Raw genomic sequence first — 57,671 nt, 5'->3', positions numbered from 1 at the left:
ACATTCCGCTTTTAATTTAAATTGAAAATTTTCTGGATAAAATGGTGTCTTGAATCAAAATACCATTTTTTCTTTGGTAACATTTGTTTTAAATTTAGAAGAAAAATTAAGCTAATTTTAATAAATTCATAATATCCACACAGTTTTAATAAAACATAACATTTAAGTTATATTAATATATTTCAATTATTTAAGTATTAAAAATTACACAACATTACCTTAGACACATTTCTGTAACCTTCTAGAAATTGACGTGAGTAATTTTTACTCTAGACTAAAAGTTGTAACAAAAAATGTATTATTTAAGCCAAATTTCAGAGGGGTATGATCCATGAAAAAATTAGCGATTGCTTCAGCACTATTATCTGCTTTAGCTGTTACAGGCACAGCACATGCCTATCAAGCAGAAGTTGGCGCTTCAGCTGGCTATATCGACCCAGACAAGGGCGGCTCTGGCAGTGAATTCGGCGTGAACGGTACATACTATTTCAACCCAGTGCAAACACGCAATGCGCCGCTTGCAGAAGCAGCATTCCTTGACCGCGCCAGTAATATCAGCGCACATGCCAACTTTGCTGACCGCGGTGATGTAGACGACAATACTTATGGCATTGGCGCAGAATATTATGTGCCAAATTCAGATTTCTATTTAAGCGGTGATGTGAGCCGCAACAATACTGAAGTACGTGATGTCTTTGGTAATAAGCACGATTTTGATACCACTTACTACGCAGCAGAAGTTGGTTATCTTGCAGCGCCAGGCTTCTTAATTGCAGCGGGTTTAAAAGGCTACGATAACGACAAGGATGACGGTGTAGATCCAACACTTCGTGCAAAATACGTCACAACACTTAGCAACGGTAAAGACATTAACTTAGAAGCTGGTGCAGCATTCGGCGATTTAGATGAGTACAACCTAAAAGCGGATTACTTCATCGACAAAACGTTCAGCGTGGGTGCAGACTACTACAACAATGATTTAAATGATCAAAGTGAAGTCGGCATTAATGCGCGTAAATTCTTCAATCAGCAAGTGAGCTTAGAAGGCCGTGTAGGCTTTGGCGAAGCTGGCAACAATGATTACAACTCATTTGGCCTAGCAGCGAAATACCGCTTCTAATTCAAATCCGCCCATCTAGTCAGATAGAAAAAACCGCTCGTCAGAGCGGTTTTTTTTATGAACAGCATTTTAAAATCGCGATTATTACTGTTCTAAATGCAAAATGCGCAGCTGCAGGCTGGTTGCGCCATTAAAGGTGTTTTTGTCCAGCTCATAGACCAAACGCACCTGCCCGTGCATCGGGTCAAATTGATAACGGCCGGCGGCATTAAAGGCTATCGCATCCAGCACCTGCCCTGAAGGCAACGCAAGCCGCAGCTTGAGATGCTCCTCTTTTAGCCAGCGGTAATCCAATATTTTAAACAGGCCATCAAAAACTGGGGCTGGAAATTTCTGACCCCACGGCGTCAGCTGCTGCAAAGTATCCACCGTCGCAATTTGAAAGGCCTCATCCGGCAAATCGCCGTCCGTCCACAGCACCGCCTGAAACAGGCTGTCATCCTGCGCCGTCATCAGCTGTTCAAACGCCGCTTTAAACGCCGCAAAATTTTCTTTCAGGATGGTTAAGCCTGCCGCTGCGGCATGACCGCCAAAATGGCTGACCAAATGCGGAGACTCTTCCGCAATCTGCTCGATGCTGTCACGAATATGAATGCCTTCAATCGAACGCGCTGAACCCTTGATGTGCTTGCCGTCTTCATCGGCGGCAAACACGATGGCTGGACGGTGGAACTGCTCTTTTAAGCGTCCTGCCACAATGCCGATCACACCTTGATGCCAATGCGGCTCAAACAGAATTAAAGCAGATGGCAGGTTTTTTTCATCCAGCTGCAGCTGTTCCAACTCAGCTAAGGCTTCTTGCTTCATCTGTGTTTCAACCTGCCGGCGTTCCACATTCAGCTGATTCAGCTGCTGCGCCAACGGATAGGCCGCCTGCAGGTCGGGTGCAATCAGGCATTCAATACCGATATCCATAGTTTCCATGCGGCCTGCGGCATTAATCCGCGGCCCAAGAACAAAACCCAGATCCTGCGCTTTCAGCTCTGCAGGATCACGCCCCGCAATATCCAGCAAAGCACTGATGCCGGCACGGCATAAGCCTTGCTGAATGCGCTTCAGGCCCGCATCAATCAAAATCCGGTTGTTGTAATCTAAGCTGGCCACATCCGCATACGTGCCCAGCGCCACCAAATCCAAATAATTCACAACTTTGGCAGACGATTTGCCCTGTTTGGCGCGCAAGCTGGACAAGTTGGCCAGCACATAAAAGGCCACTCCCACACCAGCCAAAGCTTTACTTGCGAAATCACAGCCCAGCTGATTCGGATTCACCACGGCTTCCGCCGGCGGCGTTTCTTTAGTGGTGAGATGATGGTCAGTGATAATCACCTGCATGCCATGCGCATGCGCCTGATCAACACCGGCATGGCTGGAAATGCCGTTGTCAACGGTGATCAGCAGATCAGGGGCAAATGAGGCAAAGGCGAGGTCAGCTATGGCAGGCGTCAGGCCATAGCCGTATTTGAAGCGGTCAGGCACCAGATAATCGGCCTGTGCGCCCATCTCGCGTAAAACTAAAATCATTAATGCGGTGCTGGTTGCGCCATCGGCATCATAATCGCCGACAATCACAATTTTTTTCTGCTGATCGATCGCCTGATCCATCAGCTGAATGGCGGCTGACAGCCCTTTCATTTCAGGCGCCAGCAAATGCTTCAGCTTCAGCTGCAGTTCCAGCTCAGATTCCACGCCGCGGCGCGCTAAAATCCGCGCAATAAACGGCGCAACGCCCTGAATTGATTCAGGGCGCGTCAATAATGGTCTTTGCTGTATTAAGGTCTTTGGCATTTACGGCATCAATCGCTGCAAAACCCACTGCCCTTCACGCTTTTCATAGCTCAAGCGGTCATGCAGGCGGTTTGGGCGGCCTTGCCAGAACTCATAATAATCCGGCTCTAAGCGGTATCCGCCCCAAAACTCAGGTTTGGCCAGCATATCTTTGCCTTCAACATTATCATGCAGATTTTGAAAACGCTGCTGCAGTTCTTCGCGGCTGGCAATCGCCCCGCTTTGCGGGGTGCTGATGTGCGCAGCAATCTGGCTGTCACGCGGCCGCTTATGGTAATAATCCGTCGATTCCTGTTCAGGGATTTTGACTACTCGGCCTGAAACGCGGATTTGACGCTCCTGCTCCTGCCAATAAAACAATAATTCTGCATACGGATTTTCCGCTAAATCATTGCCTTTTTGGCTGTCGTAATTGCTGTAGAAGTCATAGCCGGCTGCTGCTGCGCCGCGCAGCAGCACGGTACGTACATGCGGACGCCCTTGCGCATTCGCCGTTGCCAATGACATGGCATACGGTTCATGCAGCTGTGCTTCCAACGCATGGTTGAACCACAGCAGGAATTGCTCATGCGGATCAGCATTCACCTGATCTTCATGCAGTTCCCCTTTTTGGTAGCTCATGCGCAATTCGCTTAAATCTTTAATCATATCACTCATGACATTTCACCTTATGCCGCGTTTGCGCGCACAGCATCAGCCAAATGATTCGCCAATGCAGTCACCTCATCCAGCTGATCGCCTTCCACCATGACGCGGATCACCGGTTCTGTGCCGGACTTGCGGATTAATAGGCGGCCGCGTCCTTTTAATTGCTGTTCAGCTTTATCAAACTCCGCCGCCAATGCAGGCACTGAGTACGGATCAAACATTTGGCTCAAGCGCACATTTACCAGAACATTGGGCAGCAGCTGGAAACCGTCAGTCAATTCATGCAGCGCTTTTTGCTGCTCAACCATGACCGTCAGCACTTGCAGAGACGCAATAATCGCATCGCCCGTGGTGCTCTTGTCTAAAGTTAAAATATGGCCAGAAGGCTCACCGCCGGTCACCCAGCCATGATCATCCAAGCCTTGCAGAACATAGCGGTCGCCCACTTTTGCGCGGACAAACGGCACTTGCGCTTTTTCCAGCGCAATTTCCAGCGCCATGTTGCTCATCACCGTGCCCACAATACCCGCAGGCTTGTGGCTGGCTTGTGTCGCCAAAATATACAGGATATGGTCACCCGTCACCTGCTCACCGTTTTTATCCACCATAATCACGCGGTCAGCATCGCCATCAAAGGCAATGCCTACATCCGCCTGATGCTTCAGTACGGCTTTCTGCAGATTTTCCGGGTGCGTTGAACCGCAGTCTTTATTGATGTTCAAGCCATCCGGCTCGTTATACAGCGCCACCACTTTTGCGCCCAGCTCACGGTACACCGACGGGCCAACGCTGTAGGCAGCGCCATTGGCGCAGTCCACGACAATTTTTAAATGCGACAGATCTAAATGATAAGGGAAAGTCGATTTGCAGAATTCAATATAGCGGCCATTGGCATCTTTCACCCGCACACTTTTACCCAAGTTGGCCGTGTCATCAATGACCATGTCCTGCTCTAGCTCTTGGTTAATGGCATCCTGCAATTCATCCGGCAATTTTTTGCCTTCGCTTGAGAAAAATTTAATGCCGTTATCAAAGTACGGATTGTGCGATGCAGAAATCACAATGCCAAGGCTGGCATGCAGCGCCCGGGTCAAATGCGCAATGGCGGGTGTTGGCAAAGGGCCAAGCAAATGCACGTATACGCCGGCGGCATTCAAGCCCGCCTGCAGCGCAGCTTCTAAAATATAGCCGGAAAGGCGGGTATCTTTACCCAATACAACAATCGGTTTGCTTTTTTTGCTGGTGCGCTTTAATACTTTACCTGCGGCAAACCCCAGCTTTAATGCAAACTCAGGTGTAATCGGAAGTTCCCCAAACTTTCCGCGAATGCCATCCGTACCGAAATAACTCATTTTTTACTCACTTTCTTATTCACATGCGGTGATATTGATCAACCCATTCATACTGGATTCACTTTACACCAAAAACAAAAAAGCCGTCATAAAAATGACGGCTTTCCAGCGCTTTGATTACTAAAAATCAACCAACACGGTAGTTTGGCGCTTCTTTGGTAATGGTCACATCATGCACATGAGATTCTGACATGCCCGCTGCAGTAATTTTTACAAATTGCGCATTCTGACGCAAGTCATCCACAGTTGAAGAACCGGTGTACCCCATAGATGAACGCAGACCGCCCATCATCTGGTGCACAATATTGCCCATCGGGCCTTTGTAAGGCACACGGCCTTCAATGCCTTCCGGCACTAATTTCTCAGCGCCCGCTTTAGAGTCTTGGAAATAACGGTCAGCAGAACCTGTTGCACCCGCCATTGCGCCCAATGAACCCATGCCGCGGTAAGCTTTGTAGTAACGGCCTTGGAAGAATTCCACTTCGCCCGGCGCTTCTTCAGTACCCGCCATCAGCGAACCCACCATGATGGTGCTTGCGCCAGCGCCAATAGCTTTCGCCATATCGCCAGAGAAGCGGATGCCGCCGTCAGCAATCAATGGAATCTGTTCTTTCAATGCATTCGCAACTGAATCAATTGCAGAAATTTGCGGCATGCCAATGCCCGCAACAATACGCGTGGTGCAGATTGAACCAGGGCCAATACCGACTTTCACCGCATCTGCGCCAGCATCCAATAAAGCCAATGCCGCATCGCCTGTGGCAATGTTGCCGCCAATCACTTGCACTTGCGGATAGTTGGCTTTTACCCAGCGTACACGCTCAATCACGCCAGCTGAATGGCCATGCGCCGTATCCACAACAATCGCATCTACGCCCGCTTCTACCAGCGCTTCAACGCGGCTTGGCGTTTCAGCGCCTGTGCCTACCGCTGCCCCAACCCGCAGGCGGCCCAAGTCATCTTTACAGCTGTTTGGGTACAATTCAGCTTTACGGAAATCAGTCACCGTAATTAAGCCTTTCAATTCATTGTTTTCGCCAACCACCAATACTTTTTCAATACGGTGCTGCTGCAATAATGCTTGGATATTTTCTTTAGATTCATTTTCACGAACAGTCACAAGGCGATCTTGCCCAGTCATGATATTGCTGACCGGCTGTTCTAAATTGGTCACAAAACGTGTATCACGGCCTGTGACGATACCGACCACTTTGCCGTCTTTAACAACAGGCACGCCGCTGATGTTGTTGGCTTGAGTAATTGCAATCAAGTCGCGAATCGTAGTTTCAGGCGTCACAGTAATTGGATCTTTCACCATGCCGGCTTCAAATTTCTTCACACGGCGCACTTCAGCGGCTTGCGCTGAAATATCCATGTTTTTGTGCAAAATACCAATACCGCCGTTTTGCGCCATCGCAATCGCCATACGTGACTCAGTCACAGTATCCATTGCTGCCGAAACTAGAGGAATATTCAGATTAATGCCGCGAGTCAGGCGTGTCTTTAGAGAGACATCTTTTGGGAGAACAGTTGAGTAGGCAGGGAGTAATAAGACATCATCGAAGGTTAGCGCTTCTTGAACGATGGTCAACATAACAGTCTCACTGGTAATTTCCGTGCGCCATTATAAACAAAAAAATGGCTTTTATTCATGCCTATTTCAGCCAAAGCGGCTTTTTTTTGTCAAAACTTCTGCTTTAGATCTTGTAAATGAACGCAACTGCTTATTTTTATATTGTTTTCAGCATTCAATTTTATCTCTTGCGGTCAAGGCAGAGCCGCAGCTCCGCCTGGCATCAACTTCAGCAAACCTGATCAAAATCGTCATCATTGACCGGTTCAGGCGTCTCAATCTGCACAAAAGGAATCATATTATGCGCAACGCGCGCCTTATTGCACTGTGCGTCGGCAATTTGCACTTCTTTGCAGGATGAACTGCGCGCTTCATACATGCCGCAGCTCACCTGCCGGCCAATTTCCCCTTCAAGCGCTATGCAGCGCGGTGAAGGCTGATTGGTGCCTGCCATGCAGGAATACACTGCTGTAACCGGTTCCGTATAGTGTTCAGGCATATTCAGCCCTTCTGCCCAGTAAAATGAAACCCTGAAAAAAGCGCAGCAGGCGCCGCAGCTTAAACACGCATCCTGTGTGGGAACTTGAGACAGCATTGTTATTAATTCTCGTCATCAAAAGTGATTTTTTGAAGCTGAATATTAAAAAAAACTGCCCTGCCGCTCAATATTTTTTTATCACTTCCTGCGTTTATTCTGGAAAAGTAAATACAGATTCATCCATTAAATCTGTGCCGCATTCCAGTGTTTCAATCCAGTCCAAAAATTGATTGACCTGCTCCTTGCCCACAAACGGCGTGCCATGCTGCGGCACAATCATTTCAACATCCATGGTGCGCACCATGTTGACCCATAAGCGGATGATTTTGTTATTGCACATATAGCGCTGATGGAAACCTTTCATTTTCGGGATATGCGCGGCAAAATTTTCTAAGGGTTTCGATGCATCTTCCACCATGGATGCGCCCATATCGCCCGAAAATAAAATTTTCGCGATAGGATCGTAAAATTGGAAGTTGCCGACTGAATGCAGAAAATGCGCAGGCACCGCCACAATCTGGCTCTGGCCTAAAGTAATGATTTGACCATGATCCGGCAGCTCAACTAGGCGGTCCAGCCAATTGCCTTTCATGCGGTCACTCATAAAGGCTGAATTCAAATGCGGCAGGAAGCGCGCCCAAAGTTTCGAAGCCACGACTTTGGCGTCGGTATAGACCAGCCAGCGCGGCATAGACGTAATAATGTCTGGATCCTGATGCGAGGCCATCACATAATCGAGGTTGGTCAGGCGGGTATATTTGTTCAGCTCCATGGTCAGCGGCACATAGGTCAAATCACCGCCCGGATCCAGCACTGCAGCGCGCTCATTATCCAAGATCAGAAATTGATTGGCCTGTACGCCTTCACCTTTAACCAAGCTGGTAAAACTGATGCATTTGTGTATGCCGTTATCGAATAACACCTGCGACGTAGTGCGGTCAAATGCCATACCTATTCCCCGAAATTCTGTTTTTCTTAAAAGACTTTTATTCCCGTACAACATATATGGAATTACACAAACTTACAATAAATTTAAGACCAATATCATTAGAAATATCAAATAATTGAGAACCATTTTGCATAAAAAAATCCCGACTTTTTAAGTCAGGATTCAAATCTGTCAACGGCTGATCAGAAAAAATAATGCTGTACTAAGGCTGCAATACCAATAATCAGGAAGACCGCTGCGCCAATTTTATGAATCAAAGCAATTGGCAATTTTTCCGCCAACTTATTGCCAATAAAAACGGCTGGCGCATTCACCAGCATAATGCCCAGAGTGGTCCCCAGCGTTACCCAGCCAATGCTGTCAAAGCGGGCCGCCAAGGCCACGGTTGCAACTTGGGTTTTATCACCAATTTCGGCCAGAAAGAATAAAACAAAGGTTGCGCCGAATACGCCGTATTTTTGCCATTTGTTAATGCTTTCAGTTTCATCATCCAGTTCATCTGGAATCAGCATCCAGACCGCCATTGCAATAAAGCCCAGCGACACTATCCACAGCAGGACTGTCGGACTCAAGACGGTTGTAATCCATTGGCCCAAAATAGCCGAGACGCCATGGTTGACCACGGTGGCAAAAAAAATCGCAATGAGGATGGGAACAGGCTTTCGGAAACGGGCCGCCAGCAGCAAAGCCAGCAATTGAGTTTTATCGCCCATTTCAGATAAGGCAACAACGGCTAAAGAAATCAAAAAAGCTGAAAGCATGGTGTGTTTCTCTGGCTAGCAAACAAATACCGATGACTCACCGCTCCTGCTAGCCAAAAATCTGCAGAGTGGTAAATCAAAGGTCTTGCCAACAAAAGAAAGCTTTTAAGAAAAGCTCATTTGGTTCTTTGTTATGATGGCCATGCTCTGTTGAACAAATATGTTGACCATCACCTGTTTACTTTGCGTAAACAGCGGCTACTCCCCAATGAAGTACAGCCATTTTAATGGGCGAAGCGCAATAAAGCAAATTGATTTATAAAGATAGATAAAACAGTCAGATCAAGACAATCTAAAAACTATTCAGCGGGCTGCATCCACTCAGCAGCTTTCATGTTCAAACTCGTATTGCGCAAAGCAAAAACCCTGCCGAAGCAGGGTTTATTTCACAATTCAGAATAATTCGAGATTATCAGATTAACAATGAACGGATATCTTTTAATAATTTCGTCAGCTTATTGGTAAAGCGCGCAGCATCCGCACCATTAATCACACGGTGGTCATAAGACAATGACAATGGCAGCATTAATTTCGGATCGAAGCCTTCACCATTCCACACAGGCTGCATGGCCGCTGGTGAAATACCCAAAATTGCCACTTGCGGCCAGTTAACCAATGGGGTAAATGCCGTACCGCCAATTGCGCCTAAGCTTGAAATTGTGAAGTTTGCGCCTTGCAGGTCTTTCGGCGAAAGCTTCTTATCACGCGCTTTCTGACCCAGCACGCCCAATTCAACTGCAATTTCTTTAATCGATTTCTGGTCTGGATTACGCAGTACAGGAACAGTTAAACCATCTGGTGTTGCTACAGCAATGCCCATATGGATTTCATTACGCAATAGTACAGACTTGCCGTCATCTGCCAAGTGGCCTGCAAAATCACGCTCTTCTTTCAGCAAATGCGCAACCGCTTTAATGATGAAAGCCATAATGGTCAGGCTGATGCCTTCTTTCTTAAAGTTGCCTTTAAGGTCATTACGCCAAGCTTCAAGCTCGGTAATATCCGCGGCATCAAACTGTGTGACTTGCGGAATAAAGTTGTTCAAAGACAGCTGCGGAATGGATACCTGCTGCAAGCGCGTCAAGACTTTCTCTTCGACACCGCCAAACGCTGTGAAATCCGGAAGCTTTGGCAAGCCAGAAACTTGAGCAACAGCCTGAGCGGTTGGAGCAGCCTGAGGCGCAGTTAAACGCGCTTTGACAAATGCTTTCAGGTCTTCCTTCATGACACGCGCATGCGGGCCAGACGCGCTTACTTCAGACAATACGACGCCTAATTCACGCGCCAGCTTGCGTACAGCCGGGCCTGCATAGACTTTCGCATTGGCGTCATTCTGCGCTTTCGTCAGCTTGTCTGCGCCTTGAACAGGAGCTGAGGCTGGCGCTGCAGCCTGAACAGCAGGTGCAGGCGCCGCCTTCATTGCTGCTTTTGGCGCTTCCGCTTGAACGGGTGCAGCTGCCGGCGCCGCTGCCTGGCCTTCAACCGTCACTAAAGCAATGCCTTCACTCACACTCTGCCCGAGCTGAACATGAATCGCCTTAATCACGCCTGCTGCGGTGCTTGGCACTTCTACAGTCGCTTTATCCGACTCTACAACCACAATACTTTGGTCTTTTTCGACCGTATCGCCCACTTTTACTAAAATTTCAGCGACAGCGGCTTTATCCACGCCCAAATCAGGCACAGCAATCTCAATTGCACCCGTTTGTACAGGTGCTGCCTGAACCGCAACTGGGGCTTCAGCTGTTGCAGGAGCAGCGGCTGGCGCTGATTCTGCTTTTGGCGCTTCTGCTGCCGGCGCTGTACCTGCAGTTTTAACCGTGAGAATCACCACGCCTTCTTTCACGCTGTCGCCAGTTTGAATTTCAATCGCTTCAATAGTTCCCGCCACAGGACTAGGCACTTCTACAGACGCTTTGTCCGATTCCAGCAGCACTAAACTGTCATCCACTTCAACGGTGTCGCCTACTTTCACTAAAATTTCAGCAACTGTGGCTTTTTCCACGCCAATGTCCGGCACCTGCACATCAGCCACTTGCGAAGCCGCCGCAGATGCAGCTGGAGCCGCTTCCGCTTTTACTTCAACGGGTGCAGCAGGCTGCGCCGCCGCTTGAGGCGTTTGCGCAACAGCTGGCGCTTCAGTTTGACCTTCTGCTTCCAGCTCAATTAAAACCGCGCCTTCAGCAACGTCATCGCCCAGCTGAACCAAAATGCTTTTCACCACGCCTGCCGAAGTGCTTGGCACTTCAACAGAGGCTTTATCCGACTCAAGCAATACAATACTGTCATCAACACTAATGGCATCGCCCACTTTAACCAAAATTTCCGCAACAGTCGCTTTATCTACACCAATATCAGGAGTCGTAATTTGCATGATTAGTTCTCCTCTTTGTAGTCAGCAACTGCATGCAGTTCTGGATGCGCTTGAGGCAGCCATGCCACTGGGCGGTCTGTATCTAATTCAAAGCTGGAAATCGCATCTTTCACTAAACGCGCATCCACTTCGCCTTCATCTGCCAATTTTTTCAGCGTCGCCACCACAATGTGCGCAGCATCAACACCGAAATAACTGCGCAAATTCGCACGCGTATCTGAACGGCCGTAACCATCTGTACCTAGGGCAACGAATGGACGGTTGTCTGGAAGATAAGCGCGGATCTGTTCACTGTATGCGCGCATATGATCTGTAGCCGATACCACAATCCCGCTGGTGCCGCGAAGCTGCTGTGAAATCCACGCTTCTTTTGCTGTTTCAGCCATTGGATGCAGGCGGTTGTATTCTTCACATGCCATGCCGTCACGCGCCAATTCATTGAAGCTGGTCACGCTGAAGACATTGGAGTGAATTTGATATTCATCACGCAGAATTTGCGCGGCTTTAATCACTTCACGCAGAATCACGCCTGAACCCATCAGCTGAACCGTGGCTTTTTCATCTTCCTGCAGTAAATACATACCGCGCTTGATGCCTTCTTCAGCGCCTTGCGGCATTTCAGGGTGTTCATAGTTTTCGTTCATGACCGTTAGGTAATAGAACACGCGCTCTTGATTGACATACATGCGCTGCAAGCCGTCATGCACAATGACCGCCAATTCATAACCGAAACATGGGTCATAAGACACGCAGTTTGGAATGGTATTGGCCAAAATGTGCGAATGGCCGTCCTGATGCTGCAGGCCTTCACCGTTCAATGTGGTACGGCCCGCTGTAGCACCCAGCAAGAAGCCCTGAGCCTGCGCATCGCCCGCGGCCCACGCAATGTCGCCAATACGCTGGAAGCCGAACATTGAGTAGTACATGTACATCGGAATCATTGGCAGGTTATTGGTGGAATAACTGGTTGCCAGCGCCGCCCAAGCACTCATCGCGCCCGCTTCATTAATGCCTTCCTGAAGCATGTGGCCATCTTTGGCTTCACGGTAATGCATCAGCTGTTCTTGGTCTTCTGGGGTATATTTTTGACCATGCGCGGCATAAATACCCAATTGACGGAACATGCCTTCTAAACCGAAAGTACGCGCTTCATCTGGAACGATCGGCACAACGCGGTCTTTGATGGCTTTCTCTTTCAATAATGCAGAGATTAAGCGCACCATCACCATCGTAGTTGACTGCTCTTTGCCGCCACTGCCTTTCAATACTGCATCAAATACAGATAATTCAGGAATAGCGAGTTGTTCACTTTCTTTACGGCGTGCAGGCAAGTAACCGCCCAACGCTTCACGGCGCGCTTTCATATATTTCAGTTCAGGCGAGTTTTCGCTTGGACGGTAGAAAGGCACTTCTTCTAACTGTTCATCATTAAATGGCAAATTGAAACGGTCACGCACATATTTCAAAGATTCAAGCTGCATCTTTTTAATTTGATGGGTTTTATTGACTGCTTCAATTTCTTCAGACAGGCCATAGCCTTTGACTGTTTTCGCCAGAATTACCGTCGGCTGGCCTTTGGCTGTGCATGCTTCCGCATAAGCCGCAAAGACTTTGTATGGGTCATGGCCGCCGCGGTTTAAATTATCAATATCTTCATCGCTTAAATCTTTGACCAGTTCCGCAGCTTCCGGATATTTGCCAAAGAATTTTTCACGCGTATATGCGCCGCCTTTCACTTGATAACGCTGGAAATCGCCATCGACCGCTTCTTCCATCACGGCCTGAAGCGCGCCAGTCGTATCCTTCGCCAGCAATGGGTCCCAATGACGGCCCCAAACGACTTTAATCACACGCCAGCCTGCGCCGCGGAATAAAGACTCAAGTTCCTGAATGATTTTACCGTTGCCGCGCACTGGGCCATCCAGGCGCTGCAGGTTGCAGTTCACCACCCAAATCAAGTTGTCCAGTTTTTCACGGCCCGCCAGTGAAATTGCGCCCAAGCTTTCCGGCTCATCCATTTCACCATCGCCCAGATACGCCCAGACTTTACGGTCTTCTTCTTTGATCAAGCCGCGGTTCATCAGGTACTTTTGGATATGCGCCTGATAAATCGACATAATTGGCCCTAGACCCATTGATACGGTCGGGAACTGCCAGTAATCCGGCATCAAATATGGATGCGGGTAGCTTGGCAAACCAATGCCGCCGACTTCACGGCGGAAATTATTCAAATGCTCTTCGGTTAAACGGCCTTCAAGAAATGAACGCGCATAAATACCCGGAGCGCAGTGGCCTTGGTAATAAATCATGTCGCCGCCGAAGCTGCTGCTGTTGGCGCGAAAGAAATGGTTAAAGCCGACATCATATAAGGTTGCCGAAGATGCAAAGCTGGCCAAGTGACCGCCTAAATCATCGCCGGTTTTATTGGCGCGAAGCACCATTGCCAAAGCATTCCAGCGGATCAGCGCGCGGATACGGCGCTCCATATCCTGATCACCGGGCATTGCCGGCTGTTCTTCAACTGAAATGGTATTACGGTAAGGAGTATTTAGACGCTGAATAGGAACATGCTTAGCGATTGCGCGCTGATACAGTTTTTCCAGCAGAAAAGCCGCTCGCTCCGTTCCCATATGCTGTAAAACTGAATCGAATGCATCTTGCCATTCTTGGGTTTCCTGCGCATCTGTATCGCTGTAGAACGCCATATTTCACCTATCCTGTGTGCCTAATTTTATACTTCTATATGTACCATATTTTCATCCAGCTCAGTTATGGCTGCAAATGAATACGGCAATCGACCAATATTTAGGAAATAAATAGACATTGACCATAACTTACATAAATTATCAAAATAGAGCCAATAAAGTGCAAATATTAACCGAATCCTATTCTATAAAGTGATAGTGTCAAAAGTGTAGTGATGAAATGTAAAAAGCCACTGTTCGAGTTTGAAACTCCAACAGTGGCTTTTTAAAGTAAAACAGTTTTTTGGGTTTTATAATGCTTTGCGCTTTTGAATCATGAATGCAGGAGCTTATTAAGGCAGCATGGCCAAATAAGTCGATGGATTTTTACGCTGGCCATCTTTTACAACTTCGTAGTGCAAATGCGGACCTGTACAGCGGCCTGTACAGCCAACATTGGCAATTTGCTCGCCCGCTTCAACGCGGTCACCTACACGCGCAATGAGGCGTGAAGCATGTGCATAACGGGTTAAATAGCCATTGCCGTGGTTAATTTCGACATATTGGCCATAGCCTGTACCCCAGCCTGATTTCGTTACAATGCCTGGGCCAGTCGCGTAAATCGGTGTACCGCTCGGCGCCGACATGTCTAGACCGGAATGGTTTTCCGCACGGCCGCCCATGGTACGGCCGCCGAAGTCTGAACTGACCCGTTTCAAATCTGGAAGCGGATGCGCAACCAGCCAAGAATAGGGATTATTTGAAGATGCAGAATAGGATTTTGAACTGCTTGAACCGTATTTTTTCGCAATTGAGGCATTATTCAATTCAATGCTCTTTTCGCGCAGCTTCACGTTCAATTTTGTTTCAGCGGAAATATCCATATCGCTGGATTCAGAATAAGCACCTTGAGCCAAAGTGCGGGTTAACTGCTCAATACGGTCTGTTGAACCGTCCTGCGTTACCTCAACCAAGTCCGCGAATGCAACTGATGCTGCTGACGCGGCGAATGAAAATGCCAATAAAATACGGCGCAAATGCATAAAAAACCTCATTAAAACTGTTCTTAATCGAATTCCTTGAGTGATCTCTTCCTTGATATCTACTGAAAGAAGCGCATAAGATTAGGACATAAACATGAAGGAAATATGAATGTCTGAACCCCTGAACGTCTTTCAACAAACAAGAAAACACATAAAAACAGGAAACTTTTCGTTTCTCTCATCGCAAGTCGCCGCATGGCAGAAACTGACGAAAATCGTACAACCTTTATTGCCCCAGCCGGAGCAATGGCAAGTCGTTTGTTATCAAAATGGCGTGCTGATGCTGACTGGTGAAAATCAAGCGCTGGTGAGCCAGTTGGCCTATCTTCAAAAGCAATACATTGCTCAGCTTTCACAAATACATGAATTGAAAGAATTAAACAAGATCCAAGTGCGTTTAAGACATCCATCTCAAACGGCGCTGGCTCCTGAAAAACCGCCCAAATCACTTAGCCCAGAAACACAGGATATGCTGCGCAATGCTGCTGACTTTGTGAGCGACCCTAAGCTTAGCCAAGCTATGCTGCGTTTGGCAAGCAATAAAAAGTAACCGGCTCAGGATCGAGCACGGCCTTTGAAATTATTATGTGACCTGCTTTGCATTTTATTTTGTTATATTATAACGCAACATTTAAAAGACAAGGACTTATGTCACACTGACATAAGAAATTGGGCAAAGATTGATGTCATCAAATGTTACAATTTCATAGCTGCTTGGATCACTTTTGACATTGCGCAGCAGTTGATTATTTAGAGCATGGCCTGACTTATAGGCATCATATTTAGCAATAATTTGATGGCCCAGCAAATATAAATCACCCACAGCATCTAATATTTTGTGACGAACAAACTCATCCGCAAAGCGCAAACCTTCTTCATTCACCACACCGGTATCATCCAATCCGACCGCGTTATCCAAGCTTGCACCCAGCGCTAAATTATTCGATTTCAAGTAATCCAGATCTCTCATAAAGCCAAAAGTACGCGCTTCACTCACTTCATATACAAAAGTTTCAGTCGAGAAATCAATAGATGCTGACTGGTCTTCTTTCTTAAATGCAGGATGATCAAAATCAATAGTGAAATTCAGCTGAAAGCCTTCATGCGGACTGAAGACTGCTTTTTTATCGTCAATAAAGGCCCCGACAGGCTTTAATATTTTAATGAATTTTTTTGGCGCGTCCTGTTCAGTCAAGCCGCCCTGCATCAGCAAATAGATAAATGGCCCGGCACTGCCATCCATAATCGGCACTTCCGACGCAGATACTTCAATAATGAGGTTATCAATGCCCAAGCCTGCTATCGCGCTCATGATGTGTTCAATCGTGCCGACTTTGGCATTTTCCTGAACCAAATTTGAACACATGAATGCTTCCTGAATCAGCATAGCATCCGCTGGAATCTCCACTTGCGGCTCCAAATCGATACGGCGAAACACGATTCCCCCGTCTGCATGATGCGGCACAAAGTTAATCATAACTTTTTGCCCACTATGTAGACCAATTCCGCTCGCTTTCACGATGCGCTGCAGGGTACGCTGTTTCAACATGCTTTTCATTCATCGGTAGATCAAACCGCTATACGTTAGCATATTTAGCCATTGATAAAAAACAAAAAAGGCAGCGTTGCTGCTGCCTTTTTATTTTTTTAACTTAAAAATCAACGCACTGTTAATCACTTACGCTGCTGATTTTTTAAATAATCCTGAATGCTCATTGGCGTTGGACGCGGGCTGGACACTGCAGGAGCTGACTGTATCGGCATGCCATTCGTTCCATCCGCCTGCTGACGCTGAATGGCAGGAACATCATCTTCATCAACCGCACTCTGCACCGCAGACTGCTGGCGGACTGCCTGCACGCTCGGGCGTTTCACAGGTTCCACAGAATCTGCAGAATTGCGGGTTAAGCCTGTCGCGATGACCGTCACACTGATTTCATCACGCGCATCCGGATCAAACACTGTACCGTAGAACACTTGACCTTCATCCAAATCGACAATCTGGTTCACGACATCGGTAATTTCTTCGATTTCACCGAAAGTGACATCATCGCCGCCTGTCACGTTAATCAGGATGCCTTTAGCATTCATGATCGTCACGTTATCCAGCAACGGGCTGCGGATCGCTTGTTCAGCGGCTTGGCGCGCACGGTTTTCACCGCGGCCGCTGCCCGCGCCCATCATCGCATAGCCGCGCGTGCTCATTGCTGTTTTCAAATCAGCAAAGTCAAGGTTGATATGGCCTGGGCGAACCACCAAATCAAAAATGCTGCGCACCGCATTCAACAAAACATCATCCGCTTTTTTATACGCATCTTTCATTGAAATGTCGCGGAAAACTTTCAGCAAACGCTGGTTGGGAATGATAATCAGCGAGTCCACATGCTGCTCTAAAGCTTCAATGCCCTTCTCAGCAGACTGCTGACGGCGCTTGCCTTCAAAGTTGAACGGCGTAGTGACCACGCCGACAGTCAAAATGCCCATTTCTTTGGCAATTTCAGCAACCACTGGCGCAGCGCCTGTGCCTGTGCCGCCGCCCATGCCGGCAGTCACAAACACCATGTCTGTGCCTTCCAAATGCTGGCGGATCAGCTCACGGCTTTCTTCAGCCGCCGCCTGCCCAACTTGCGGGTTTGCGCCTGCACCCAAACCGCGTGTACCTTGCTCGCCCAGCTGGATTTTAAATTGCGCATTCATGCGGTCCAGCGCTTGCTTGTCTGTATTTGCACAGACAAATTTTACACCCTGAATATCTGATTCCAGCATGTGCTGCACAGCGTTTCCGCCTGCACCGCCTACACCGAATACAGTGAAACGGGCTTGACCAATGCTGTCGCTTTGATCGTCTTCTAAAAATTCAAATGAGGCCATGACCTGTAAAATTCCTAATCTTAATCGGCAGTCACATCAGCCCGTATACTGCCTTGATCTTAATAAAATTGTTTTTAGAATGCGGTTCCAGCCTGAGCTTGTCAAGTTCAAGCGATATTCCGTACAACTTCCCAACAATATTCCCAAAAATTTCCACCTAAAAGATGGATTTCAATGTTTCATTCAAGCCTGACCATGCGCGCTTTACCCGCTGCGCCATTGACAGCGGCTCAGAATCATCCTGCTCTACAATTGTATCTTGCGTATCACTTTGGCTGAACATCAGCAAACCCGCCGCCGTTGCATATTGCGAACGGCGCAGCGCAGCCTGATTCTGATCCTCGGCATGCACCTGCACCGGCGGATTGCCCAAATGCGCAGAAACACCCAGTATTTTCCGCGCAAAGCTCACCATGCCTTCAATTTGCCCTGCATCCCCCGTCAGCACAACGCCATGGTATAAACCATGAATCGCGCCATTGCGCTCCAGCACGTCACGCACCAAACCCAGGATTTCATCGTAGCGGGCAATAATGATTTCAGTCAGCTCAATGCGGCTGATCGTTTGAGGACCATCAATGCCTTGGAACTGAATCATATGATCTGGCTTAACCACTTTCAGGTCGACACAGCCATACAGCAGCTTAATGCGCTCGGCTTCTTCTGTCGTGGTTTGCAGCACCGCTGCGATATCGCGGGTGACATGCTCACCGCCGCGCTGCAACGTATGCGTCATCGCCAAGCGGCCATCTAAATATACCGCAACATTCGTGGTGCCTGCACCGATATCCAGCAAGCAGACGCCATATTCGCGTTCATCTTTCAGCAGGCTGGCTTCCGCTGTCGCCAAACTGGAAATCACCATGCGCTCCACACCAATATTGGCGCCTTTCAATGCGCGGTCCAGGTTCTGCATGGTGCTGATCGGTAGCATCATCAAATGATAGTGCCCGGTCATGCTGTGCGCTGACATGCGGATCGGGTTCAATACCCATTCCGGCGCATCATCCAGTTCAAACCCCAGCGGCACAGCGCTGACCAGGTAATGATCTGATGTTAAATGGCTGGCTTTAGCCAGCTCTAATGCACGCACCACTTCATTGGTTGTTATCGTATGGTCCGTATTTTCTACAGGCGTGCGCCCAGAGGCATAAAAACTTTTCAACTCAGCGCTAGGAATGGAAATCCAGGCAGAATGCACACGGCACTCCGCCATATCTTCCGCTTCCTGCACTGCATTTTTAATTGCGGTAATAACCTTATCGAGACTGACAATTTTGCCTTTATTCATGCCTCGGTTACGAGCGGTCGCCATGCCAATCACCTGGATATTATCCGGCGCATGAACTTTACCAATCAAAACTGAAACTTTATGTGTCCCAATGTCAATCGCAACAACCGAGGGAACAGCTTCATTCATTATTTACTACTACCATTCACATGTGTGTTTAATTTATGGCGCGAAGCCTCTGCGTATACGTATAAGCCAAACATTATGGCTTTACGGCTATTCCGTCCGCAATGCCTGTGTCATTAATCGTTACAACAAAGCGGCCATTTGCTATTTTCGGCGGCGCAGCGTTTTTCCACTGAATTGCCAAACCGTTTCGATAGCGCAAGTCGATTGCTGAGATATTAGACCATACCGGCTTTAAATCTGCAGTTGCCAGATGACTCAAGCGTTGAAGCTTACTCATGGTCTGATCCTGATCGACAATAATGCGCAGGCCAGAATCAAACTGCATAAACCAAGTCATGCGTTCTGTTAAATATAATTCTTTTAATCGAATGCCGACTGGAAGGAATAACTGGTTAATTTCATTATAGCGGCGCATCATCATTTTTGAATGCGTCACCGGCCCATGCAGCAGCGGCAAATTCTGATAATTCCGCGGCGTCACTTCCGTGAACACATCGCCGCTGTCGCTCAGCAGCCGCCCTGTTCCCCAACGCGCGATTGCATTGCGCGGCATCACGCGCACACGAATGGCATTTGGCCAGGCGCGGGATACAACAACACGATCTATCCAGGACATCTCCAAGGCGCGATCGCGTATGGTTCTCAAATCTGAGGTGAAATAATTTTCCGTCACCATCGGCGCAACATGCGTCAGCACCTGCCTGCGCTCTGCATCAGAGCGGGCGCCCACCACATCCAGCGATGCGACTTGCGCATCTGTCATCACCTTATACAGCCCGAAAATCCCTGCCGCCAGCACGGCTGCCGCCACCAGCATCAAAAGCCAGCCGCCCGCATTCGCAAGCTTCTCTTTACGGGTCGGAGGCTTGTCGTGAATCGAGGTGACTGCAGCCCGCTTGCGGCGCATTGATGCAGGGAGTTGAGCCATGTCTTAGTGAACCGCACCATTCAGTGTCTGCTCTAAAATAGCCACACACAATTGATCAAAATCCAAACCTACAGCTTGGGCTGCTTTCGGCACTAAAGAATGGCTGGTCATGCCTGGCACGGTGTTGACTTCCAGCAGCCAGAAATTGCCATTTTCATCCTGCATGGCATCAATGCGGCCCCAGCCGCTGGCGCCGACTGCCTGGAATGCGCGCAGGCATAAAGCCTGCAGGCGCTTTTCTTCATCTTCAGTCAAACCGCATGGAATGCCGTACTGCACGTCATTGCGGTTGTATTTTGCTTCATAGTCATAGAACGCCACATCTTTCGGCGGTTCTAAACGGATCACCGGCAATGCCTGGCCGTTCAAAATTACAATGGTAAATTCACGGCCCGTGATCCATTTTTCAGCCATCACCACAGCATCATGCACTGCCGCTTTCGCAATGGCTTCGGCAAAATCTTCAATTTTTTCAACTTTGCTCATGCCGATGCTTGAGCCTTCATGTACAGGCTTGATGATGAACGGCAGGCCAATGCTGCCGACAATTTCGTTTAAATCTGAATCTTTGCTGACAATACGGTACGGCGCAGTCGGCAATTCTGAACCTTGCCAGACTTGCTTGGTTTTCACCTTATCCATGCCGATTGCAGAGCCTTGAACACCAGTGCCCGTATACGGAATATTCAGCCACTCCAGCACGCCTTGAATTTGTCCGTCTTCACCGCCCCGGCCATGCAGCACAATGAATGCGCGGTCATAGCCGACCAGTTCCGTCACACTGCGCTCTTTCGGGTCAAAGCCTTCCGCGTCAACCCCCGAGCGGACCAATGCCTCAAGTACTGCTGTACCGCTATCTAGAGAAACCCCACGCTCAGCGGATTTACCACCAAGCAACACGGCAACTTTGCCGAACTTTGAAGCATTTGACACGTTTATATCCTTAAACTTTAAACTGGTCGATCAAATCAAAAATCACATCCAAACAAGATGCTTATTTTAAATACAGGCTGTTTTGAGCCAGCTCGATAGAGATAGCTCCCACATTACCTGCGCCCTGCGTTAATAACAAGTCGCCCGGCTGCAGCACTTTTTTCATCACATTCTGAAGATTGCCTTCTACTGGGTCTATCAGAGTTGGCTCAACTTCGCCGCGCAGACGGATGCTGCGCGCCAGCGCACGGCTGTCAGCGCCAACTATCGGCTTTTCACCTGCAGAATAAACTTCCAGCAGCAGCAATTGATCAACTTGTGACAATACATCAACAAAATCATCAAAACAGTCGCGGGTGCGGCTGAAACGGTGCGGCTGGAACAGCATCACCAGACGGCGGTCAGGATGGCTGGCGCGGGCCGCTTTAATGGTCGCTTCCACTTCCTTCGGATGGTGGCCATAGTCGTCTACCAGCTTCACATCACCAGATTCAAGCGCAAATTGACCTTGCACCTGGAAACGGCGCCCTACACCACTGAAGCCTTCTAAAGCGCGCGAAATAGCGGCATCTGAAACCCCTTCATCCGTTGCAATGCCGATCGCTGCCAGTGAGTTCAGAATGTTGTGCGCGCCCGGCATATTGATGGTGACACGCAATGGCTCACGGTCTTTGCGCAATACGGTAAAGTGTGACTGCATGCCCTCATGTTCAACATCCACTGCGCGGATATCATTATCTTCATTGAAACCGTAAGTCAGCAGCGGACGGCCAATGCGCGGCATGATTTCACGGATATTGGCGTCATCACCGCAAACCACCGCTAAGCCATAGAATGGAAGCTTTTGCAGGAACTGCACAAAAGTATCCTTCAATACATCGAAACTGCCGCCATAGGTATCCATGTGATCCGCATCGATATTGGTCACAATCGCAGCCATGGGCTGCAGATGCAGGAACGAGGCATCTGACTCATCGGCTTCCGCAACAATAAAGCGGCTTGCACCCAAGGCAGCATTGACTCCTGTACGGTTCAGCAAACCGCCAATCACATAGGTGGGATCAAGATTTTCTTCCGCCAGCATGCACGTTACAAGGCTGGTCGTTGTAGTTTTGCCGTGTGTGCCGGCCACTGCAATCCCATGGCGGTAGCGCATCAACTCACCCAGCATTTCTGCACGGCGCACAACAGGCACGCGGGTTTCAATGGCGGCTTTGATTTCAGGATTTTCAGGATCAATGGCCGTCGACACCACCAAAACGCTGGCGCCTTGAATATTTTCAGCCGCATGTCCGATATAGACCTGAATGCCGTTTTCTTCCAGCTGAGCAGTCGTTTTTGATGCCTTGATATCTGAACCCGATACTTTATAGCCTTGGTTCTTCAAGACTTCTGCAATACCGCACATGCCGGCGCCGCCAATCCCCACAAAATGAATGTGTTTGATGCGGCGCATTTCTGGCACTTTAATTAACTTTTTCGCTTGCTCAGCAGGAGTTGAAGGAGACATAAATTACTCGGTTTACAATTCTTGAATTAAACGAACCACATGCTGTGCTGCATCTGGCTGTGCTTGCCGGCGCGCTTTCACCGCCATTTCCTGTAACAGCTGGCGGTTCATCAGTGGCTGCAGCAATGCAATTAAACTTTCTGGGGTCATCTGGGCCTGCGGGCAAATTTTCGCAGCCTGAATATCCGCCAGGAATTTGGCGTTTGCAGTTTGATGATCATCTACAGCGCTAGGCAATGGAACAAAAACCGCTGCCAGGCCTGCAGTCGCAATTTCAGTTACGGTCAGCGCGCCTGCACGGCAAATAATTAAATCAGCATCAGAATAGGCTTTCGCCATATCTTCAATAAATGGCGCAACTTCCGCTTTCAGCGTATCCGGCGCATCTGCATAGCGCGCTTGAGTCGCTTCCGCATTGTTTTGACCGCATTGATGAAAGACATTCAGCGGCACATTCAGCCGTTTCAAGGCTTCTGGAACACATTCATTCAATGCGCGCGCGCCTAAGGAACCGCCGACAATTAAAATCCGCAGCGGCTGGCCCGCTTTTTCACGTTCTTGATAGCGCCAAGACGGATTTAAAATCTCGGTAATTTCCTTGCGTACAGGATTGCCTGTAGCAACCACTTTGTTTTGTGCAGGAAAAGTATGCGGAAAAGCTTCACAAACTGTTTTTGCAATCCGCGACAGCTGCGTATTGGTAAAGCCTGCAATCGCATTCTGTTCATGAATAAGCACCGGAATGCCTAAAGCGCGGGCAGCTAGGCCGCCAGGGCCTGCGACATAGCCGCCAAAGCCGGCAACAGCATCGACGTTCAGCTGTTTCATATAGCGCATGGCGCTAAGCGTAGCTTTTAAGATTTTAAAAGGCGCCAATATTTTGCGCACCATGCCGTTGCCGCGCACGCCTTGAATATCAATTTGATAAATTGGAATATTATGGTTTTTCAGCAGCCGGTTTTCCATGCCGGCTGGCGTTGCCAGCCAAGACACTTCAATGCCTTTCAGCTGCAGTTCTTTTGCCACGGCCAAAGCGGGGAACACGTGTCCGCCCGTACCTGCGGCCATCATCATGACATGTTTAGGCTGTTTTCGCTGTGCGTCAGTCACGGTCTAATTCTTCAATTTAAATAAGGCTAGAGTAAATCTTGATAAGCAGTCAATTGTAATCACAAACGCATTGCCGTGAAAGTTTATTTGCTTTATTTCACGGGCTGCACCATTGTTTTTTTCTGCAGATTTTGAAGTTTAAACTAGTTTTATTATGAATCGGGCTAAATTGTCAAATTTTATACATTTTTAAACGGTAAAAGCTGAACCGCCCTATTGCAGACCAGCCCCTGCGCCGCTTTACGATCCATTCAGCTATAAAAAAGGGCCCTTTCGGACCCTCCTGCAAGCTTCAGCTTTTTTTAAGCGCTGCGGCCTTTTTCCAAAACTTCGAATAAATCATCCGCAATGGACGTGCCGAACTGCGCATCGATTTCACGCACGCAGGTTGGGCTGGTGACATTAATTTCCGTCACGTAATTGCCAATCACATCCAAACCGACAAACACCAGTCCTTTTTCACGCAGGAATGGCCCAACTTTGGCAGCAATGGCTTTATCATTTTCAGTCAATGGGCGCGCTTCGCCTAAGCCGCCTGCCGCCAGGTTGCCGCGCACTTCGCCATTTTGCGGAATACGCGCCAGGCAGTACGGCACGGGCTCGCCATTCACCATTAAAATCCGCTTATCGCCTTCCACAATTTCTGGAATGTAGCGCTGCGCCATAATCGGCCGTGTCCCATTATCGGTCAGCATTTCAATGGTTGAGCCAATATTGATGCCGTCCTGATATAAGCGGAAAATGCCCGTTCCGCCCATACCGTCAAGCGGTTTAACAATGACATCAACATGTTCTTTCAGAAATTCACGAATCAAACTGTCTTGCGATGTCACCAAAGTAGGAACCTGCAGTTCAGGAAACTGCGTCGCAAAGAGTTTTTCGTTGCAGTCACGCAGGCTTTGCGGCTTATTGATAATCCATGCGCCTTCACGCTCCGCCTGTTCCAAAATGTAGGTGGTGTAAACGAAGTTCATGTCAAACGGCGGATCTTTACGCATTAAAACCACATCGTAGCCTGCAATCGATTCTTTTTTCTTATCGCCTAATTCGTAATAGTGATTGTAATCCTCAAAGACTTTTAACGGCGCAATTAAGCCAAAGGCTTTGCCCTGATCAATATATAAATCTTGCTGCAATGCATAGCCCAACTCATGGCCGCGGCGTGCTGCTGCCCACAGCATGGCCATTGAGGTATCCTTTTTCAGGTTTACATTTTCGATGGGATCCATCACAACAAGTACACGCATCTGGAACGCTCATATAAATTTGATTGCTGAAAAGTATAGCGGAGATTAGTGCTGATGTTTTCTGATTTTTTGTGATGCTTATCTTTGAATCAGGCTTGGATAAGTGGCTTATTTAAAGACTGTATTGTATTTATTTTCAAAACTTTGCTGTATTTTAAGCACGAATAAATGAAAAAAAATGTATAAAAATGCCAAATCATCATCGAACATTTAAATCTGGGGTCATGGCCGGTGTGCTGGGAAGCTGCTCCTTTATCGGCTTAGGCTTTGCTGGAACACTCGGCTTTGAGAAATATCAAAATCATCAAGTGTTAAAGCATATTGAACAGCAAAAACAACAATTCGTTTCGCAAGTGAATCAGCTGTATTTGTCACCCACTCAGGAGAGTTCACAGCAAGTGATGCAGTTGCTGCGCCAGTCTTCACAGATTCAAAGAGAAGTCGCTGCCAACTTGGAAACAAAAGACGGTATTGTGTTTCGTTTTGACCAAGTGCAGCTGTCTGCCGAGCTGCAGAACCATGACAGCATCCCTGCTTCACTGGCGGGTCACCATCTGTACTTTCAGCCGCAAATCAATGCGGGACAGCCCATCACAACATGGCAATGTTTCTCAGACTTAGCCGACAAAGTTCGTCCAAAAGACTGCTTATATCGACAAGAAGCGCCTGATCGCTCCGACCTGTTAAGAACAGCACTGCTGTCTTCTGCCGCAGCGCAACGTCAACAACGACAAAATTCGACGTATACGCCGCCAATCCAAAATGATTGCACCAAATTTAAAACTCAGCTCCCCGCTCAATTTGATGTATTTGCTACAGGCGCTTACTCAGGCAAGGAAACCAATTATCAAATTGACGATAGCGGCCATCAAGCGACTGAAATGGACATCCAAGTTCAGCACAACCGTCCTGTGGTATTGATTTTAGGTGCCTATGAGCCGACCATTTGGAAGATTAAATGGGAAAGCAACACCAAAATCGTTGGCGTTATTGCAACGGGCTATCACGCACAGCGTGTGATTGGCCTGCCAAAATCCATTCCTGTTTTAGAAAGCTCTTATAAAAATGCGCAGTGTGGCTACAGCTATGTATCTGATGACAATGCCGCAGAAATGAATCAGCTTTCGCAGCGTATTTTGCAACGTGATATTCAAGCGGTTGTGATTGCTCAAAATGGGCGCGCCAATATCGGCAATGTCAGTGCAGATACGCAGCTGAGTTCATCACAGGAACGTTCCATCAAAGACGTCATTGATCCAAATGCACCTTTGGCTGGACCAGCAGGCATACAGGATGCAGTATCGAAGGGGTTGCTTCGCCCTGCAACGCGTGCAGATATAGATGCATGGAAAGCGTCCTATAATAAAGCGCGCAACATTCATACCCCGCCTGTGGTCGGCGGATCACCTTCCTCGGGTACAGGCATGGACTATGTGCATTTTGACAGCGCCTATGTCGTTTTAAGAGAAATGACCATTCCTGCGGGTTTATACGGCGCACATTCGGTGACCTTTTTTGTGCCGCAAGGTGTACCGCGGCCGAAGGGAAATCCGGGACATTCCACCATTTATGAAATGAAGTCTGGCAATTGCTATGGTTCTAGCCCAGATTGTTCAAGATTATGATTTTGAAAACCATTATGCTGATGATATGGACTTGATGCCCTTTCATCACGTACGATCTTTATATAGGAATTGGCTATGCAGCAAGCCATTATTGATTTTGCTTTGGATGATGAAAATCACTGGTACGCCATTTTGGCCTGCGGCCATACGCAGCATGTGCGGCATGATCCGCCTTGGCAGAACCGGCCTTGGGTTTTAACAGAGCATGGACGAAAAGCTAAATTAGGGGTGATGCTGGAGTGTAAGAAGTGTGAAGAGCACAGTTTGCTATAGAACGGTTATAGAAGAAGGCAGCTTTTTCAACTCCGAATAAAATTACATTTTATTTCAAACAATAAATAGTGAATAAGCAACATCACAGATCATCCAGTTATAATATGTCTTGAATAATACGTTTAAGCAACGCTGCCTCATCAAAACTAAAATGAATGCAAGCCTTAGGCAAGGAGGCCATCAATGCCGCACCTGATATGGCCCATGCGCCTAAATCCGCTACTCCATACGCTAATGGCTGCCAGCATTTGTACGGCAGTGCATGCAAATACGCCTCCTGCCGCACTGCATACACTGAACAATACGGTTTACCCCAGTATTGATCACCACTTAGGTGAGCGCCTGTATCCTAATGAAGCCATCAAAGCGGAAGAAATTGCAGACATCATTGCAGCATCCATTCGGAAACAATATTCCTCCGGCTTAGCCCTGCGGGATGCGCATCCTAAGGCGCATGGCTGTGTCCGCGCTGAATTCAAAATCAATGAAACACTGCCTAAAAATCTGGCTCAAGGCGTATTTGTTCCTGGACAAACATATCACGCATGGATTCGTTTCTCGAATGGATCTCGTGACGCAACACAGGCAGACATCAAAAGCGATGCCCGAGGCATGGCCATCAAACTATTAGGCGTGCCTGGAAAAAAGCTTTTGCCAGATGAAGCATCTACACAAGATTTCATTATGATTAATCATCCCGTTTTTTTCGTAAATGATCCCGATCGGTATATCTCGTTCATGCAGGATATCAATGGCGGCGGAGTATTAAAAAAACTTCATATTCCTTTTGCCTTAGGGATAAAAGGCACTTGGATTGCCTTCAATTCCAGGAGCAAAATTTCAAATCTACTGCAAACACGATACTGGTCTATGGTGCCCTACCAGTTAGGGGCAGGCCCTGACCGTCTGGCGGTAAAATACTCGGCCCGAGCCTGCTCAGCGCTTACAGCGCCTATGCCGCATGCGCCTCACTCTAATTTTCTCAGAGAAGCAATGCGCAGTGATTTGCAAAAAGCCGACAGCTGTATGGAATTTCTAGTACAGCCCAGAACATCAAATGCCATGTCTATTGAAGACTCCATGAGCGAATGGAAAGAAAGCCAAGCGCCTTTTTACAAGGTGGCGACCATTCGCATTCCTCAGCAATTTTTTGATACGCCTGATCAAAATAAATTTTGTGAAAATCTTTCATTTAGCCCTTGGCATGCACGGCTGGAACATCAACCGCTTGGCGCAATAAACCGTATGCGTAAAGTCATTTACGACCGTATCAGCCAAGTAAGGCATGAAATGAATTCCACCAGTCGATTAGAACCGCATTAATACTCATTGCTCTTCATTTTCATGCATAAAAAAACCCCGACATCCTGTCGGGGTTTTTCGTATTGGTTCGCTTAGCATGACTCCTGTCTTGCCGTCGCTCCTTGTGCGATTATTTATTTTTATTCTGTGGAACGTCCTGTTCTCTTATGACTTCATGCTATTGAATACAAGGGTTTGTGAACATCCGCAAAACCCCTAAATTAATGTACGCTCAGGCGTACAAAATTGGCTAATTTTCACCCCAGGCGTTGTCCGCAGAAATTGGGGATAATTTCTGGAATTAAAATATTGAATTATCAGGGAAAAAATGAATGCTTTTTTGATCATGCTTATTGGCTAAAAGCCACAAATTCGCTTAATAAAAACCCAACTCATTTCAAAGCCGGCTTGGGGTATTTTTTGAGATTATGTTCAACAAACTTCAAGCTACTTAATACCGTATGTCGGATAATTAAATTTTATTCGAGGTTTGCAATCATCAAATACATGTTCCAAATTTCATGAGTTTTAAATTTCTGTATCGCAAATTCTTCATACCCGAGGTCTTCAGCTTCTTCATAACCTACTATAGCGAGAAATATATCCGACCATGAAATTTCATGCTGTTCATTGACGTAAATATTGACTTCCTCTACCAATATTTTCATATGATTAAAATCATTGAAATATTTTAAAGAAATATCTGAATTAGGGAAAAAATTCTCATGTTTGAGTAATTCTTCACACATCCTTAAATAGGTTTTAACGGTAAAATTACTAATGCCTTGTCGTTCTAAGTAAGCGTTTGGAATGTAGTTTTGAAGAATGCAGTGATCATCTGTCTTATTTAAAAACTGGATGAACCTATCCATATATTTTACATCTTCAATAACAAGCGAAAATATAGCAAATCCATCTATCTCTATGTGATTTTCTTCCTCCAAGTCCGTATAAAAGCCACAACCATTTTTGACTTGATTAAGATATGTTTCTATATCTGCATGTAAGTTATGATATTGCGCAGCACTATTGAATAACCTATTGGCACCATAATCAGGTAAACCAACGATACTTAATTTCTGTTGATCATCAACTCTTTTAACTTCGAATTTTAATTGATGGCTTTGTGGGAAGCCTGTTGTAAAAAGCTGATTGATATAGTTTAGAATTTCCTTATAAGTTTCCTCATTATCTTTAAATGCTAGAATCTCTATACTTGCTAAAACATTATTACTAGTCGCTTTGAAATATGCATTTTCAATCGTAATGACATCTATCTCAAGTTCAGCATTGCTCATAGACACCAGTTGCTGATACAGATTCATATCAAGCTCATTCACATAACCTAAGTATTTTTTCATTTCATAATTAGGGCTTTGTGTATATGCCATACAACGTATGCCAAACATGAAAATTTTCAAGATATCTTGATCTTGCTTTGTTAAGCAAAGGTTTGGTTTCTTGAGCCATTTTGACCAAGATTTATTAGGTTCTTCCTGGTAAAAATAGATAGGAAGAATAAATTTTTCGGCGTAAATACTCAGACAAGGTTCAAAGCCATTGTAAGTCTTAGAATAGATCGAGTTCATCTGCTTAAAAAAATTAAGGTATAATGAAAAATCAAATGGATATTTTTCAAAAAAATTAATACTTAATTCTCTCAAACCTTCGTATAGCTTTAATTCGAGTTCATGCTTAGATAAATAAATGGCTCCAATGACCCTTGAGTTAGGATTATTTGGATATTCTTTCACAAGTTCAAAGTGACCGTTTAAAATATCGTTAATCATTAAATCTAAATTTTTTTCAAGTAACATTCTTGCGCTCTAGTCTCTTATGATCTAAATGGATCATATTTAAATTTATCTAAAATCAACATAATACGCGCTATACAAAATACTTTTAAATTATTTATTTAATTCATAGCCTTACATTACATCAAAAACCTAAAATAATCACCTTTGGCTTTTTTAATGATTCTTCACGCTCCACGCCTATTATTCAACGGCTGATCCACACTTTTCATTAGTTTGATTCAATAATTGCAGTTTCAACAAATCATAAAAAAGGCAGCCCTTGCTGCCTTTTTTAATTACGAAAAATTAAATGCCGTATTTCACACGGTAATTTTCCATTTTCGCTAAAGCTTCAGTTTCGCCTTTAGCATCCAAGAAAGTCATCAAATCTTTCATGGTAATTAACGCATGCACAGGAATTTCTAATTCTTTTTGCACTTCCTGAATTGCAGACAAATTACCCTGCCCCTTTTCCTGACGGTCCAGCGCCACCAGAACACCTGCGATTTGCGCGCCGGCATTTTTCAGAATCGTCACTACTTCACGGATGGCTGTACCCGCCGTAATCACATCATCAATAATCCAGACTTTTTTGCCCGCAACCGACGCGCCAACCAATACACCGCCTTCGCCGTGATCTTTAGCTTCTTTACGGTTAAACCCCCATGGCACGCTCACGCCATGATTTTGCGATAAAGCCACAGCAGCCGCTGCGACAAATGGAATGCCTTTGTACGCAGGGCCAAAAATAACGTCTACGTTATCGCATTCTGTTAATTTTGCTGCATAGCCCGAAGCCAGCAATGATAAAGCTTCGCCGTCATTCAGCAGGCCCGCATTGAAAAAATAAGGACTCACGCGGCCCGATTTTAAAGTAAACTCACCAAATTTAAGCACACCGCGTGATAAGGCGAGTTCGATAAAAGCCTGTGGGTTAAATGCCGCTTGCGCTGTCATGAGGTGCTCCATTTTTCTAAGTTGAGGTTAAACCTGAGCATGATACCAAAGACTAGCTATCCAAGTGATCAAAAAATTCTAAGAGTGGTTTCAATTAACGTCAACGGCTTACGCTCTTCTGTGACCAAAGGCTTGCTGGAATGGCTGGAACAGTCTGATGCCGATGTGATCTGCATGCAGGAAAGCCGCATTACTCATGCGCAGTGGACGGATAAATTCAAACCGGAAGGCTGGCATACCCACCTGTTCCCTGCAGAACGCGCAGGTTATGCAGGCACAGCGATCTACAGCCGCTTGCCTTTCCTCTCTGTCACAGATGGCCTCGGTTTTGAATTGGCTGACTCGCAAGGCCGCTTCATTGCCGCTGAATTTGACTTAGGCTTAAGCAAATCTGCACACATCTGCTCGCTGTACCTGCCATCCGGCTCATCCGGCGATGAAGCGCAGGCGCGCAAAGACCACTTCTTGGAAGAATATGCAAAAATTCTGAAGCAGTGGCGCGATGAAGATAAATCCATCATTGTCTGCGGCGACTACAATATCGTGCATAAGCGTATCGATATTAAAAACTGGTCAGGCAACCAAAAATCTTCCGGCTGCCTGCCGCACGAACGCGCATGGCTGGATCATATTTATGATGATTTGGGCTATGTCGATACCTTCCGTGAAGTGCGCAAAGAAGCTGAGCTGTACTCGTGGTGGTCTAACCGCGGGCAGGCGCGCGCCAAAAACGTGGGCTGGCGTATTGATTACCACGCCTGCTCGCCGGACTGGAAAGACCGCACCGTCAATGCTTGGGTGTTTAAGGATGAATGGTTCAGTGATCACGCGCCAGTGATTATTGACTATAAACTTTAAATCTTCCGTCCAGTTCAGTAAACAACTGTTTACTGAATTAGCGACGATTTCGCACAAGCCCTGCCGTTTTAGTAGATTTCACTGACATTTAATTCAGTGCATTATTGTCGCACGGCACAGGGACTTGTCAGGATGACACGAAGGGATAGGACGCCGTAGGAAGAAAGCAGAAATAAACCCATGATTGAGTTTATTTTTCAAGGATGTGACAATGGACGTTGTACTGAGACCCGCATGATCAGGATGATTAAATGCGGGTTTTCTCTTTTTCAGCCTCTGCATTCTCAATCTTCCGTTCAATAAAGATCCGCACAGCTTTTTTTGTTTATCCTTTTCATTTTGATCTTCTGGGCTGTGCATTCAATGCGCTTCGTCTCATTTTACAGTTTTGTTATTATCATGCGGGTGATTCCCCTGCCATGCTCTTGGATTATTGTTCTTGAAGCATAGTTTAAAGCCTCTACATGTCCATTTAATGACAGGCTTTCCATCAGCGCTATCCATTTTAAATCATGAAAAGGCGGATGCAGAAGATAGAGCTTTCCTGCATTTTTGGTTAATCTGTGGGGCATTGCATGATTTATTTTTTAGGATGTATCCCAATGCTTAAGATTTACGGCATCAAAAACTGCAGCACCATGAAAAAAGCCTTCGACCTGCTGAATGAATTGGAGCTCGCCTATGAATTTCATGACTATAAAAAGCAGCCGGTTGATGCGGCAACCGTCAAAACATGGCTGGATGCCAAAGGCGCAGACCTTATTTTAAATAAAAAAGGCACCACATGGAAAAAGCTGAATGAGGCCGAACAGCAGGCAGCCCTTGACAGCGAGGCAAATTTAATTGAAACCTTGACTGCGCACAGCAGCATGATTAAACGTCCTGTACTGCAGACAGAACAAGGCCTGATTATCGGTTTTGATGAACAAGCCTACCGCAATTTAAAATAAGCCTTGTTTTATCCTTAGTCGCAAGGCATAAAAAAACCAGCTGTAAACAGCTGGTTTTTTATAGCTATTCAGAGCCTGAGCCGCTTTCTGGCTCAGCGCCCTAGGCGGGCATCAAAGCATGGCTACTATCAGTTTGCGCGAATCCATGTTTGGTTGCGCCCAAGCACGGCTACCCCAATGAAGCCGCGAAGCTCAAGCTTTTTGCCGCCCTCTGCAATCTGGCCTTTCAGGCGGTAAGTTTTACCAGATTGCGGGTCTAAAATCGTGCCGTCTTCATAGTTGCCGCCGCCGGCATTTTTCAAGCCGCTGACAATACGCAAGCCTTTCAGCGATTTGTTATGGTACGGGCCTTCGCATTTTGTGCAGGCATTTTCTTCACCTTTGGTCAAAATGTTTTGAATGCTGGCAGTCAATGTTCCATTCTTTTGTTCAGTAAATTTCACAATGGCTTTCGGCTGTTTGGTTTTATCGTCAATCGTTTTCCAAGATGTGCCATTTAAAGGGTCTGCAGCGTTTGCAAATACAGTTAACCCGAGCAATCCCAATGCTAGCGCAATTTTTTTCATTTTTGTTTATTTCCCTGGTCTGGTATAGACAGCTTAATTATTAAAAACTCACAACAAATTTGCAATTTTTGAATGTGACCATTTAGTGTAACCTTGTAACTTGTGTTGGTAAATAAGCAAACACTGGCCAAAAAAGATAAAAAGATGGAAACAATATGAAAATATCCCCGCTGACTAAACAATTATTTACAGAACGCTTTCTCAAGATGGCGATCCGCGCGCCAAGCCAGTTGAACTTACCGCCCAGCACAATGCGTTTTGCACTGGAGCAGCTTTGCCGGATCATTCCGCAAAATCCGGATATCCGCATCCGCCCGCTGCGCCTGGCAGGCCTCCGCGCCGAAGAACTCAAACCGCAAAATGAATCCACCCAGCTGATTTTCCATATTCACGGCGGCGCTTTTTTCCTGGGCTCGATGAATACCCACCGCGCGTTCTTGACCCAAGTGGCGGCGCGCACGCAAATGCAGGTGCTGCATCTGGATTATCCGCTGTCCCCAGAGCATCAGTATCCTGAAGCGCTGGAGGCGCTGTTTGATGTGTATTGCCAGCTGCTGGATCAGGGCATACAGGCTAAAGATATCATTCTGTCGGGCGATTCCTGCGGCGCCAATCTGGCTTTGGCGCTGGCGCTTCGGATTCAGAAAGACGCGTTGCCGCAAGTCAGCGGACTGATTTTAATGTCGCCGTTTTTGGATTTAACCTTAAGCAGCGAATCGCTGCGCTTTAACCGCAAGCATGATGCCCTGCTGAGTATTGAAGCGCTGGAAGCCGGTATTGACTATTATCTGCCGAAATCAGTCGACCGCGCAGATCCCTGTGTTTCGCCATTTTTTGCAGAGTTGGCTGGATTGCCGCCGATCCATGTGCAAGCGGGTTCTAAAGAAATTTTGCTGGATGATGCGCAGCGCTTTAAAGACAAAGCGGATGAGGCCGGTGTGGAAGTTGAATTTAAAATTTATACAGGCATGTGGCACAACTTTCAGATGTTCAGCGCATGGTTTGAAGAAGGCCAGCGCGCTTTGGCCGACCTGTCGGACTTTGCCCACCGCCTAGACCGCAATTAGGCCAGCCGCAGGCTGAAGAGCTGGGCAGCCTTGCAAAAAAATGGTCAGCCGAGGCTGACCATACAAATGCTGAATCCATTGAAGAGAGAGGCTTCAGCTGAGGAAATACGTTAAATTGCTTGAATTTTAGCCATTGCATCCGCCATGGCTTTATCTTTGAGCTCCGCCCCCATGTTGACACCTTCGGCGCGGATAATTTCCACATCATTAACGCCAGTAAAGCCAAATACAGTTTTCAGCATGCCTTCCTGAAAATCAACGGGGCTGTTTTCCCCATAGATACCGCCGCGGCTGCTGGCGATATAGGCTTTTTTACCGCCCGCTAAGCCCACAGGGCCATTTTCAGTATATTTAAATGTTTTGCCTGCCACACTGATGCGGTCAATCCATGCCTTCAGCGCGGAAGACAAGCCAAAGTTATACATAGCCGCGCCGACCACAACAACATCTGCATCTAAATACTGCTGAATAATCTGTTCGCCTAAAGCCGCCTGTTCTGCATCTTTACCCATCAGAATTTCAGCAGTTAAATGCGGAATCGGCTGCTGCGCCAAATCTAAATAGTCCACTTGCGCATCCGCATGCTTTTCTTTCAGCTGCACAACAATGGCTTGACTTAGCTGGCGGGATACAGAAGCATCACCCATGATGCTGGAATCGATATGCAGAACTTTCATGATTAACCCTGTTTCTTAAATTTCTTGATTAGGTGCAGTTTACAAAAAATCATGAATGAGATAATCATCAGCATCAAGACACACTGTCTCGTATTTAGAACGGTTATTAATGCTTACCCTTACGACTGGAGAGTAAAAAATAATCATCACCAACACCGATAAAGCATGCTATTTTAGAATCAAATAACCCTATCTGTATAAACTTAAAGAAAAAAATATAATTAATATAAAGGCGAATGCACGCGTATGAAGATACCTCCGCCCACAGACCAAGCCCTCTCGAAGCAAAAAATTAGGAAATATATGCTCGAAGGTGAAGTCATTATGAACTGGAATATCCTCAAAAAATGCGTATTGATGCTTTTTTTAGGAGCTGCGGTTCATCTGACATGGATCATCTGGAAATCCTTTGTCTTGCTCACGCCGAGTGTTTGGCAATGGGTTAATGTTCCGATAGTTCAGCTGCAGCTCACCTTGAACAGCATTTTTTTCATCCTGCTTCTGCTGATGATCTGGCCCTGCTATGCTTGGCAGCACAAACGCTGGGTCAAGCTGACCCTGCCCTATTTATCGGTCGGGCTATTTGTTATTTCCCTTTGCCGAGATGGCTACCTCATTGGCGTGCTCAGTCCCGCCACCATGATTTCCTATGTCAGCCTAGTCGCAGTGGGCCTCGTGCTTCTGCCGCGCGTGATTGTATACAGCGCATTCATACCGGCTACATTATATTTAATCGGCAGCGCTTACCTCAGCTATACCGGCAGCTTAAGTTATGGCCCGCTGTTTCAAATCAGTGACCATTATTACAGCAATCATTTTTGGCTGCTGTCGATGCTGTTTTTTATCGCGCCCATCTTATGCACTTGCCTAATCTTGTTTGAAGTTCTGCTGAGCCAGTGGCGGCACCGCGAACACTTGATTAAGCAGCTGAGCCAAATGGATCCGCTGACCAATTTATTCAACCGCCGCAGCATCAATCAGTGCCTCGATCAATTAAACCATCCTGTGCATGAAAATTATGCGCTGGTGCTGCTGGATCTGGATCATTTTAAGCATATCAATGATCAGTACGGACATCATAAAGGCGATGAAGCCTTGGTAAAAGTGAGCGCAATCCTGAGCCAGCTTTTGCGCGGCACGGATGTTGTTGGACGGTTTGGCGGGGAAGAATTTATCTTAATCCTGCATCACTCCAGTTTAGAACAGGCGCAGCAGATTGCTGAACGATGCCGCTCCGCAATTGAACAGATTGAACTGTTTTCAGATGAAGGGCAGCGCATTCAAATTACCGCCAGTTTTGGCATAGCCATTGCTGCTGCGGAATCGCGCCCGCAGCAGCTGCTCAGCCAGGCGGATAAAGCGCTGTACCAGGCCAAGGCCAGCGGACGGAATGCGGTTAAAATTTATTTTGCAGCTTCTGAGCCGGCGGTATAAAGAACCCTATTAACGATCGGCTTCCAAATACCCGACCCGCATCGGTTCAGCCACTGCACTTTGCACCCATTGCTGAACGGCAGGATGCTCCATCATCAGCGCCATATAGCGCTGCGCTGAATCACTGGCTGGCAGCCCATAAGTTTTCAAACGCATCACGACTGGCGCATAAAAAGCGTCTGCAATTGAAAACGCCCCGCACAGAAAGCTGTCTACGCTTGGACGCGATGTCCAAATCTGCTCGATGCGCGCCACATCTTTGCGCAGGCCTTCATCCTCCGCCCATAACTTTGCGCCTAATGCCTTAAAATCTGCACGGATATTCATTCCGCACTGGCTGCGCAAACACATGAATCCGCTATGCATTTCGGCCGAAATACAGCGCGCGCGGATCCGTAAAGCCAACTCTGCAGGCCACAGCGGCAACTGAGGAAATTTTTCCGCCAAGTATTCGCAAATGGCCAGAGAATCCCAGATCATCTGCCCATCATCAAGCAAAACAGGCACTTTGCCATTCGGATTGATGCTCAGCACTTTTTGTTTAAATTCGCCGCCATGCGGCTGCGCAGAAAACGCGATCATGACCTCTTCAAACGGCAAGTCAAACGCTTTCAGCACCAGCCAAGGGCGCATGGACCAGCTGGAATAATTTTTATTGGCGATTAGCAGCTGCATCATAATGCTCCTGATGATCAAAAACGCTGCAATTGCTGCAGCAATTCATCCTCTGTAAACGCGCCGGTTAAACGCAGCCCACGCACTTCCTGATGCTGTGCATCTAAAAACAAATACGTCGGCGGGCCAAGGATATCCCATCGATTCAGCAGGACTTGATGCGCCTCATCGTAATGGCTCAGATCCAGCTTAATGAGATAATAAGGCGCCAAGGCCTGCTGCACCTGCGCTGACTTTAAAATGCGGTGTTCGATGGGCTGGCATGCCACGCACCAGTCGGCATACACATCAATAATCGCTTTTTGCCCGTCAGGTATTTGACGCAGCAGCAGCTGAAACTCAGCCGCGGTTTGCGCCCGGTGCCATAACGCCTGCGCAGAAGCCTGTTCGGCAAAAAAGCGCTGGCTCTGCTGATACTGACTGTACACGGCATAAGGCACAGCCAAACATAAAGCAACGATGTACAGCCATTTCAGCTGCGTGCTGCGCCGGAAAATCTGCCACAGCACATAGGCCACAAAACTGAGCTCCAGCGTCAGTGACAGCCCTTGCATCCACGCATCATTCATCAGCGGGCGGACAAAATACAGCGCCAAGCCCAGCATAATAAAGGCAAACAGCACTTTGATCTGGTTCATCCACATGCCGGCTTTCGGCAAAATACGCGACCCCAGCACACTGGCCAGCAGCAGCGGAGTACCCATGCCAAAACCTAAGGTGAACAGCAGCACTGCGCCTTGCCATTGGCTCTGAGTCTGTGAAATAAACAGCAGCGCGCCTGCCAGCGGAGCCGTCATGCATGGCCCCACCAGCAAGGCGGAAACCATGCCCATAACGCCTGCGCCAACAAGGCTGCCGCCTTTTTGCATCGACTGTACATCATCTAAGCGCTGCACCAGCGCACGCGGCAATTTGATTTCAAACAGCCCGAATAAATTCAGCGCGAAAACAATAAACAGCAGGCTGAAAGCGACTAAAGTGGACGGCTGCTGCAGCCAGCGCTGAAAGTTCAGGCCCGCTGATGACGCAATCAGCCCCAAAACAGCATAGACCATAGCCATGCTGCAGACAAAAGTCAGCGCAATCATCCATGCTTTTAAGCCTTTGCTGTCACGGACGATCAAGGAGGTCAAAATCGGCAGCATCGGCAAGGAGCAAGGCGTAAACGCCAGCAACAGCCCTAAGCCAAAGAACAGCAGCAGGCCATAGGCCAATGAACTTTGCTGCAGTTTTTCCGACCACATTTGATCTTTAGCCGTCGTAGATTCAGAGGCCGCAGCCTCTTCCTGCCGCACAGGTTTAGACGCTGCAGCGGCGCCATTTTCGGCAGCCAGCGTACTGTTCTGCAGATTGCCTTTGCCGGCTAGATCCAGCAGCTGTTTGGTCTTGCCATGATTCTGCACGCTGACCAAGCCATTGGCATCGGTCTGAAAATCGATGCTTTGCGGCGGATAGCAGACCCGGTCTTTCGCGCAGCCCTGCCAGGTCACATGATACTGCTGCGCCGCCTGTGTCGGAATCTGCAGCTGCAGCTGCCGGTAATACACCTGCACTTGGCCGTAATTCTCATCATGCAGGCTTTCTGCAGGCGGCAGGTTGAGCGCCAGCGGCTGACTGCCCTGCTGCACAGTAATTTTGTGCTGATAAAGATAATAATTCGGCGGAATGTCCCAGCTCAGTTCAGCCTGCTGCTCTGCACTGGAAATGACCGAAACAGGAAAAGCCTCTTCCGCAGAAAGCAGGGCGGTTTCTGCCTGCAGGCCAACGCTGAATACCAGCACGGCGGCAGCTGCGCCATACGCCAATTTATTCATACCAATCGACTCATCCTGAAATCACCTTCAGCTGCAGCTGTTAAAAACTATCTTCTTAGAATAAATAAGAAACGCCTAAGCCAGACTGATAGCCTTTATCTTTTCCATTCAAATCCACGCCCACGCTGGCATCCAGCTGCATACGCTCATTGACGGCATACATCAGCCCTGTGCCCAATGAATACTGCTGATCTTCACTTTCCGCTTTGCGGAATACAAATTCAGAGTAGCCTGATAACTTACCCGCAATCTTATATTCAATGGTCGGAATCGCTGAAACGGCCCAGTCGCTGTTCTGCACTTCATAGCGCATGGTTATTGAAGTCTGCAGCAAGTCACTGTAATTGTACGCCACAGCGGAACTGAGGCTGTAAATATCATCTTCATTGCTGAAACCGTCATTGCCTGTCGCCAAAACAGCTTCAGCTAAAATGGCCATCGACAGCTGTTCATCGTCTAAATCAATGGCTTTTTTCAAGCCAATGCTGACATCTCCCAAACCGTCTTCTTCCATACTGCGTCCGCCAGCCTTGGTTTTAGACCACGCAGGGCCCTGCCAGCCCAATTGAAGCTCTAACCCTTGCGCGAGGCCTGTCCGCAGCAGCATGTCGCCATTCAATGTGAGATTTTTTGACTTTTCACCCGCTGCGTCAGTGCTTTCCTGATAAGCCGCGCTCGGCAGGCCTTGCTCCCAAGCCAGCCGGCCCACTGGAGTAATGCCAGTGCCAAAGCCGGCGCCCGGCCGGTCAAATGAAAAATCCGCAGCCATACTGTAACTCGTGCTGGCTCCCGCCAGAGCTGCAAATGCAAATGTTTTGATTATTTTACTTTTCATCATCATGCAAATTCTCTGTAATTACTCGAATTCTTTGGTCATTTTAGCGCCATTGCTGCGCAGCAATTCCAAAGTCTGCTTTTCTTCATCCAGTGATTCCGCCCAATTAATTTCATCAAAATCACAATCAAAAAACAAATCGCTGATAGATGAAAGGATGGTCAAGCCGTCACTGTCTTTGCTGTTCGGATTCACCTTTTCTTCCAGCAGGCGTTTGACTGCAGGCACGCAGGCGGCGCTGGCGGCATCCCATAAGGGGCCATATAACTCTTCTGCGTCCCATAAATGCAAATTCACTTTCGCCTGAATCAAGGCTTCTAAAATATCCAGATGCACAGCCAGGCGTTCCTGCTTTTGCTGCGCTGATAATGGCGCGCCAGCTTCATAAGCTTCACACACCCCTTCCCACCATTTAAACAGGCCATCAGACCACACAGAAATCGCAGGCCCCTTATCAAAATCGATAAAATTCGGATTCAGGCCTTCTGCTAAAAGCGACTGAATCTGCTCAAGATTCTGTTCTTCTAAAGCTTGCACAAAAACTTGCTGCTGTGCTGTTAACATGGGAAAGCTCACTTCAAATGATTAATGACTATTATGCCGAATAAACAGCCCTTTGTTTTGACTTAATGTAAACAAGCTGAATTTTCTTTATAAAATTCTGAGGCATAAAAAAAGCCCCGCAGGGCTTTTTTTTGAATAACGCTTAAGCGTCTTCATCATCGGTATCAGCATCAGCAAATGCCGGCTGAGCCGCACGCGGATTTTCTTTTTTCTCAAACACGTGCTCTAGGCTTCGTTTCAGGCGGTCAATTGCGCCATGAATTGCCGTATCGACATTGTGGCTTTTATGGCTAACAACCACAGGCTTTAAGCCCGCTGGACGCGCTTCAATCATGCATTTAATGTCATCGCTGCCGCCCTTGTCCCCATTTTCGTCGCTTAAATGCACCGAAAAGTGAGTAATGCGTTCACTATGGCGCTGGAATTCCTGATTCAGTTCTGCACGAACGTATTCGATTAAACGCTCATTATTCTGGATGTTTTTATCTGTACGGATTTCTATGTTCATAATATCATCCTCTAACTTTCTGGATTATCTATAAAATTTTGTGCAAAACTTTCTTATCTTGGCACACTCACACTTGCTGTTTTAAACAGCCAGAACATCTTCAATTTCGTTTGGAACGCCGTCCTCCACATTGAATGATGAACACTTTTATAGTCTGCAGAACTGTGTCCTTATACTTTGAATATCGGGCCTAAGTGAAAAATTTGCAAGTGCTATTTTATGTTTTTTTGAAACCCTTATAAAGCATATGGCTTTCCTGCCGCTGCACTGCATTTCTTCCATATTTTACGCTGGCCCGCCTCCAGCAGCATGAAAGATAAAAACTTGATTCATTCGATAAAATTTCAAAAAATAAAGAGTTATCTATATCAAGCATTCAAAATAAAAAAATTAAACTTGAACTTTTTTTACCTCCAATCATTTTTGGCTTTATTTTTGCTAGAGAATCTGTATGCTTTCAGTCCTTCTCGGGGGAGATCTTTTTTAATGAAACTTACACAATTTGTTACTGCATGTGCATTGGCGTCTGCTGCTGCATTGACTCAAGCTTCGCCAGTTGTATGGCAAGACTTCAGCTTGACTGGCCTTTATGGCGACAACTATGAAGTGGGAACTGAAGACCGCACAACAGTAACTGCAGAATATGCGGCTAAACTGAAATATGCAGATGTCTTTTTCTTCGTTGACCAGCAAGTGGACGGCAATGAGGATCATTCTACATATTTAGAATTATCGCCGCGTTTAAGCCTCGGTGAAGTCTCTGGAAAAAAACTTTCTGCTGGCCCAATTAAAGATGTATTAATTGCAACCACTTGGGAACACAATGCCGGATACCGTCAAAACCAAGAATTCAATAACTTCTTATACGGTGTAGGCTTTGACCTTGATATCCCGTATACACAGTACGCCAGCGTAAACTTCTACCGCGCTGACAATGATATTCAGAAAGACGACTATCAAATGACCATCACTTATGGTGTGCCATTTAAGCTCGGTTCTGAAGATTTCCTGGTTGACGGCTTTCTGGACTGGTCAACTGCAGAAAAAGGCGATCACGCAAGTGAATTGAACTGGACGACTCAGTGGAAATGGAATGTGGGCAAGCATATTTCTCCAAAAGCCAGATTATATCTTGGTGTTGAACACTCTGTTTGGAACAACAAATACGGTATTCAGGGCGTAGATCAAAATGATGTCAGCGCTTTAGTGAAATACCATTTCTAATTCCTAAGCGAATTAAAAAGCAAGGCCCAGCGCCTTGCTTTTTTTATGCCTAAGCCCTCTAATAAAAGCTCCTTTTTTCTGCTGTCATCAGCCATGCCTTTTCAAATCCGCACCGCCACAGAACAAGACTTGCCCTGTATTTTGGCAATTTATAATTCCGAAGTCCTGCATGGTTTCGCCACATGGAATGATCAGGCTTACCGCCTCGAAGATTTCCGGCAAAAACTTCTGCTGTTCCAAAAAAATAATGACCCTTTTTTTGTCATTGAAGATCAGGAAAACTTGAAAATTGCAGGCTATGCGGACTATGCCGCTTTCCGCAATTTTTCCGGCTACCGCCACACTGTTGAGCATTCGCTGTATATCTCGCCGGAATATGCGCGCCAAGGCTTAGGCAAATGCCTGCTGCAGCACCTGATTGCCTATGCCAAGCAGCAAGGCAAGCATGTCATGGTGGCTGGCATTGATCATGGCAATGCCGCCTCCATTGCCTTGCATCAGCAATTCGGCTTCCGTCAAACCGGCTATATGCCGCAAGTCGGTGAAAAGTTTGGCGAATGGCGCGATTTGGTGCTGATGCAGCTGGTCTTAGATTAATTTTTCCGGCTTAATCCGCGTTTGAAAGACACTCAACACCGCTAAATTCTGTCTGGCCGCGTCCCTGTAAAAATCCTGAAGCTGCAGATAAATCAGCTTCAGCTCCGCCAGCCGGATTTCCTGCGCCAATTCTTCGGGCGCTGTCTGCACCACATCAAACTGATAGCGCTTTTTAAGCTCATCAACACTGAGCTTTTGCAGCTGCTGCTGGATTTCATCTGTCCGCACTACCGTATTGTAATGCACCGCTTCTGGGTGATCTATCCGCTCTGACAGCGGGTGCTCTGCCTGAATGACGTATTGCAGCGCATTTTGGGCGGCTTGACCTTCAGGATTCAAGGCGCGGTTGACGGCATCCCAAGTATCGCCTAAATAAAGCGACTGCTGGATAAAGGGCGATTCAAGCACAGACTGAGCTGTCTCCGCCTCTAAAATCAAAGTTTCTAAATCATTTGGATGAATTAAAAATAAGCTGGCTTCCATCAATTATATCTTCTTGTCATGATCTTCCATTCAGATTAACGCGAAAAAAGAAAAAATATGCTGAGAAATTGTATATGCAGGCCCTTTAGATTTCCCGCTCGCGCTCTGTTTCATGTAAATAATCCATTCTTTTTTTGACAGCTGACGGATGGCGCACGCGCAATAAGGCTGCGCTCAACTCAAATGAGATACGCGGCATTTCTCTACAAAGGCGACAAAAAAGCCGCAATCAATGCGGCTTTTTTTGTTTACAGAATTTCATCAATTAAACCGTCAATTCGGCTAAATTTCCTTTTTGTTCAAGCCAATGCTTGCGGTCACTGGAGCGTTTTTTGGCCAGCAGCTTATCCAGCAGCCCGGCAGTAAAATGCGCGTCATCCAAATCCAGCTGCACCAGCCTGCGGGTATTTGGATCCATAGTAGTTTCACGAAGCTGGCTGGCATTCATCTCGCCCAAGCCTTTAAACCGGGTAATTTGCGGGCTTTTTGCTTTGCACTGTTTCAGAATGCTGTCCAGCTCTTCATCATCCAGCGCATAATGCACGTCTTTATTGTCATCAATCCGGTACAACGGCGGCATGGCGACAAACAAATGCCCCTCTTCCACCAGGTTTGAAAAGTGCTTGACGAACAGCGCGCAGAGCAGCGTGGCAATATGCAAGCCATCCGAGTCAGCATCAGCCAATATGCAGATTTTGCCATAGCGCAATTCAGACAGATCATCACTGCCTGGATCGACGCCGATCGCAATCGCAATATCATGCACTTCCTGCGACGCCAGCACTTCATCTGACGACACTTCCCAAGTATTCAAGATTTTACCGCGGATCGGCATGATGGCTTGGAAATTCTTGTCACGCGCCTGTTTCGCAGAACCGCCGGCAGAATCGCCTTCAACAATAAACAGTTCCGACTCTTCCAGCGTATGCCCGACACAGTCGGCCAATTTCCCCGGCAAGGCTGGACCCGAGACAATTTTTTTCCGCTCAACCTTTTTGGCTGCTTTTAAGCGCCGGCCAGCTTTGGCAATCGCCATTTCCGCCAGCTGCATGGCAATCTCTGAATTTTGATTCAGCCACAAAGCAAAAGCGTCTTTGGCAATATTTAACACTATGCCGGATGCTTCACGGCTGGATAAGCGTTCTTTGGTCTGGCCAGAAAACTGCGGTTCTTGAAACTTCAGCGACAGAATATAGTTCACGCCATCCCAGACATCTTCTGCAGACAGCTTCATATTGCGCGGCAATAAATTGCGCAGTTCACAAAATTCACGGATCGCATCTGTCACGCCTGAACGCAGGCCGTTGACATGTGTGCCGCCTTGCGCGGTTGGAATCAAATTGACATAGCTTTCCTGAACCTGCTCGCCGCCTTCGGCATTCCAGCAAATGGCAAATTCTGCGCTGGCGCGCTCAGCCGCGCCTGTTGCGACAAAAGCCGGCATCGGCAGAATTTCACGATCCTGCAATTCATCCATCAAATAGTCAACCAGGCCATTTTCAAACTGCCATTCGATTTTTTCGTTATTGATCTCATCGATGTAAATGATTTGCAGGCCAGCGGCCAATACCGCCTTGGCTTTTAAATTGTGCTTTAACGCTTTTAATGCAAATTTTGGCGAATCGAAATATTTAGCTTCCGGCCAAAAATGCACGCGTGTACCCGTAGCGCGTTTGGCGCACTTGCCTTCCAGCACTTCCAGCGGCGCTACCGGTTCACCTTGCGCAAAGGCCATTTTGTGCAGATTGCCCTGACGCTGCACTTCCACTTCTACACGGGTCGACAGCGCATTCACCACGGAAATGCCCACGCCATGCAAACCGCCTGAAAATTGGTAGTTATCCGTACTGAATTTACCGCCGGCATGCAGCTTGGTCATAATAATTTCAATGCCGCTTTGACCATATTCGGGATGGATGTCTACCGGCATGCCGCGCCCGTTATCTTCCACAGACAGCGAACCGTCTTTATACACCGTGACGGTAATTTTGCTGGCATGGCCGGCCAATGCTTCATCCACGGCATTATCAATCACTTCCTGCGCCAAATGGTTTGGACGGGTCGTGTCGGTATACATGCCCGGACGGCGGCGGACCGGATCTAAACCAGATAAAACTTCAAGTGATTGAGCCGTATATTGCGTCACGTTGCAAAATTCCCTGCATGATTGGTTAAAAGATTCATCTCAAGCGCTACAGTATATTCTTTTTAGCAAAAAAGCATATGTATCCGTTTGCCGGCGCTATTTCTTTCGCCATTTATCGGTGTTAAACCGCATTTAAGCGTCAAGTTGCGGCGCGCTAGCCTAAAGCCAAACGTCTTTTTGCTCTTTTCTACGGGATTTCACTGCATTTGAATAGATGCCAGCCATCATATTTTTTTCCGCTCCCCCTCAATGCTTATGGCTGCCGGATTGATTCAGGCTTTTCTTACAGCACTGAGGTGATCAGATAAAAATTGCAAAATCATCGGAATTTTAGCGGCGAAATCATCCATGCCATGGCTGCCCTGCGTTTCACAAATGACCACCGCATTGCTCGCCGGCTGGCTGAAAAAAGACAGTGCATCACGGTAATCTAACACGTCATCGCCCTGCTGCAGCAGCGCTAAAACAGGTGCAGGCTGACTCGCTGTTTTGATTGACATTTTTTCTAAATCATCCAGCTGTTTATGATCCAGCGACCACTGGGCCGTCACGGCATAAGGCAGCGGCTGATGTGAAAACAGTGTTCGAAACAATGCCCACGGCTGCATGGCCGGATTAATCAAGACCGCTGGAATATGATGCTGAGCCGCCAGCTGCAGGGCATAAAATCCGCCTAGGCTGCTGCCGAGCAATGCTGTATTTTCTGGCTCCAGCTGCCCAATCAGCTCTGAAACCTGATGCAATGCCAGCAGCGGCGGCTGATTCAAATCCGGCAAGTGCACATGAATATGGCGTGATTTTTCAAATGATTCATCACAATAACGTTTCAGCATTTGACCTTTAATGGACAAGGCGCTGCTTTGAAAGCCATGCAAATAAATAAGATTCATGCCATATTCCTTGACTCAAACTTGCCCGCATAAGAAGGCGCAGCAATGCGGTGAATGTCTCATTGTATTAAAACTGCGTTATCTATTGGATTGTCAGACAAAATAAACAGAACACTGCTGCAAATCTATGTATTTTAAAATGAATTCGAGATGAATGACAAAATAGCAACAAGAAAAGCCATCCCTGCGTTAAAGCAGATCACTGCCTGCGGGGGATGCAGAGAAATAGGATAGCAACCAATGCCTAGTTTAACGCCGCTGCATGAAACCTATTGTAAATGGGACCGTACCCCGCCCAGCCAAGCAGATGTTTTAGAAGGTCTGGCACAGCTGGTCACTATGCGTTTCAGCGATGTCGTGCATGACCTGATTCGCAACATTCAGCGTGAACTGCTGATCAGCATCTTTGGCATCAGCGAGCAAAAATCCAAGAAATTTCATAAAATTCCATATGTTGAAAAAATATATCAGCTCACCTACGAAACTTTTTTCAATTATGGAAACTATTTGCTGGCGCCGGGGCTGCGCAGCATTATTGAAAAGTTTCCCCGTCTTCATGAAAAACAGCTGACGCCGACACTGCACTTTTTAGTAGGCGCGCTGAATGGCGTTTTAGGCGACTATTTGCTGAAATATCATAATCCGATGGCTTTGCCGATGGTGGTGTATGACCATTACGGCGCTGTGCAGAAAGGTGAATTGACTGGACGCATTACCCTGCTGGTGCATGGCCTCTGCATGAGCCATTTAGACTGGTCAACCCGCAAATACGGCGGCATCGGCGAAAAACTGCTGGCGCAGCGCGATCACAATACCATGCTGTACCTAAACTACAATACGGGGCGGCGCATCTCTGCCAATGGCCGCAGCTTATCCAACACACTGGAAGATTTAGTGCAGCGCAATCCGGGCATTACCAGCATTGATTTGATTGGCCACAGCATGGGCGGACTGGTTTCTCGCAGCGCGCTGTTTTACGGCAAGCAGAATATGTACGGCTGGATTCACCAGGTCGAAAATTTAGTCTGCTTAGGCTCACCGCATCATGGCGCTGTGCTGGAGCGCATCGGTTTTGCCCTGCAGAAGCATTTGCGGCGTATTCCCTTAGGGAAAATTATCGGCCACATTGCCAATATCCGCAGCAACGGCATTTTAGACTTGCGCTACGGCAGCGTGCGGGACGATGACTGGGAACATAACGATGCGCGCATTGGCTTGATGGATGACAACCGCAAGCCCGCGCCGGTTCCATCACACATCAATACCTATCTGGTGGCTGGCACCATTGAGTTTGAGAACCGTAAAAACCGCACGCTGCAAGTGATTGGCGATTATCTGGTCAGTGTCAAAAGCGCCTTGGGCGAGCATCCAAACCCGCGCTATCAGCTGAAAGTGCCCGATGCGCACAAAGCGATTTTTTACGGCTTAAATCATTTTGAAATTCAGCATCATCCACAGGTTGCAGAACAAATTGTGCATTGGTTCTATCCCAATGCTGAGGATATCCACTGCACTGAAATCCATGAGTACATGATGGATTTAAAGCATTTTGAAGGCATCGCCCTGACCTGATCCTGCTGCTGCGGTCAAATAAAAAGCCCTCTATGTGAGGGCTTTTTAGCAGTTGAATATCTGGCTAAAATTGCTTTTTAGACTATTTAATATTTATCTCTCAGGCGCTTTACTGGCGCTGTCTGATATTTGCGCAGCAGCTGCCACAGGCTGATCAGCGCCAGCACGCAGAAGAACGCCAGCGACCACACCGGCAGCGACTGGCCCAGAAAAGTCCAGTCAACTCTGGCGCATTCGCCAGAACCAGTCAGCACTTGCTGAAACACCGATTTTAACGGCAAGGTCTCCAGCCAGTAATCCAAGCCTGGGCCGCAGCTTGGCACTTCATCCGGCGGCAGGCTCTGCAGCCAGACATGGCGGGCAGCCACACCCGCAGACCATAGAATGCTCAATGCGCCTAAAAAGGCATACACGCGCTTCATGCCATTGGAAAAAGGGTTATGCACAAAGGCTATCAGCGAGATTAAGCCGAGCCCGATTAAGCCAATGCGCTGAAAAACACACAGCGGGCATGGATGCAGGCCTTGGCCATGTTCTAAATACAGGGCGAAAGCCATGCCGATGACACTGGCTAAAAACAAAAAACCACTCACGAAGCGATAACTCCATTGCATGGCATATCCTCTTAAGTTTTTATCTGAAATGAGTTAAATATTGTTCAAAACTGATTGATGTATCTTGCTCTAATTCTTGCTGGCGCTGCAGGGACACCTGCGCAGCTTCTGCAAAATAGGCCTGAGTTTCAGCGCTTAGCGGATGCTGTTCATAAGCGCCGGCATGCTGCTGCGCCATATAGCTGCCAAAGCTCCATGTGCCGCCCTGCTTCAATGTGTCTTCAATCATCTTCGCAGAAATCGTTTCATCCACTTCATCCACCCGCGACTGCATCACGGCCAATGCATCACGGTACACATGTGTGTCATAAGCGCTGTCCAGTAAAGCCGATAATGGCTGCATTGCTGTTAAATAGCGGCTGCACCATTCTTCAATGGGGTATGCCTTGCCGTTTTCAGCAATCGATGCATTCGGCGCACGGCCCCGGTTCACGACCTCCGCCTGATTCTGCTCAATGATTTCCTGTTCATCATCCAGCAAGTCCGGGCTGTCCTGCAGCAGGCAATACAGCGCCAGCACTTCTAGAAAACCGGCCGTATTTTCATCAATGCCGACAGGATCATAGGGATTGACATCCACTGCGCGCAGTTCGACGTAGCCCACGCCGCGCTTTTGCAGCGCTTCAGACGGCGTTTCGCCTTCCTGCGGCACCTGCTTAGGGCGCACGAGGCTGTAATATTCATTTTCAATCTGCAGCACATGGTCATTGATTTGAATCGGCTGACCCTGCGCATCATTTAAGCCCAGGCTGCTGAATGGCGCATACGGCGTATACACCGCTTTTTGCAGGCCGTCTAAATAGCCGCTGAGATTGTTGTAGTGAATGCCCAGCTGTTTTTGCGCAGAATTTTGATAGCCAAAACGGCCCATGCGCAGTGCCGTCGCATAGGGCAAATAAAGCGTGCCTTTCAGCAAGGGCAACAGATGATGCTCACGCCCTGTCATAAAGCATTTGCATACGGATGGGCTGGCGCCCACCACAAACATGACCAGCGGCGTCAGGCGGATAAAGTTGCGGATCAGGCCAAAATAGCGGTGGCTGCGGTAGTCTTGCAGGCTCAGCGCTTTCAGCTGCTCATCCGTTTCCGCATGCTGCAGCGCTTCAAAAAAATGATCGGGAAAAGATAAATTGTAATGCACGCCGGAAATGGTCTGCATGCGGCGCCCATAGCGCACCCCTAGGCCATGGCGGTATAAGGTTTTAAAGCGGCCTACATTGGATGTGCCATATTGCGCAAGGCGGATGTTTTCTTCCTGATCATCCAGCATGCACGGCATAGACAGCGGCCAGAGTTTTTCATCATTTTCCAGCTGGCGGTGCACCACGGCATGAATATCTTTTAAATAGTCCAATGCCTTGCCAATACTGTCTTTAGGCGGTGTAATAAATTCCATTAACGCTTCAGAGTAGTCCGTCGTAATATGCGGATGCGTCAGTGCAGAGCCCAGCGCTTTCGGATGATCGGCCTGAGACAGAAAACCGCTGCTTTGCATGCGCAGGCTTTCGCGCTCTATGCCGCGCAACATGCCGCTTATATGCGTAGAATCCACCCAAGCCGGTAAAATATCTTGAGAGGTCGATTCGGGCTGACTCATTGCAATCTCGCTTAATGGAAGAACTACTAAAATAAAATCATTTATTTATGCAGTATAACGTGATTTATCTGCAGCACATTATACCCCGCATATTTTTCAGGCAATCTGCGGTTTTATTTTTGCAATTTTTTATCACAAAGTTGCACTATATGACATTTAAAATTTGTGATCTTATTGAAGAATAAATGCTAATAACCCGTAAAATATATGAATTATCAAGATATTTTAGACTTTTGGTTTGCGCCGGAAAACCAGCCCAGCTGGTTTGCAAAGAATGATGCGTTTGATCAAGCCATTGAAAAGCGCTTTAAAACTGTACTGCAGAGCGCGTCCCGCTCAGAACTGTGGAACTGGCGCAGCAGCGCGGAAGGCCGCTTGGCTGAAATCATTGTGCTGGATCAGTTTTCCCGCAATTTATTCCGCAACTCTCCATTGGCTTTTACCCATGACGCGCTGGCGCTGGCCTTAGCGCAGGAAGCCATCAGTCAGGGCCTTGATCAGCAGCTGCGGCCAGAACAGCGTTCATTTTTATATATGCCGTTCATGCACAGTGAATCCCCCCTGATCCATCAATATGCGTTAAAATTGTTTGAAGATCTCGGCAATCCGATTAATCTGGATTTTGAAAAAAAACATAAAATGATTATTGACCGTTTTGGGCGCTATCCGCACCGCAATCCAGTATTGGGGCGAACGTCCACAGCAGAAGAAGCAGAATTTTTAACCCAGCCCAACTCCAGTTTTTAAATGAACGGTTCGGCCTCTTCCCCCCTTCAACCGCCACACTTAGGAGGTTAAAGCATGAAAAAATTATTCATTGCAGCTACTATTGGCGCCAGCTTAACCTTGGCCGGCTGCGCAACCACGCCCTCTAAACCCTTAACTTTTGATCAGCTGGGGCAATTCAGCAGCACCCCGCTGAATGCGCAGACCTTCCGCATCAGCTTTAAAGCCAGCCCGAATATGAGCTATGGCACGGCAGAAGAAATTACCTTGGTGAAATCAGCGCAGGTCACGGTGCAAAAAGGCTTTCAGTTTTTTAAAGTGCTGGATGATCCAAGCAACCGCACACAGCAGCCGCCGAGGCAGGCTGTCGTTTATCCATCGCCACCACCTTATCCATATGGCTATTACCGCCGTTATCCAGGCTTTTGGCCCGATCCATTCTATGACATGCCGCGGGTGGTCACCTTAGACCCGACGCAAGTGGCCTATACCATTGAATGCTTTAAAAACGAAAAGTCAGCGCCCAAAGATGCTTTTGATGCGCGCCTGATTCTGCAGTCTTTAGGCCCGAAGTACGGCCTCAGCAGCACGGGCGAAGTCCTGCCGGCTCCTGAACCGGCTCAATCAAAATAGGAGCGCAGAACGCACCATGCCTATGGATCAAGACCAGAACGCCGTATCCCCGAACCTGCAGCGCAGCAAGCGCTTTGCCACGATTGCTCTCATGACGGCAGTACTGGCCTGGCTTGCGCTGATGGTGGCTGCTAAACTGCTGCCAGAGCATGTCTGGCTGATTCATATTTTAATGCTGTCCGCCGAAGCAGGCGTCGTCGGGGGACTGGCAGACTGGTATGCCATTACGGTGCTGTTCCGCAACCCGTTCGGGAAAATGCCGATCCCGAAATTTCTGCGTGACCACACCGAAATCATCCCGCGCAACAAAGCCCGCATTGCAGAATCCATGGGCCGTTTTGTGCAGGAAAACTTTCTGTCGCCGCAGGTAGTGGAACGCAGCCTGCAGGATATTGATTTATCGCTGGCGGCCGGCAAATGGCTGGCCAATCCGCACAACAACAAGCAGGTGACTGATGTCATCCAGCAGACAGTTCCGAAAATTTTTGAATTCGTCGGACAGGAGCAAATCGGGCGCTTTATTCAAAGCAACAGCGTGCAATGGGTTAAAAATACGCAGGTAAACCATTTGGCCAGCGAAATGCTGCGCGCTGTGCTGGAAAATGATTTTCATCAGGATGTGCTGCAGCGCGGACTGGATTTGGCGCATGAATGGATGACGCATCATCCTGAACAGGCGGGCGATCTGACCCGCCAGCTGTTTAAAGAGCTTGGGGTCTGGAAGCTGGCCAAAGGCGCCAGCTGGATTGGCATTGATGTGCAGCAGCGCACCATTGACTCGTTAATTGAACGGGTCGAATCCATGCTGGCGGACCCGGAACATCCGTGGCGCAGAAAAATCGAAGAGGCCGGACAGAAACTGATGCTGGAGCTGGCGGATCATCGCAGCCCAGCCAGCATGCGGCTGAACCAGACCAAAGATGCCCTGCTGGACAGCCCGCAGGTGCTGAATTTTATCAGCGGCGCCGTGGTGATTTTATGCGACGCCATCAAAGCCGATTTGCAGAAAGCGGATTCCGGCGTTGCGCAAAACCTGCGCGTGGCCATTCAGCAGGTGGGCGAAAATATGATTTCCAATATTGCCGTGCGCCAGCTGCTGAATGACAAACTCAGCGATGTCGCCATCAGCCTGTCCGGTCAGTACAGTGAAAAAGTCATCCGCTTTATCAGCCAGCGCATTCATGAATGGGATTCCAGTGAAATGATCGGCAAAATTGAAAATGAAGTCGGCGGAGACCTACACATGATCCGGGTCAATGGCGTGGTGGTTGGCGCCTTTATTGGCCTGATTCTCGGAATTATCCGCGCGATTGTGGAAGTCGCGCTGTAACGTGCTGTCCTTGATTAAAATAGTTATCAGGCTTGCGTGATGAATCCATGAAATTTGTACTTTCGCCTGAAAATCGCTAAGCTGGCCGCCGCGTTTCAGCATTCTCAGAATTCTCGGCTAAAATAACATTCTGATTCAATAAAATTATTCCCTGAGATACGGGGACAACAACAATAAGATTGAACTATGCCCAACAAATTTCATGTCTTTGCGCTTTCTGCCGTGTTGACTTTTCCGGCATTGACAGGCTGTCAGCGCATTTCTCAGCACAGCGCGGCATGGCCGGATCAGGTTCTAGCGCTTCTCGGCAAAGAAAAAAAACCAGAGCTTCATGTGGAAGGCACCGCTGAAGTCAGCAAAGCCGCTCAGCTGCGGCTGGAAAAACTGCTGAATCATCTGCCGACGAATCAGTGGGTCTATCTTGAAAATGCGCAGCAAGGCACGGCGGATCTGCAAAATAAATCAGATCAGAACGTGATTTTATCATTGCGCCTGAATTGCAAAATCACCAACCAGCGCCCCTCTTTCAGCCTGAGCGGCGCAGATGGCAAGGCGCTGCTTAACGCCTATGACGACAGTGCGGGCACCGTTCAATTTTTACTGGACAACAAAAACTTTGGCAATCCTTTTGATCAGCACCATGCCAAAAAGCTGGAAAACTTTAAGAGAGCGCTGATGCCGGCCAAAAACATTAAAATTTTTAATGCATCCAAACTCTATGCCTTCCAAAACAATCAAGCGGAATTATTGCAAAAGCCCGTCAGCTGCCGTGAGCCCTAAAGCATTCCGCCCAGCGCTTAGTGCGGCGGACGCATATCCACCAGCAAACTGGCAAATTTACGTACAAACGGCAGCAAGGTGACGACAATTGGAAAGGCAATCGCCCATGAAATCATCCAGTTGTGCAGCCAAAGGGCAATAAAGCCGTCAAACCAGCCCAAGTTGCGCAGCATATTCACAAAAGAGATGATGCCGCTCATCAGGCAGGACAAAATAAACGGCACAACAATGGCTGCCCAGCGTGCAGAAAGTTTGGGAATCTTCCCTATAATTTTAGGGCTTTCAGGAGGGTGCTGTTGAGTCATATCGGTCTGGCCTGAAGCGCGGATTGATTGCATATTCATATATATCGCCCTCATTCGATATAAGCAACCAGATATTTTTATCGAATATTATTTATTCGCAGCAAATGGGTTCACCTAAAGAGTCTGAAATTTGCTATATTTGCTGTTTTTCTGCGACATTTATTTTTCGACTGATTATGAATACGGCAATCCAAGCAGCGCTCGACCATGCAGTGCAATCCCTTCAAGCTGAAGGTGTACTCCCATCTGACTGGAAAAATACCAGCACATTGACGCGTACCAAAGACCGAAGCCACGGTGACTTTGCCTCAAATATTGCCATGATCGGGTCCAAAGCTGCCGGTATGAAGCCGCGTGATTTGGCGGAAAAAACTCTGGCCAGCCTGCCGGAAGTTGCAGACATCAGCAAAGCAGAGATCGCGGGCCCCGGCTTTATCAACTTTTTCTTAAACGCTAATCAGCGCTTTGCAGTGCTGGAACAGATTCAGGCGCAAAAAGATCAGTTTGGCCGCACCCAAGCCAATGCGGGCAAACGCATTCAAGTTGAATTCGTTTCCGCCAACCCGACGTCCAGCCTGCATGTAGGCCATGGCCGCGGCGCAGCTTACGGCATGACCGTTGCTAACCTTTTGGAAGCAACAGGCGCAAAAGTTGACCGTGAATATTATGTCAACGACGCTGGCCGTCAAATGGACATTTTAGCCACATCAACTTACCTGCGTTACCTCGAATTAACCGGCCAAGAATTGGTCTTCCCGAAAAATGCCTACCAAGGCGACTATGTAAAAGAAATCGCGCAAAGCATTATTGATCAAGACGGCGACGCATACGTGCGTCCAGTGGCGGATATCTACAAAGATGTGCCCGAAGATATTCAGTACGCTGCAGAATTAGATGCCGACGGCAATAAAGTGGTGCTGTCAGGCGACAAAGAAAAGCACATTGACGGTTTGATCCATAATGCGCAAAACCATTTAGGCGCAGGCTACCGCGTCTTCCACCAGGCGGCATTAAAAGCGATTTTAGACGACATTAAAGATGACCTCGGCGAATTTGGCGTAACTTTCAATCAATGGTTCAGTGAAGCATCGCTGACTGAAAAAATTGAAGAAGCGCTGCAAACACTGGATCAGCGCGGCTTCTTATATGAAAAAGACGGCAACATCTGGTTCAAATCGACTGAGTTTGGCGATGAAAAAGACCGCGTCGTCAAGCGCCGCAACGGTCAAACCACTTATTTCGCTTCTGACATTGCCTACCACCTGAATAAATTGCAGCGCGGCTATACCGACATCGTAGACATTTGGGGTTCTGACCACCATGGCTATATTGCCCGTGTTAAAGCCGCCATTGATGCAATGGGCTATGACTCGAAAAAACTGACTGTCCTGTTAGTGCAGTTTGTCAGCTTATGGCGCGGCGGCGAAATGGTGCAAATGTCATCGCGTTCAGGCCAGTTCGTCACTTTGCGCGACCTTCGTAAAGAAGTGGGCAACGATGCAGCGCGTTTCTACTATGTCATGCGCAAATCTGAACAGCACATTGATTTTGACTTAGACCTTGCTGTGTCACAAAGCAAGGATAATGCGGTGTATTACATTCAATATGCACATGCGCGTGTGAACCGCATGGTGGATATTCGCGCGCCTGAAAAAAATATTCCATTTGACCGCAGCCAGTTAGCAAACTATGACGCATCACTTTTGGTTTCAGACACTGAAACTGAAATTTTGGCAAAACTGGCCGCGTATCCTGAAATTGTTACACGCGCAGCCAATAACTATGAGCCGCATCAAATTGGCAACTACTTGAAAGAACTGGCCGCGTCTTTCCATGGCTGGTATGCTCAAGAAGATGTCAAAATTTTAGATGAACAAAACGTTGCCTTATCTCAAGCGCGCTTATTGCTGTCTGTAAACGTACAGCAAGTCATCCGCAATGGCTTAGAGCTGTTAGGCGTATCTGCACCGGAAGCGATGTAGGGCGCCGCTCCCGATGAATACTTTCGCGGTATTCATCGGGCAGTGCAGAGCCATACAGCGATAGAGCTGAAAACCATGCCTCTTGAGGCATATTTATTAAAATAATGAGGTTCCCACGTGTTTGGAAAAACGCAGCGCGGTGTATCTGAGCGGCCAAATAAGCCGAAAAAGCCTTTAATTCCAGCGTGGCTGGGAACATTGGCGATTATTTTGATCATCCTAAGTTTTGTAGTGGCGTTGATGCTCTGGAAACCGTGGGAACCTGTGAAGCCGAAAAATCAGATTACGTCTGAACACGCGCCGGAAGAAACCAATAAAGACTACCGTTTTTATGACCTTCTGCCGCAGCAGCAAGTCACGCCAATTCCTGAAGAGGCCATCCCTGAAACTAAAAATCAAGGGACCGTCGTCATTGTGGAAGCGCCTAAGGAAAGCCCTGCTGCAAGCGCAGCAGAGCCTAGCCTGCAAGCCAGCGCTCCTGCACAGGCGCCCAATTATATTCTGCAAGTGCGCAGCTATGATGACCCGGATCAGGCCGATGCGCGCCGCGCAGAAATTATTCTGAACGGCTTATCGGCAGATGTGGTGCAAACCACTGAAAACGGAAAGGTTTGGTACCGTGTGGTCTCTGGCCCTTATGATTCGCAAGAAGCTGCTGTGATTGCACAGCAAACCCTGCAGCATAGCGGCATTGATTCGATTGTCGTGAAACGCTGAGCGGATTCAATCAAAAAGCGCCTTGAAAGGCGCTTTTTTTGCTTTTACTTCCCTCTTCATGAAAGCGGGAATGAGGGGGGATTTATATATACAGCATAATCCTCCCCTAGCCCCTCCTTTATCAAAGGGTGGGGAACTTTATGAAAGCGCATGCCCCATGGCTTTGCCCATCACTACCGGAGAATTGGCTTTCAATTCAGCATCCCACTGCATTTTATTTTCTTCAAATAACACCACAGCAGTGGAGCCCAAATAGAATCGGCCCAATTCCGCGCCTTTTTCCAAGAACAAATTGTGCTGATTCAATTCTAAACGGCCTGTCGGCTTCACTTTGCCAGTGGCCACTGTTTCAATGCCGGCCACAATCATTGCACCCACTAAAACCACCGCCATACGGCCCAGTTCGGTATCAAACAGGCAGACCATGCGTTCATTGCGCGCAAATAAGCCTGGAATGTTTTCCGCAGTGGTCTGGTTTACAGAAAACAGCTCCCCCGGCACATACAAGGTTTCAGTCAATGTGCCGGCAAACGGCATATGCACACGGTGATAATCTTTCGGAGACAGGTAGACCGTCGCGAATTGGCCATTTTTAAACGGCTCTGCCAGCTGCGGATCGGCAATCAACTTTTCTACCGAAAAGTATTGCCCTTTAGCCTGAAAAATATCGCCTTCTTCAATTTTACCCAGCTGGGAAATCGCGCCGTCTGCGGGAGACACGATGCTGGATGCATCGGCATCAATTTCACGCACGCCGTCTTTCAGCGAACGGGTAAAAAACTCATTGAAGGATTTGAATTTTAAAGCGTTGCTTTGTTCCGCAATCGACATATCAATGCCATATTGCGCTTTAAATGCAGTAATCACCGCATTTTTCAGTACCGGGTTTTCACTGGCAGCGACTTTGCCAATCACGCGGGACAGCTTGTGCTGCGGCACAACACGCTGCGCTTGAATGAAAATTTGTTTTTTTAATCGTGATGTGATGCTCAAGACGGCAACTCTCCAGTAATGACAGGGCTATCTAAACGATTGCCCCATTCGCTCCACGCACCATCATAAGCTTGAATATTCCAGCCCAGCAGGCGCCCTAAAATATAGGCAAGCCCTGAGCGGTGGTGTGACTGACAGTAAACCACCACGGGTTCATTTATATTGAATCCCAGCTGTTCTAAGCGCTGCTGCGTGCGTTCCAAGGGATGCAATTTTAAATGATTTTCCCGGTTTAGGGCAGTACTCCATTCAAAATGACGCGCCCCCGGAACGTGACCGCCGCGTCGCGCAGCCAAACGCAAGCCGGTATATTCATCTTCTGTGCGGCAATC

General features: G+C 47.6%; 54 protein-coding genes and 1 riboswitch (2 of these 55 cut by a window edge). Of the genes, 19 read left to right on the top strand and 35 right to left on the bottom strand.

Going from position 1 to position 57,671, the window contains the following annotated elements; translation table 11 throughout:
• Positions 1-15, top strand: partial view of a putative porin gene (locus tag OKC24_RS04650; protein WP_265464844.1) — the end only. Its footprint begins 822 nt before the window's first position; 15 of the gene's 837 nt are visible here — the last part of the coding sequence; the start codon falls outside the window, past its left edge; its stop codon occupies positions 13-15.
• A gap of 316 nt (positions 16-331) precedes the next feature.
• Positions 332-1,120: a putative porin gene (locus OKC24_RS04645; RefSeq protein WP_130144370.1), complete on the top strand. Its 789-nt coding sequence runs from the start codon at positions 332-334 to the stop codon at positions 1,118-1,120.
• A gap of 84 nt (positions 1,121-1,204) precedes the next feature.
• Here OKC24_RS04645 and recJ read toward each other — a convergent pair whose 3' ends face one another.
• From recJ to OKC24_RS04595, 10 genes are all read right to left on the bottom strand, one after another.
• On the bottom strand, positions 1,205-2,908 hold the full coding sequence (gene recJ / locus OKC24_RS04640; protein ID WP_130144369.1) for a single-stranded-DNA-specific exonuclease RecJ: 1,704 nt from the start codon (positions 2,906-2,908) through the stop codon (positions 1,205-1,207).
• On the bottom strand, positions 2,909-3,565 hold the full coding sequence (gene pdxH / locus OKC24_RS04635) for a pyridoxamine 5'-phosphate oxidase (protein WP_130144368.1): 657 nt from the start codon (positions 3,563-3,565) through the stop codon (positions 2,909-2,911). It abuts the gene before it with no gap.
• A gap of 11 nt (positions 3,566-3,576) precedes the next feature.
• Complete coding sequence (glmM, locus tag OKC24_RS04630; protein WP_130144367.1) at positions 3,577-4,908, bottom strand: phosphoglucosamine mutase; 1,332 nt, start codon at positions 4,906-4,908, stop codon at positions 3,577-3,579.
• 127 nt (positions 4,909-5,035) lie between these two features.
• Entirely contained in the window at positions 5,036-6,502 is a 1,467-nt protein-coding gene (gene guaB, locus OKC24_RS04625) for an IMP dehydrogenase (protein ID WP_130144366.1), read from the bottom strand.
• 208 nt (positions 6,503-6,710) lie between these two features.
• Positions 6,711-7,076, bottom strand: coding sequence for a YkgJ family cysteine cluster protein (locus tag OKC24_RS04620; protein ID WP_130144365.1), 366 nt, complete (start codon positions 7,074-7,076; stop codon positions 6,711-6,713).
• 94 nt (positions 7,077-7,170) lie between these two features.
• Complete coding sequence (locus tag OKC24_RS04615) at positions 7,171-7,968, bottom strand: oxygen-binding di-iron domain-containing protein (RefSeq protein ID WP_130144364.1); 798 nt, start codon at positions 7,966-7,968, stop codon at positions 7,171-7,173.
• Positions 7,969-8,150: 182 nt separating this feature from the next.
• On the bottom strand, positions 8,151-8,729 hold the full coding sequence (locus OKC24_RS04610) for a TMEM165/GDT1 family protein (protein WP_130144363.1): 579 nt from the start codon (positions 8,727-8,729) through the stop codon (positions 8,151-8,153).
• A gap of 74 nt (positions 8,730-8,803) precedes the next feature.
• Positions 8,804-8,948, bottom strand: a riboswitch (yybP-ykoY riboswitch).
• A 193-nt stretch (positions 8,949-9,141) separates the two neighbouring features.
• On the bottom strand, positions 9,142-11,103 hold the full coding sequence (locus OKC24_RS04605; protein WP_130144362.1) for a 2-oxo acid dehydrogenase subunit E2: 1,962 nt from the start codon (positions 11,101-11,103) through the stop codon (positions 9,142-9,144).
• A gap of 2 nt (positions 11,104-11,105) precedes the next feature.
• Positions 11,106-13,808, bottom strand: a complete 2,703-nt coding sequence (gene aceE / locus OKC24_RS04600; protein ID WP_130144361.1) for a pyruvate dehydrogenase (acetyl-transferring), homodimeric type — start codon at positions 13,806-13,808, stop codon at positions 11,106-11,108.
• A gap of 332 nt (positions 13,809-14,140) precedes the next feature.
• A complete protein-coding gene (locus OKC24_RS04595) occupies positions 14,141-14,830 on the bottom strand; it encodes a M23 family metallopeptidase (RefSeq protein WP_130144360.1) in 690 nt (229 codons plus the stop codon).
• A 109-nt stretch (positions 14,831-14,939) separates the two neighbouring features.
• On the opposite strand from OKC24_RS04595, the gene OKC24_RS04590 reads away from it, so the two are divergent.
• Entirely contained in the window at positions 14,940-15,380 is a 441-nt protein-coding gene (locus tag OKC24_RS04590; protein WP_130144359.1) for a DciA family protein, read from the top strand.
• A gap of 96 nt (positions 15,381-15,476) precedes the next feature.
• Here the strand turns inward: OKC24_RS04590 and lpxC are convergent, their stop codons facing one another.
• The 8 genes from lpxC to gshB all read right to left on the bottom strand — a co-directional run bounded on the left by lpxC (position 15,477) and on the right by gshB (position 24,849).
• Complete coding sequence (gene lpxC, locus OKC24_RS04585; protein ID WP_130144358.1) at positions 15,477-16,379, bottom strand: UDP-3-O-acyl-N-acetylglucosamine deacetylase; 903 nt, start codon at positions 16,377-16,379, stop codon at positions 15,477-15,479.
• Positions 16,380-16,504: 125 nt separating this feature from the next.
• Positions 16,505-17,701 carry a cell division protein FtsZ gene (gene ftsZ, locus OKC24_RS04580; RefSeq protein WP_265464843.1) on the bottom strand — a complete coding sequence of 399 codons (1,197 nt, stop codon included), beginning with the start codon at positions 17,699-17,701 and terminating at the stop codon, positions 16,505-16,507.
• Positions 17,702-17,858: 157 nt separating this feature from the next.
• A complete protein-coding gene (gene ftsA / locus OKC24_RS04575) occupies positions 17,859-19,121 on the bottom strand; it encodes a cell division protein FtsA (RefSeq protein ID WP_130144356.1) in 1,263 nt (420 codons plus the stop codon).
• A 73-nt stretch (positions 19,122-19,194) separates the two neighbouring features.
• Positions 19,195-20,049, bottom strand: a complete 855-nt coding sequence (locus OKC24_RS04570) for a cell division protein FtsQ/DivIB (RefSeq protein ID WP_130144355.1) — start codon at positions 20,047-20,049, stop codon at positions 19,195-19,197.
• 3 nt (positions 20,050-20,052) lie between these two features.
• Positions 20,053-20,982: a D-alanine--D-alanine ligase gene (locus OKC24_RS04565; protein ID WP_130144354.1), complete on the bottom strand. Its 930-nt coding sequence runs from the start codon at positions 20,980-20,982 to the stop codon at positions 20,053-20,055.
• A 61-nt stretch (positions 20,983-21,043) separates the two neighbouring features.
• A complete protein-coding gene (murC, locus tag OKC24_RS04560) occupies positions 21,044-22,492 on the bottom strand; it encodes a UDP-N-acetylmuramate--L-alanine ligase (RefSeq protein WP_130144353.1) in 1,449 nt (482 codons plus the stop codon).
• Positions 22,493-22,504: 12 nt separating this feature from the next.
• Positions 22,505-23,602, bottom strand: coding sequence for an undecaprenyldiphospho-muramoylpentapeptide beta-N-acetylglucosaminyltransferase (murG, locus tag OKC24_RS04555; RefSeq protein ID WP_130144352.1), 1,098 nt, complete (start codon positions 23,600-23,602; stop codon positions 22,505-22,507).
• A 302-nt stretch (positions 23,603-23,904) separates the two neighbouring features.
• Positions 23,905-24,849, bottom strand: coding sequence for a glutathione synthase (gene gshB, locus OKC24_RS04550; protein WP_130144351.1), 945 nt, complete (start codon positions 24,847-24,849; stop codon positions 23,905-23,907).
• Between the two features lie 188 nt (positions 24,850-25,037).
• Between gshB and OKC24_RS04545 the strand changes: the two genes are divergently transcribed.
• The 3 genes from OKC24_RS04545 (at position 25,038) to OKC24_RS04535 (ending at position 28,070) form a co-directional block, all read left to right on the top strand.
• Positions 25,038-26,474, top strand: coding sequence for a hypothetical protein (locus OKC24_RS04545; RefSeq protein WP_252151929.1), 1,437 nt, complete (start codon positions 25,038-25,040; stop codon positions 26,472-26,474).
• A gap of 75 nt (positions 26,475-26,549) precedes the next feature.
• Positions 26,550-26,747: a DUF3565 domain-containing protein gene (locus OKC24_RS04540; RefSeq protein WP_130144350.1), complete on the top strand. Its 198-nt coding sequence runs from the start codon at positions 26,550-26,552 to the stop codon at positions 26,745-26,747.
• 183 nt (positions 26,748-26,930) lie between these two features.
• Entirely contained in the window at positions 26,931-28,070 is a 1,140-nt protein-coding gene (locus OKC24_RS04535) for a catalase family protein (RefSeq protein ID WP_131277564.1), read from the top strand.
• 458 nt (positions 28,071-28,528) lie between these two features.
• Here the strand turns inward: OKC24_RS04535 and OKC24_RS04530 are convergent, their stop codons facing one another.
• Together OKC24_RS04530 and pyrE are read right to left on the bottom strand one after the other, a co-directional pair.
• On the bottom strand, positions 28,529-29,866 hold the full coding sequence (locus OKC24_RS04530) for a DUF6138 family protein (protein ID WP_131277567.1): 1,338 nt from the start codon (positions 29,864-29,866) through the stop codon (positions 28,529-28,531).
• Positions 29,867-30,151: 285 nt separating this feature from the next.
• Positions 30,152-30,802 (bottom strand): orotate phosphoribosyltransferase, encoded by a 651-nt coding sequence (gene pyrE / locus OKC24_RS04525; RefSeq protein WP_131277569.1) that lies wholly within the window; start codon positions 30,800-30,802, stop codon positions 30,152-30,154.
• 39 nt (positions 30,803-30,841) lie between these two features.
• Between pyrE and OKC24_RS04520 the strand changes: the two genes are divergently transcribed.
• Positions 30,842-31,660, top strand: coding sequence for an exodeoxyribonuclease III (locus OKC24_RS04520; RefSeq protein WP_130144346.1), 819 nt, complete (start codon positions 30,842-30,844; stop codon positions 31,658-31,660).
• Between the two features lie 602 nt (positions 31,661-32,262).
• Complete coding sequence (locus OKC24_RS04515; RefSeq protein WP_131277571.1) at positions 32,263-32,610, top strand: Spx/MgsR family RNA polymerase-binding regulatory protein; 348 nt, start codon at positions 32,263-32,265, stop codon at positions 32,608-32,610.
• Positions 32,611-32,738: 128 nt separating this feature from the next.
• On the opposite strand, the gene OKC24_RS04510 is transcribed toward OKC24_RS04515, so the two are convergent.
• Complete coding sequence (locus OKC24_RS04510) at positions 32,739-33,176, bottom strand: DUF2147 domain-containing protein (RefSeq protein ID WP_130144344.1); 438 nt, start codon at positions 33,174-33,176, stop codon at positions 32,739-32,741.
• A gap of 155 nt (positions 33,177-33,331) precedes the next feature.
• On the opposite strand from OKC24_RS04510, the gene OKC24_RS04505 reads away from it, so the two are divergent.
• Positions 33,332-34,243 (top strand): alpha/beta hydrolase, encoded by a 912-nt coding sequence (locus OKC24_RS04505; RefSeq protein ID WP_130144343.1) that lies wholly within the window; start codon positions 33,332-33,334, stop codon positions 34,241-34,243.
• Positions 34,244-34,353: 110 nt separating this feature from the next.
• Here the strand turns inward: OKC24_RS04505 and OKC24_RS04500 are convergent, their stop codons facing one another.
• Positions 34,354-34,920: an FMN-dependent NADH-azoreductase gene (locus OKC24_RS04500; RefSeq protein ID WP_130144342.1), complete on the bottom strand. Its 567-nt coding sequence runs from the start codon at positions 34,918-34,920 to the stop codon at positions 34,354-34,356.
• A 246-nt stretch (positions 34,921-35,166) separates the two neighbouring features.
• On the opposite strand from OKC24_RS04500, the gene OKC24_RS04495 reads away from it, so the two are divergent.
• Positions 35,167-36,354, top strand: a complete 1,188-nt coding sequence (locus tag OKC24_RS04495) for a GGDEF domain-containing protein (RefSeq protein WP_171458886.1) — start codon at positions 35,167-35,169, stop codon at positions 36,352-36,354.
• Between the two features lie 9 nt (positions 36,355-36,363).
• Here the strand turns inward: OKC24_RS04495 and OKC24_RS04490 are convergent, their stop codons facing one another.
• The 5 genes from OKC24_RS04490 to OKC24_RS04470 form a co-directional block, all read right to left on the bottom strand.
• Positions 36,364-37,032, bottom strand: coding sequence for a glutathione S-transferase family protein (locus OKC24_RS04490; protein ID WP_171458887.1), 669 nt, complete (start codon positions 37,030-37,032; stop codon positions 36,364-36,366).
• A gap of 14 nt (positions 37,033-37,046) precedes the next feature.
• Entirely contained in the window at positions 37,047-38,843 is a 1,797-nt protein-coding gene (gene dsbD / locus OKC24_RS04485; protein WP_131277575.1) for a protein-disulfide reductase DsbD, read from the bottom strand.
• A gap of 55 nt (positions 38,844-38,898) precedes the next feature.
• On the bottom strand, positions 38,899-39,678 hold the full coding sequence (locus OKC24_RS04480) for a transporter (RefSeq protein WP_165499150.1): 780 nt from the start codon (positions 39,676-39,678) through the stop codon (positions 38,899-38,901).
• A 21-nt stretch (positions 39,679-39,699) separates the two neighbouring features.
• A complete protein-coding gene (locus OKC24_RS04475; RefSeq protein ID WP_130144337.1) occupies positions 39,700-40,242 on the bottom strand; it encodes an ankyrin repeat domain-containing protein in 543 nt (180 codons plus the stop codon).
• 142 nt (positions 40,243-40,384) lie between these two features.
• Positions 40,385-40,750 carry an HPF/RaiA family ribosome-associated protein gene (locus tag OKC24_RS04470; protein ID WP_130144336.1) on the bottom strand — a complete coding sequence of 122 codons (366 nt, stop codon included), beginning with the start codon at positions 40,748-40,750 and terminating at the stop codon, positions 40,385-40,387.
• 486 nt (positions 40,751-41,236) lie between these two features.
• Here OKC24_RS04470 and OKC24_RS04465 point away from each other — a divergent pair, with 486 nt between their 5' ends.
• Together OKC24_RS04465 and OKC24_RS04460 are read left to right on the top strand one after the other, a co-directional pair.
• Entirely contained in the window at positions 41,237-41,974 is a 738-nt protein-coding gene (locus OKC24_RS04465; protein ID WP_130144335.1) for an outer membrane protein OmpK, read from the top strand.
• A gap of 93 nt (positions 41,975-42,067) precedes the next feature.
• A complete protein-coding gene (locus OKC24_RS04460; protein WP_130144334.1) occupies positions 42,068-42,571 on the top strand; it encodes a GNAT family N-acetyltransferase in 504 nt (167 codons plus the stop codon).
• Here OKC24_RS04460 and OKC24_RS04455 read toward each other — a convergent pair.
• The 3 genes from OKC24_RS04455 to OKC24_RS04445 all read right to left on the bottom strand — a co-directional run bounded on the left by OKC24_RS04455 (position 42,563) and on the right by OKC24_RS04445 (position 46,090).
• Positions 42,563-43,054, bottom strand: coding sequence for a DUF1877 family protein (locus OKC24_RS04455; RefSeq protein WP_131277579.1), 492 nt, complete (start codon positions 43,052-43,054; stop codon positions 42,563-42,565). The two genes, OKC24_RS04460 and OKC24_RS04455, sit on opposite strands and share 9 nt — an antisense overlap.
• 265 nt (positions 43,055-43,319) lie before the next feature.
• The gene (parE, locus tag OKC24_RS04450) at positions 43,320-45,200 is read right to left on the bottom strand and encodes a DNA topoisomerase IV subunit B (protein WP_130144332.1); all 1,881 of its coding nucleotides are present in this window, start codon (positions 45,198-45,200) and stop codon (positions 43,320-43,322) included.
• Between the two features lie 272 nt (positions 45,201-45,472).
• Positions 45,473-46,090: a YqiA/YcfP family alpha/beta fold hydrolase gene (locus OKC24_RS04445; RefSeq protein ID WP_130144331.1), complete on the bottom strand. Its 618-nt coding sequence runs from the start codon at positions 46,088-46,090 to the stop codon at positions 45,473-45,475.
• A 240-nt stretch (positions 46,091-46,330) separates the two neighbouring features.
• Between OKC24_RS04445 and OKC24_RS04440 the strand changes: the two genes are divergently transcribed.
• A complete protein-coding gene (locus OKC24_RS04440; protein WP_130144330.1) occupies positions 46,331-47,662 on the top strand; it encodes a PGAP1-like alpha/beta domain-containing protein in 1,332 nt (443 codons plus the stop codon).
• Between the two features lie 86 nt (positions 47,663-47,748).
• Here OKC24_RS04440 and OKC24_RS04435 read toward each other — a convergent pair whose 3' ends face one another.
• Both OKC24_RS04435 and gshA read right to left on the bottom strand, forming a co-directional pair.
• On the bottom strand, positions 47,749-48,276 hold the full coding sequence (locus OKC24_RS04435; RefSeq protein ID WP_130144329.1) for a disulfide bond formation protein B: 528 nt from the start codon (positions 48,274-48,276) through the stop codon (positions 47,749-47,751).
• Positions 48,277-48,295: 19 nt separating this feature from the next.
• Positions 48,296-49,873 carry a glutamate--cysteine ligase gene (gene gshA / locus OKC24_RS04430; protein WP_130144328.1) on the bottom strand — a complete coding sequence of 526 codons (1,578 nt, stop codon included), beginning with the start codon at positions 49,871-49,873 and terminating at the stop codon, positions 48,296-48,298.
• Positions 49,874-50,080: 207 nt separating this feature from the next.
• On the opposite strand from gshA, the gene OKC24_RS04425 reads away from it, so the two are divergent.
• The 4 genes from OKC24_RS04425 to OKC24_RS04410 all read left to right on the top strand — a co-directional run bounded on the left by OKC24_RS04425 (position 50,081) and on the right by OKC24_RS04410 (position 53,342).
• Positions 50,081-50,620, top strand: coding sequence for a DUF924 family protein (locus OKC24_RS04425; RefSeq protein ID WP_131277581.1), 540 nt, complete (start codon positions 50,081-50,083; stop codon positions 50,618-50,620).
• A gap of 54 nt (positions 50,621-50,674) precedes the next feature.
• Entirely contained in the window at positions 50,675-51,232 is a 558-nt protein-coding gene (locus tag OKC24_RS04420) for a CC0125/CC1285 family lipoprotein (RefSeq protein ID WP_131277583.1), read from the top strand.
• A gap of 22 nt (positions 51,233-51,254) precedes the next feature.
• On the top strand, positions 51,255-52,562 hold the full coding sequence (locus OKC24_RS04415; protein WP_131277608.1) for a DUF445 domain-containing protein: 1,308 nt from the start codon (positions 51,255-51,257) through the stop codon (positions 52,560-52,562).
• A gap of 186 nt (positions 52,563-52,748) precedes the next feature.
• Positions 52,749-53,342 carry a YfjT/YkfB family phage-associated protein gene (locus OKC24_RS04410; protein ID WP_131277585.1) on the top strand — a complete coding sequence of 198 codons (594 nt, stop codon included), beginning with the start codon at positions 52,749-52,751 and terminating at the stop codon, positions 53,340-53,342.
• A gap of 17 nt (positions 53,343-53,359) precedes the next feature.
• On the opposite strand, the gene OKC24_RS04405 is transcribed toward OKC24_RS04410, so the two are convergent.
• Positions 53,360-53,647, bottom strand: coding sequence for a DUF2798 domain-containing protein (locus OKC24_RS04405; protein WP_171457706.1), 288 nt, complete (start codon positions 53,645-53,647; stop codon positions 53,360-53,362).
• Between the two features lie 176 nt (positions 53,648-53,823).
• Here OKC24_RS04405 and argS point away from each other — a divergent pair, with 176 nt between their 5' ends.
• Positions 53,824-55,629 (top strand): arginine--tRNA ligase, encoded by a 1,806-nt coding sequence (gene argS / locus OKC24_RS04400; RefSeq protein WP_265464842.1) that lies wholly within the window; start codon positions 53,824-53,826, stop codon positions 55,627-55,629.
• Positions 55,630-55,746: 117 nt separating this feature from the next.
• On the top strand, positions 55,747-56,346 hold the full coding sequence (locus OKC24_RS04395) for an SPOR domain-containing protein (protein ID WP_130144322.1): 600 nt from the start codon (positions 55,747-55,749) through the stop codon (positions 56,344-56,346).
• A gap of 138 nt (positions 56,347-56,484) precedes the next feature.
• Here OKC24_RS04395 and asd read toward each other — a convergent pair whose 3' ends face one another.
• Together asd and OKC24_RS04385 are read right to left on the bottom strand one after the other, a co-directional pair.
• Positions 56,485-57,339 (bottom strand): archaetidylserine decarboxylase, encoded by an 855-nt coding sequence (gene asd, locus OKC24_RS04390; protein WP_130144321.1) that lies wholly within the window; start codon positions 57,337-57,339, stop codon positions 56,485-56,487.
• Positions 57,336-57,671, bottom strand: the 3' end of a protein-coding gene (locus OKC24_RS04385; RefSeq protein WP_130144523.1) for a sulfurtransferase. It continues 513 nt past the right edge of the window; only the last 336 of its 849 coding nucleotides appear in the window; the start codon falls outside the window, past its right edge; it ends in the stop codon at positions 57,336-57,338. Before OKC24_RS04385 ends, asd begins: the two co-directional genes overlap by 4 nt.

This window comes from Acinetobacter entericus, from assembly GCF_026168575.1.
GTDB classification, from domain to species: domain Bacteria; phylum Pseudomonadota; class Gammaproteobacteria; order Pseudomonadales; family Moraxellaceae; genus Acinetobacter; species Acinetobacter bouvetii.
The sequence above is the reverse complement of the archived record's forward strand: the minus strand, read 5'-3'. Positions and strand labels throughout refer to the sequence as shown.

Coding starts and splice junctions, on each gene's coding strand:
- OKC24_RS04510 (WP_130144344.1), bottom strand. CDS start 33,176: ATGAAAAAAATTGCGCTAGCATTGGGATTGCTCGGGTTAACTGTATTT.
- OKC24_RS04520 (WP_130144346.1), top strand. CDS start 30,842: ATGATACCAAAGACTAGCTATCCAAGTGATCAAAAAATTCTAAGAGTG.
- OKC24_RS04455 (WP_131277579.1), bottom strand. CDS start 43,054: ATGGAAGCCAGCTTATTTTTAATTCATCCAAATGATTTAGAAACTTTG.
- OKC24_RS04545 (WP_252151929.1), top strand. CDS start 25,038: ATGCCAAATCATCATCGAACATTTAAATCTGGGGTCATGGCCGGTGTG.
- guaB (WP_130144366.1), bottom strand. CDS start 6,502: ATGTTGACCATCGTTCAAGAAGCGCTAACCTTCGATGATGTCTTATTA.
- recJ (WP_130144369.1), bottom strand. CDS start 2,908: ATGCCAAAGACCTTAATACAGCAAAGACCATTATTGACGCGCCCTGAA.
- OKC24_RS04460 (WP_130144334.1), top strand. CDS start 42,068: ATGCCTTTTCAAATCCGCACCGCCACAGAACAAGACTTGCCCTGTATT.
- OKC24_RS04480 (WP_165499150.1), bottom strand. CDS start 39,678: ATGAAAAGTAAAATAATCAAAACATTTGCATTTGCAGCTCTGGCGGGA.
- OKC24_RS04530 (WP_131277567.1), bottom strand. CDS start 29,866: ATGTTACTTGAAAAAAATTTAGATTTAATGATTAACGATATTTTAAAC.
- OKC24_RS04415 (WP_131277608.1), top strand. CDS start 51,255: ATGGATCAAGACCAGAACGCCGTATCCCCGAACCTGCAGCGCAGCAAG.
- OKC24_RS04425 (WP_131277581.1), top strand. CDS start 50,081: ATGAATTATCAAGATATTTTAGACTTTTGGTTTGCGCCGGAAAACCAG.
- argS (WP_265464842.1), top strand. CDS start 53,824: ATGAATACGGCAATCCAAGCAGCGCTCGACCATGCAGTGCAATCCCTT.
- OKC24_RS04595 (WP_130144360.1), bottom strand. CDS start 14,830: ATGCATTTGCGCCGTATTTTATTGGCATTTTCATTCGCCGCGTCAGCA.
- gshB (WP_130144351.1), bottom strand. CDS start 24,849: ATGCGTGTACTTGTTGTGATGGATCCCATCGAAAATGTAAACCTGAAA.
- OKC24_RS04615 (WP_130144364.1), bottom strand. CDS start 7,968: ATGGCATTTGACCGCACTACGTCGCAGGTGTTATTCGATAACGGCATA.
- OKC24_RS04405 (WP_171457706.1), bottom strand. CDS start 53,647: ATGACTCAACAGCACCCTCCTGAAAGCCCTAAAATTATAGGGAAGATT.
- OKC24_RS04440 (WP_130144330.1), top strand. CDS start 46,331: ATGCCTAGTTTAACGCCGCTGCATGAAACCTATTGTAAATGGGACCGT.
- OKC24_RS04540 (WP_130144350.1), top strand. CDS start 26,550: ATGCAGCAAGCCATTATTGATTTTGCTTTGGATGATGAAAATCACTGG.
- ftsA (WP_130144356.1), bottom strand. CDS start 19,121: ATGAATGAAGCTGTTCCCTCGGTTGTTGCGATTGACATTGGGACACAT.
- pyrE (WP_131277569.1), bottom strand. CDS start 30,802: ATGACAGCGCAAGCGGCATTTAACCCACAGGCTTTTATCGAACTCGCC.
- OKC24_RS04645 (WP_130144370.1), top strand. CDS start 332: ATGAAAAAATTAGCGATTGCTTCAGCACTATTATCTGCTTTAGCTGTT.
- lpxC (WP_130144358.1), bottom strand. CDS start 16,379: ATGTTGAAACAGCGTACCCTGCAGCGCATCGTGAAAGCGAGCGGAATT.
- OKC24_RS04535 (WP_131277564.1), top strand. CDS start 26,931: ATGCCGCACCTGATATGGCCCATGCGCCTAAATCCGCTACTCCATACG.
- OKC24_RS04515 (WP_131277571.1), top strand. CDS start 32,263: ATGCTTAAGATTTACGGCATCAAAAACTGCAGCACCATGAAAAAAGCC.
- OKC24_RS04620 (WP_130144365.1), bottom strand. CDS start 7,076: ATGCTGTCTCAAGTTCCCACACAGGATGCGTGTTTAAGCTGCGGCGCC.
- OKC24_RS04590 (WP_130144359.1), top strand. CDS start 14,940: ATGTCTGAACCCCTGAACGTCTTTCAACAAACAAGAAAACACATAAAA.
- glmM (WP_130144367.1), bottom strand. CDS start 4,908: ATGAGTTATTTCGGTACGGATGGCATTCGCGGAAAGTTTGGGGAACTT.
- OKC24_RS04605 (WP_130144362.1), bottom strand. CDS start 11,103: ATGCAAATTACGACTCCTGATATTGGTGTAGATAAAGCGACTGTTGCG.
- gshA (WP_130144328.1), bottom strand. CDS start 49,873: ATGAGTCAGCCCGAATCGACCTCTCAAGATATTTTACCGGCTTGGGTG.
- OKC24_RS04420 (WP_131277583.1), top strand. CDS start 50,675: ATGAAAAAATTATTCATTGCAGCTACTATTGGCGCCAGCTTAACCTTG.
- dsbD (WP_131277575.1), bottom strand. CDS start 38,843: ATGAATAAATTGGCGTATGGCGCAGCTGCCGCCGTGCTGGTATTCAGC.
- OKC24_RS04410 (WP_131277585.1), top strand. CDS start 52,749: ATGCCCAACAAATTTCATGTCTTTGCGCTTTCTGCCGTGTTGACTTTT.
- OKC24_RS04435 (WP_130144329.1), bottom strand. CDS start 48,276: ATGCAATGGAGTTATCGCTTCGTGAGTGGTTTTTTGTTTTTAGCCAGT.
- OKC24_RS04445 (WP_130144331.1), bottom strand. CDS start 46,090: ATGAATCTTATTTATTTGCATGGCTTTCAAAGCAGCGCCTTGTCCATT.
- OKC24_RS04470 (WP_130144336.1), bottom strand. CDS start 40,750: ATGAACATAGAAATCCGTACAGATAAAAACATCCAGAATAATGAGCGT.
- ftsZ (WP_265464843.1), bottom strand. CDS start 17,701: ATGGCCTCATTTGAATTTTTAGAAGACGATCAAAGCGACAGCATTGGT.
- OKC24_RS04495 (WP_171458886.1), top strand. CDS start 35,167: ATGAAGATACCTCCGCCCACAGACCAAGCCCTCTCGAAGCAAAAAATT.
- OKC24_RS04475 (WP_130144337.1), bottom strand. CDS start 40,242: ATGTTAACAGCACAGCAGCAAGTTTTTGTGCAAGCTTTAGAAGAACAG.
- pdxH (WP_130144368.1), bottom strand. CDS start 3,565: ATGAGTGATATGATTAAAGATTTAAGCGAATTGCGCATGAGCTACCAA.
- aceE (WP_130144361.1), bottom strand. CDS start 13,808: ATGGCGTTCTACAGCGATACAGATGCGCAGGAAACCCAAGAATGGCAA.
- OKC24_RS04610 (WP_130144363.1), bottom strand. CDS start 8,729: ATGCTTTCAGCTTTTTTGATTTCTTTAGCCGTTGTTGCCTTATCTGAA.
- OKC24_RS04500 (WP_130144342.1), bottom strand. CDS start 34,920: ATGAAAGTTCTGCATATCGATTCCAGCATCATGGGTGATGCTTCTGTA.
- OKC24_RS04505 (WP_130144343.1), top strand. CDS start 33,332: ATGAAAATATCCCCGCTGACTAAACAATTATTTACAGAACGCTTTCTC.
- OKC24_RS04570 (WP_130144355.1), bottom strand. CDS start 20,049: ATGGCTCAACTCCCTGCATCAATGCGCCGCAAGCGGGCTGCAGTCACC.
- OKC24_RS04465 (WP_130144335.1), top strand. CDS start 41,237: ATGAAACTTACACAATTTGTTACTGCATGTGCATTGGCGTCTGCTGCT.
- murC (WP_130144353.1), bottom strand. CDS start 22,492: ATGTCTCCTTCAACTCCTGCTGAGCAAGCGAAAAAGTTAATTAAAGTG.
- OKC24_RS04490 (WP_171458887.1), bottom strand. CDS start 37,032: ATGATGCAGCTGCTAATCGCCAATAAAAATTATTCCAGCTGGTCCATG.